This window comes from Larkinella sp. VNQ87 (assembly GCF_049445795.1).
Taxonomy (GTDB): Bacteria; Bacteroidota; Bacteroidia; order Cytophagales; family Spirosomataceae; genus Larkinella.
Genome location: NZ_JBMSDT010000011.1, coordinates 230,483 through 278,343 on the forward strand (window position 1 = coordinate 230,483; position 47,861 = coordinate 278,343).

Sequence of the window (47,861 nt, forward strand, 5' to 3'; positions counted from 1 at the left end):
GCGCTGAAATCGCTCGGGGTACCTACGCAACTCATCGTTTATCCTAACCAATTTCACGGTTTGTCAGTCCCGAGCTATCAGACGGATCGTTTTGAACGGTATCTGAAGTGGTTTGATCAATACCTAAAAACCTCGGTGGCGGCTTTGAGCACCAGCGCCAAGTAGGCAGTTCCGTATACAACAGTATTCCGAAGCCCGCGGCCCAAACCGCGGGCTTTTATGCTATTATCATAATTTCCATGAAAAAGTAGATTTATCGAATGGGAAATTTACCCCTCTTTCGTCCCATTTGCTAAAATCTATATCATAATTCGATAAAATTCATGTTATTACATTGAATTGGTGATTAGCCAACTTATTCTCGCCTACCTGACTGAATGAAAAATAAACGCATTTTGGGCGTTTTTCTTCGCTGGCCGTCCCCCGCCGAATGGTTAATTTTCGGCATGAGTGTTGTGCTGCTTTTTTTTGCTGTCGTCCCCAGCTTGCCAGCCAAACTATACCAGATTTCGGGTGTCGGGTTTTGCCTGTCCTTTTTTGTTCTCTTTTTGCGGGAAGCGCAGAGTGAAATGCCTCGTTACTTTTATAAGTGGCTCTGGGCTTTGTTTGGCATCGTCAAACTGAATTCAAAACTGGTCAGCGAGATCTTTGTCATACAGACCTGGCAACTGTTCGATGTGGTAGTTATTGTGGTTTTGCTTCGTTCTATTCATACCTATAACCTTGAAAACGAACGACAACCGCTTTTCTTCCGTCGGGTAGCCGGTCAGTAGCCGTACCAGTCGCCCCACCACCGTTGCAGTTGTTTCCGGATTTCGTTCTCGCGCGCGTTGTGGCCCGGTTCGTACAGTTTTGTCCCTTTTAAGTCTTCGGGCAAAAAGTCCTGCGGCACAAAATTACCTTCAAAATCGTGGGCATACTGGTAGTTCTGGCCGTATCCGATCTGCTTCATGAGCTTGGTCGGGGCATTCCGCAGATGCAGGGGCACGGGCTGGTCGGCGGTTTTTTCGGCCAGCGCCATCGCGTCGTTGATGGCTACGTAACTCGCGTTGCTTTTGGGCGAAGTAGCCAGATAAACCGCTACCTGCGATAGCACGATCCGGCATTCGGGGAAACCGATGGCCTTCACGGCCTGCATGGCGTTGGTTGCCATGATGATGGCTGTCGGATTGGCGTTCCCGATATCTTCCGACGCCAGAATCAGCATCCGGCGGGCAATAAAAACCGGATCTTCCCCGGCCACCAGCATGCGGGCCATCCAGTACAAAGCTGCGTTGGGGTCACTACCGCGCAGGGATTTGATGAAGGCCGAAATGATATCGTAATGCTGTTCGCCGGATTTGTCGTAGCGGGCAATCTGCTGCTGCGCCACACTCGTCACCAGCTCATCATCAATCACCATTTCCTGGTTGTCCGGCCTCGACATTACGACCAACTCCAACAAATTCAGTAGCTTACGCCCATCCCCTCCCGACAACCGCATCAGGGCGTCGTACGACTGAACGGTAATTTTTTTGTCTTTCAGATAACTGTCTTTCTGCAGGGCGTTATCAACCAGTTGCTTCAGCTCATCCACGCCCAGCGGTTCCAGGATATAGACCTGGCAGCGCGACAGTAGGGCTGAGTTCACCTCGAACGACGGGTTTTCGGTCGTCGCGCCAATCAGCGTAATCGACCCTTTTTCAACAGCGCCGAGCAGGGCATCCTGCTGGTTTTTGTTGAACCGGTGAATTTCGTCGATGAACACAATCGGCGGAAATAGCCCCGACGGGCGGCTGAGCACATCGCGGACTTCCTTCACCCCGGCACTGATGGCGCTGAGGCTGTAAAACGGACGTTTGGTCGATTCGGCCAGCAGTTGGGCTAGTGTCGTTTTCCCGACGCCCGGCGGTCCCCACAGGATCATCGACGGAACGCGATTCGCTTCGACAGCCCGGCGCAGCGGCCGACCAGGGCCGATTAATTTTTGCTGTCCAATAACCTCGTCGAGGATGCGCGGACGCATCCGTTCGGGGAGGGGCGTGGTGATGGGGTTCATGCAGAAATTACCGTTTGACGTTCTCCGGTTTCGGCTGCAAAAGTAGGCAACCTTAGGGGCTAAACGTCAAACAGCCGGCAATAGTTGGAACCCGGTTTTGGCTAGAGAACTACTTTTTCGGGCGAAATGTATTTTTTCAGGTTCGTTAACGCACCGAAAATGAGGTTGTAAACCGATTGAATGTTAATCTGCATCAGCGACGAAATTTCTTCGTTGCTCATATTCTGGTAATACCGCAGGTAAACGGCTTCGCGTTGACGGCGCGGGAGTTTTTCGATGGCTTTGGCAACGCAGGAATTCACGTGATCGTCTTCTTCGAACGAAATCAGCGTTGATTCGTAGGAGGGAGCACAGCCCGGCAACCATTCGCGGTCGTTTTCGACATCATCCTGGCTGCTGAATTTCATCTCGGCGTTCAGATGACGAACCAGTTTGCGCTTGATCGAAGCCATCAGATAAAACCGGACCGAGGTAGTCTGACCGATGGTTTGCCGGTGTTTCCACAGTTCGACAAACAGGTCGTGGATGCAATCCTTAATCAATGCCCGGTCGGCGGTGAAATGTGCGCAATAGTGGTAAAGTACCTGCACATATTCTTTGTAAAGCCGGGCGAAAGCTACTTCGTCGCCACTCCGGAACTGATCCCAGAGTTGCTCTTCGTCTATACCGGACGGGGTGCGGTAGCGAGGCATAATGATGGTTTAGGATGGGGTCTATACAACTATTACATGTACGGAATGTAAACTTATTAACAAAACTTGGTAATAAAAACAGTTTGAGGGATTTTTTACAAAAACTTGTAATAATAGGATTATTTTTATTTTAGTATGCGTGCATACAGACCCGGTTTTCAGGCCGTGAAGACGGAAGTAAATTGAAAGCTTTGTCCATCGAAAAGCCCTTTGTCGCTGAGTTTCAGGTGGGGAATTACGAGGAGAGCCATGAAGGAAAGCGTCATAAACGGCGATGCCAGCGTACTGCCCAGCGTGTCTTTTGCAAACCGGTCGAGGTCGGTATACTGTTTAGCAACGGTGTACCCATCCACATCGGTCATGAGCCCGGCAATCGGCAGCGGCAGGAGGTGAGCCTGCGAATCGGCGACGGCACTCAAACCGCCCCGGGCTTCAATCACCAGATTGACGGCCCGGCTGATGCTTTCATCGTCGCAGCCAACGGCAATGATATTATGGGAGTCGTGACCGACCGACGAAGCCAGCGCCCCTTTTTTTAACCCAAAGTTTTTAATAAAAGCCACCGCCGGAGCCGCATCCTGATACCGGTTGACAACGGTAATCTTTAAAAGATCCCGCGAGGCATCGGCCACGACCCGGTTTTCAACCAGGCTGGGCGCGAAGGATAGACTATTGGTAATTAGTTGGCCATCGAGGGCTTCGATGACGCGAATGGCTGGTTCGTTTTGGGCCGGATCCATCATCACCGCAAAGTCATCCGGTTTTTTCGGCTGGCAATCGAAGCGATTCACCTGTTCGCTTCGTAAATCCGGTACCTTTGAAAGCCCATTTTCGGCCACCAACGTCCCATTAATATACGTTTGCTGAACTGCGAAGTTTTGTAAGTCCTGTACCTGAATAAAATCCGCCGGGTCACCTTCGCGCAGCAGCCCCACTGGCAGCCGGTAATGCAAAACCGGGTTCAAACAGGCGGCTCGCAACACTTTGAACAGATCATGCCCCTTCGCCAGCGCCCGCCGAACCAGTTGGTTGATATGCCCTTCGATCAGGCTGTCGGGGTGTTTATCGTCCGAGCAGAACATGATTTTATCGGGGAATTCGGTGAGCAACGGAATCAGGGCTTCAAAATTCTTGGCCGCGCTGCCTTCCCGGATCAGAATGTTCATGCCCCGCTGCACTTTGTCCAGCCCTTCCTCGTACGTAAAACACTCGTGGTCGGTGGTCATTCCGGCGTCGATATACCGTTGGGCGTCGTCGCCCCGCAAACCGGGCGCGTGGCCGTCGATGGGTTTGTTGAATGCCTTCGCCAGCGTGATTTTGGCCATCACGTCCGGGTCCTGGTGCAGAACACCCGGAAAATTCATCATCTCGGCCAGGTAACCGATTTCTTTCAGGCCCAGCAGCCGCCGGACATCCCGGACGCCGATCGTAGCTCCGGCGGTTTCGAAGGTCGTGGCCGGAACGCAGGACGGCGCGCCGAAGCAGAACTTGAACGGCGTCCGTTGCCCGTCGGCGATCATGTATTCGACGCCCGCAACGCCCAATACGTTCCCGATCTCGTGCGGGTCCGACACCGTTGCCACCGTGCCATGCACCACCGCCAGCCGGGCAAACTGCGCGGGGGTCAGCAGCGAGCTTTCGATGTGAACGTGGGCGTCGACAAAACCGGGGAGCAAATACGGTTCGCCCGGGCGTTCGGTGCCGAGTTCGTCGATCTGGTAAATCCGACCTTGTTCTATGGTCAACTGGCTGAAGCGGATGGTGCGGTCGAAAAGGTTGAGGAGGTTGCCGGAAACTTGCATGAACGGGTAAAGAATCTTGCTATTTTTCTTTCAATATTAGTGATAATTCCCTGACTTTTGTCTCTTAAAATTAACCGGCCTACTAACCGACCGTTATCTAGTTTATCTACCTTATGCAGCATAAAGTTTTGAAAGTACACCCCGCCGACAATGTGATTGTTGCCCTGCAAAACTTTCAACCGGGTGAATCAATCGAGTTTGAAGGGCAAACCTACACGCTGCCGATCGGCGTGGGAATAAAACATAAATTCGTTACCGAAGACCTGCAAACCGGCGATTCCGTCATCATGTATGGTGTGTTAGTGGGGAAAGCGACACAACCCATCAAACGTGGAGAACCCATCACGACGTTTAACCTCAAACACGACGCGGACCAGTACGGCATCGAAAAGAAAAAACCGTATCACTGGCAACCGCCTGATGTCTTGCGCTGGCACAATCGCACCTTCATGGGCTATCACCGGGCCGACGGCCAGGTCGGGACGGCCAACTATTGGCTGGTGGTCCCGCTGGTGTTCTGCGAAAACCGCAACATCCTGATTCTGAAAGACGCCTTTGAGCGTGAATTGGGCTACGCGCAATCGGAAATCTACCGCGAACAGGTTCACGAATTGCTGCAACTGTACAAAGCGGGCGAGGTCAACACGATTCATAAAATGGAACCGTTCGTCGATCCGTCGATCATGCGTACACTCGACGAACCCAAGGCCAAACGACCGTTTAAAAACATCGACGGCATCAAATTTCTAACCCACGAAATGGGCTGCGGAGGCACCCGGCAGGATTCGGAAGCACTCTGCGGTCTGTTTGCCGGTTTTATCAACAATCCCAACGTGGCCGGGGTGACGGTTTTGAGCCTGGGCTGCCAGCACACGCAAACGTCGATGCTGGTCGATGAGGTGAAAAAGCGCAACCCAAAATTCAACAAACCGCTCCTGATTTTTGAACAGCAGGAAGGTACTGAGTTTGCGATGCTGAGCAATGCCATCCGGGAAACCTTCCTGGGATTGATCGAGGTCAACAAGGTTGAACGACAACCCGCTCCCCTGAGCAAACTGACCGTTGGCCTGAAATGTGGTGGTTCCGACGGTTTTTCGGGGCTTTCGGCCAATCCCGCCATCGGGCATTTGTCGGATATTCTGGTCACGCTCGGCGCGAAAACCGTCTTGGCGGAGTTTCCGGAACTGAACGGCGTCGAGCAGGAACTGATCAACCGCGCGCTATCCGACGACAAAGCGCTGAAATTCATTCACCTCATGCGGGATTATTCGGCCAAAGCCGAAGCCGTGGGGTCCGGTTTTGACATGAACCCCTCGCCGGGCAACATCCGCGACGGCCTGATTACCGACGCCATTAAGTCGGCCGGGGCCGCCAAGAAAGGCGGAACTGCGCCGGTGGCCGACGTGTTGAATTACACCGAACCGGCTACCGTACCCGGTTTGAATTTGCTCTGTACGCCCGGCAACGACGTGGAAGCGACCACGGGCATGGCCGGTTCCGGCACGAACATTATTCTGTTTACCACCGGCTTAGGTACCCCGACCGGCAACCCGATTTGCCCCGTTGCCAAAATTTCGACCAACACTGCCCTGGCCAACCGGATGCCCGACGTGATCGATTTCGATTGCGGCCCGATCATCGAGGGTGCCGAAACCATCGAGCACAATGCCGAACGGCTGCTCGACTACGTCATTCAACTCGCCAGCGGTGAAGTCCGGACCAAAGCCCAGCAACTCGGCCAGGACGATTTCATCCCCTGGAAGCGGGGCGTTTCACTTTAATTTTGAATGAGCGAATGAAGGAATGAGTGAATAGCTTCGCAGGAAGCCACTAATTAGCGAAGCTATTCACTCATTCCTTCATTCGCTCATTCACTCATTGAAAATAACCATGTTTAGCTTACACGATAAAGTTGCCATCATTACGGGTGGGGCCAGCGGGATTGGGCTGGCGATGTCGCAGACGTTTGCCCAGGCCGGTGCCATTGTTCATATTCTGGAACTGAATGCCGATCTGGCCCGGCGGGTGGCCGAAGAGATTAATGCCAACGGGGGCCGGGCACACGCCCATGCGATCGATGTCTCGAACCAGGCGCAGGTGGTGGAAGTCATCGGAACGATTGCTGCGGGCGGGGCCATCCACATTCTGGTCAACAACGCCGGAATTTCGCACATTGGGACGGTGGAAACCACCACCGAAGCCGACTTCGACCGGGTGTTTACGGTCAACGTCAAAGGCGCGTACAACTGCCTGTTTGCTACCATTCCGCACCTGAAAGCCAACGGCGGGGGCGTGGTGTTGAATATGGCGTCGATCGCAGCGACCATCGGGATTCCGGACCGGTTTGCCTATTCGATGACCAAAGGCGCGGTGGTGTCGATGACGTTGTCGGTGGCGAAGGATTACCTCAAGCACAACATTCGCTGCAATTGCATCTCGCCCGCCCGGGTCCATACGCCGTTTGTCGACGGTTTTCTGGCGAAGAATTACCCTGGCCAGGAAGCCGAGATGTTTGCCAAACTGGCCGCTACCCAGCCCATCGGCCGGATGGCCAAACCGGCGGAGGTCGCGGCCCTGGCGCTGTACCTCTGTTCCGATGAAGCCGGTTTTATCACGGGTTGTGATTACCCGATCGACGGCGGTTTTGTGCGATTGAATAACTAAAACCGGCCTAGAATTTTCCGGTAAGCCGGTGGCAACGGCGAAAAAAGGATTGTTAAACTTAAGCGGGAGTTTCGGAAGCCTACGGGCTGTTCCGGGACTCCCGTTGTCGTTTCTACGCACAAGGAAGGTTCTGAGTAATGTGACCAGCCAGCCAAAACGATGTCATATTGTTTCAAAGTGGCCTGAATGCGTAAACTTAAAATTTCTGAAATCGGAGACCTATAAATAATGTTAATAATTTTTTCATATAGCTCGTTATATTTTAAAATAATTTATTAATGTTGTAATAAATTACTTGTACTTCAATCTCACTTACTGTTTCTATGGCAAAAAATTTACTCAGGCTTATTATCATCTTCCTGGTAATAAGTACCTCCGCAATCGCGCAGACGATTACGGGAAGGGTTACGGGCGGGAACGACGGGCAACCCTTGCCGGGCGTTTCCATTGTGGTGAAAGGGACTACAGCCGGTTCGACGACCGATTCCGATGGAAAGTTTAGCGTAGCGGCCAGCAAAAATGGTACGCTGGTATTCTCGTTCATCGGTTACAAAACGCAGGAAGTTGCCATTGCCAACCGCTCGGTTGTCGACGTGGTCATGGCCGAAGACGAGAATATGCTCGGCGAAGTCGTGGTAACGGCTTTCGGGATTGCCAAAGAGCAACGGTCACTGGGTTATGCGACGGCGACCGTGAAAAACGAGGATCTGGTTAAAACCGCAACGCCCAACTTTGCCACGGCGCTGTACGGAAAAGCTCCGGGTGTTAGCATTAATGCCACGCCGGGTGGGGCTACCAGTGGGGTTAGCATCAATATTCGGGGTTTTAGCTCCATTACCGGAAACACCCAGCCGCTGATTGTGATGGATGGAATTCCGATCCGGAACGGAGAAGCCCGGAATACGGATTACTGGGGGGATCAACGCATTCGCGGGAACGGCATTCTGGATCTGAACCCGGCCGATATCGAAAATATATCTATTCTGAAAGGGGCTTCGGCGGCTGCGCTCTACGGTTCGGAAGCCGTCAACGGGGTTTTGCTGGTAACCACCAAATCCGGAAAAGGCCGCAAAGGCGTTAGCGTCGATTTCAATGCCAGCTATAGCGTGGATAAAATTGCCTACCTGCCTCGCTATCAAAATGTTCGTGGGCCGGGCTATATGCTGAACTACGCCAACGGCGGGCAGGATGCCAACGGCTTTATCTATTACGATACCGACGGCGATGGCCGAGGGGATACGCGCGGGCTGCTGAATGCCAGTGTTAACTTTGGACCGAAGTTCGACGGGCAACCAGTGATGTCTTTTGATGGTAAAATTCGTCCGTATTCACCGTCCGGCAACAGCTACGCCGATCTGTTCGAGAACGCCAACAGTTCCAACATCAACCTGTCGGTTTCCAAAGCGATGGACAATGGCAGCCTGCGGTTTTCGTATACCCGCCAGGATAATGGGATGATCAGCTATAATTCAAAAAATAGCAAGAACATCATGAACCTGAGTACCAGCTTCAACGTCAATAAGAAGCTACAAACTGATCTGACGATCAGTTACATCAATCAGTACACGCACAACCGTCCCTTTAAGGTCGATCGCATGATCAACAACTTCACGGGGATGATGAACCGGTTTGAAGCCGCCGACTGGTATTTCAACACGTACCAGACTAGTCTCGGTTATAAATTTGTGACGGGAACCAATCCGAGCCTGACACCCAACGAGAACATTATCCGAAATGGTTTCAAGTCGGATATTGCCGATTATGTCTGGAGTACGCGGAAGAACACCTACGACGAGTACAGTAACCGGATTATTGCCAGTGCAACGCAAACGTGGGACATCATTGACGGGCTGAAACTGCGCGGTCGGATTGGAACCGACTTTACCTCGGAACGCATTGAAGATAAACAGAGGAGTTCAATCCCTCTGGCGTTTGGCTACTCCGGGTACTTTTCGATGAACAACAACCTGTACAGCAACGTCTACGGCGAAGCGATTCTGACCTATACCAAAAAGCTGAATGACGATCTGGCGGTTACAGCGACAGGCGGGTACAATGCGAACAAGATGCTCAATACCTTCGTAAGCCGTTCAACCAACGGGGGGCTGAGCACCGAAAACTTCTTCGATATTTCGGCCTCGGTTAACACCGCCGGTGGAAGCAACTCCCGCGAACGGTGGATTCGGGATGCCTTCTTTGGAACATTGAATTTCGATTATAAAAACTTCCTGTTCGTCGAAGGAACGATCCGTCGGGACCGCACTTCGACGCTGGTGACGGGTAACAATGCTTTTGTGTATCCCTCCGTCAACTCGGGTTTTGTCTTTTCGGATCTGTTCCGACTGCCTACGTTCATCAGCTACGGAAAGCTGCGGGCCTCCTGGGGGATTGTGGGAAATTATCCGCCCATCTACAGCGCCAACAATGCCTACAATCAGGGTAACCTGAGCATCCAGCAAACCGGTGGTAGCTCGGTCCTGTACACCAACATCAGCAGCAGTTACGGCAACGACAAAATCCGTCCGGAACAGAAACGCGAATTTGAGTTCGGTCTGGAAGGCAAGTTTTTCGGCAATCGCTTAGGGTTCGATCTGTCGTATTACAACGCTCAGATCGTCGACCAGATTTTGCCGCTGACGATTGCCGCCAGTTCGGGAGCCCGGTCGGTGTTAGCCAACATCGGTACGCTGCGCAACCAGGGGGTTGAACTAGCCCTGAATGCCACGCCGATTGCCAGCAAAAACGCTGATGACCTGAACTGGAACATGACGCTGAACCTGGCCAAAAACAGCAACAAAGTAGAAAAGCTGGCCAACAACTCGACCGAACTGCTCCATGCTGATTATGACGGAAATGCGGCTCAACTGCGCTCGGTAATCGGACGGCCGATGGGGGATATCTACGTCCACGGTATTCTGACCAACGCGCAGGGCCAGAAGATTGTCGGTCCGAATGGGATTTATCAACTGGATGGAGCCAACTGGATTCGGGCTGGCAACGCAATGCCGAAATTAATCGGTGGGTTCATCAACAGCCTAAGTTACAAAGGCTTTATGCTGGACTTGGTGGCTGATTTCCGGATTGGTGGTCACATCATGCCGACGGGGATCAACTGGATGACCTCACGGGGTCTGACCGAGGAAAGCCTGACTGCGATGGACAAAGAGCACGGTGGTCTGAGCTACTACGTGGATGCCAATGGCAAAGGGGGCCAGACGACGGCGGCTGCCGGTCCCAATGGGGAGGTAGTTTACAACGACGGGATGCTGATGGAAGGGGTACTGGCGAATGGCGAACCGAACACGAACGTTATCCCGCAGGCGCGGTATTACAACCAAACCTACAACTGGGGTGGTCCGCAATATAGTAATTCCCGGTATGAGCTGTATGTAAAAGAAAACACCTACATCAAAATGCGGGAAATCTCCCTGGGGTACCGCATTCCGGCCAGTATTACCCGCCGGATTGGTACGCAGAACCTGACGGTGTCGGTGTTTGGCCGGAACCTGTTCTTCTTCTACCGGACCATTAAAGATCTGGACGCCGAACAGACCAACTCGAGTACACGCTGGTACGAAAACGTCAACAATGCCGGAAACAACCCTTCTTTCCGGACAATGGGGGTTATGCTGCGTGCCGGTTTCTAATTTTAAGCTGATTCGAAAAATGAAAAAAATATCAACTTTAGTGTTAGCGGGTCTGTTGCTGGCCACGGTTTCCTGTAAAGAATCCGAGTTTGCCGAATCGTACCCCAATCCCTCAAAAATTGCCGAAAGCACGGTTGAGAAGCAGTTTACGGGTGTTTTGTATTCCAACCGGGAGTATGTTCTGCCGGGCTATCGCCACTACTTTGTGACGTTGCGTACATCGCTCAACCCGTATACGCAGGCGATTGGTGTGCTCAGTGCAGCGGGCCGGTATGTACCCGGTTCATCAGGGGTGGAAGATGTCTGGTACAGCTATTATGACATGCTGGCGCAGTACCGGGAGTTGCAGAAGGTATATGCATCCAAACCGGCGGAACAGCAGGCTGCTCTGAAAGTGTTCATGCTGGCGGCTGCGGTCTATGTCTACGACCATACGCAGCGGCTGGTGGATGTACACGGGGCTATTCCGTTTACGGAAGCCGGGATGCTGAGTTCCAACGGGGGCGATTATGCGGCCTCAACGGCGAAGTTCGATACGCCGGAGTCGCTGTACACCTTTATGCTAGACGATCTGAAGAAGATTGCCACCGAACTAAACGGCATTACGCTGAACGCCGGGTATCAGAAGTCGTTCCAGACGCAAGACTTCCTGAACAAAGGCGATCTGACGGCCTGGAAACGGTATGCCAACTCGCTGCGGCTCCGGATGCTGAACCGCCTTTCGGACGTAGAAAGCTTCAAATCGCGGGTGAACACCGAAATGGCCGAGATTCTGGGCAACGCGGCTACCTATCCGATTGTGGAAACCAACGCTCAAAACATCCAGGTCAATGTATTTGACATCAATACCGACATCAACTCAAAAGGATTCCGCGACGGGTTGGCGTCGGATGGCTGGTATGGCAACACGGCCGGAAAAGCGATGATCGACCACATGAACGCCAATAAAGACCCGCGTCTGCCGATTCTGTTTGAGCCGGGCGCCAATGCCGCCGGGAAGTTCATCGGCATCGATCCGATGGCAACGGAAGCGGTCCAAACAGCCCAGTATAACGGTGGCCAGGTGGCTATTTACAATCGGTATACGCTGAGTCATAACCAGTTTTTCCCGGGTGTCGTGATCAATGCTCCGCAGATGAACCTGATCAAAGCGGAATATTACCTGCGGACAGGCAACGATGCGCTGGCAAAAACCGCCTACGAAACCGCCATCACGCAGTCGGTGGATTTTTACAACAAGATTCTGTCGATCACCAACGCAACGGGAATCACGACCTCAACGCTCCCGGCGCAGGCGACTCCGGCTGCCGTGGCCGCCTACATCGCGGGCGATGGAGTAAACTGGAGCAAGGCAACCACCAATGCCCAGAAGCTGAGCCTGATTGCTACCCAGAAATGGCTGCACTACAACGTGGTTCAGCCGTACGAAAACTGGGCCGACCTGCGTCGACTGGACATGCCGGTGCTGAGCTTCCAGGCCGACAACGCCAACGCGCAGACGCTGCCGCCGACCCGTTGGACCATTCCGGGTAATGAAATTACCTACAACGCAGCCAATTACGCGGCTGTCAAAGCCAACGACAACCTGAAAACCAAAATTTTCTGGGATGTGAAGTAAATGCTGAGAATCAGTTAGTTCATAAATTTGGATAGAATCAAAAAGAGGCAAACCGGTTGGTCTGCCTCTTTTTTGATTGTTGGATCATTCTATTTCTTTTTGTTTTCCAGCATGAGCAATTGCGGGAACGACGTAACGCCTTTGAAAAGTAACTGGGTCATTTCGCCGAAGGTGTGAAAATAGGAGCCCAGCACAATATCCACGTCGCCGTCGTGGTCGAAGTCGGCGGCTTCCAGCGTGAGCCATTTGCCGTGCGCGCCCTCGGGTGTGGAATGCGGTTTAAACGTCAGTCGCCCTTCGTTGGTCAGGTAGACAAAACTTTGCTCAGGCTGGGGCAATTCGGTATAGAAAGCCGTAGCGGCAATGTCCAGATCGCCGTCCTGATCGAAATCGCGCGCGATGGCTTTGCTGGCCCCGTATAACGGATAAAACCAGGCTTCCCGGAAATTATCCTTCCCGTCGTTCAAGTAAATCCGAACGCCGTGGTAGTTCTTCCGAATGGCCGAATAATCCCAGTTGTCGCCATTCGTCAGCAAAATATCCCGAAAACCGTCTTTATTGAAATCTGCCAGTTCGAAATAACTGGACCCAAAAACCGGCGAAAACTGCAACACGGTTTTTTCCCGGAACCGCCCGTTGCCCTGGTTGTAATAAATGCTAACTTCTTCCCGCGCCTGGGCCATCAGGACCATGATGTCCGGTTTTTTGTCGCGGTTAAAATCCGCAATTTCTACCCGTCGGGCACCGGGTACGGCTTTTAAAATTTGCTCTTTGGTAGGTTGAAAACCGTCGTACCAGATCAGCTTGCCCGCGTTGTTGCCAAAACCGCAGACGACCACATCGTCCCGCCCATCGGCATTCAGGTCGCCCGTAGCAAACTGTACCGGTCGCGGAAGCTCGCGGATGTTAACGGGAACAGAACCGGGTTTGGCCGATTTTTCCAATGTCATGAGTCGGCCCAACTTCTGGTCGGAAGGGCTGAAAATACCGATGGTTAGCAACCGGGGGGCGGCATTTTTCGGGAAGTCAATGTCCGTCGCCGGGGTGTCGATCCACCAGGTATTCGTCAGGTGAAACCGGGCGTCGAGCACGTACAGGGCATGCTGGGCATCGCCGACGTAAAGCTGATTGGTGTTGGGGTCAAACTTGAGCAGCGTCGTTTGCGGCACCTGCTTATCGCCGACCGACAATTCACGAACGGCAAACAACGGGAGCTGATTCGTAACGGGCGGAACCGGTTTTTGCGGCAGCGGTTCAACCGGAGCGTTCGCTTCATAATACCGCACAATCCGGTTCCAGTCGGCGCGGGAAAGCTGGGGTGTTTCGGGATAGACGTTCAGGGCGCTGATGGCCCGGGCTTCGTCGGCCGGCAGCGGTGGCAGGGTGTCGTGTTCGGGGAGCCTGATGCCCATGCGCCGGGCCATCACCGGCAGCACGCCCGTCACCCAGGTCTTTTTATCGAGGAGCGCCGGTTCCGGAAAGCGGTGGCAACTGCTGCAATGCTGCCGGGCGAGTTGCTGGTCAATTACTGCCGAATCGGATGCAGAGAACGGTTCGTCCTTCTGTCTGAATAAACTGGGAGTAGCATCCCACAACGAAAGTATTCCAACTGAAAGAAAAATACTCAGTGCAAGCTTGACAAAAGGCATTCAGAAAGAAGACAGCGGTGAAACAAAAAGCAAAAAGATTGGGTTCGGCAAAGCGGTTTCCCAAAATAAGTAAAAGTGAATGGGTAATGAGCAGCTTTCTTGTTCGGGTAACTTCTTTTCAAGAGATAATTGATCTGTGCTCAAAATCCAAAATAAGCCTCGGTTGATTCTTAACGAATTAAATAGTCACAATACTATAGTGATTTTGTATAATTTAACCATAAATTTAAATAATCGTATCCTTATTGTTAAATTTTTTAAAAAAGGAATATATTTGTCCCTAAATCTAATTTAACGAAATATTCTTATTGTTTTCTGGGGAATTAAAGAACAATAATGGGCTTATTATAAAGAGTTGAAAGGGCCTTTTTGTGATTTTGAACGAAAGCAGTAAAAAACCGTAAAATTCATAACCAACCTAAAAATCCAATGAAAGAATGTAAAACGAGATTTACCCTCTTTTTTGCCTTACTACTGTTGTGTACCAGCGTAGTCTGGGCGCAACAAGTGAATGTACAGGGAAAAGTGACGGACGCAAACCAGGGCGCCATTCCGGGGGCCAACGTTCTGGTGAAAGGCACAAACCGGGGAACGATAACGGACTCGGAAGGGCGGTATTCGATCAGCGTCAGCAAAGGCAGTGTACTGGTAATCCAGTCGCTGGGGTTTGTGGCCCAGAATATTACCGTAGGCGATCAGACGACGATTGACGTCGCACTGGTCGAAGATGACAAAACGCTCGATGAGGTAGTTGTAACGGCCCTGGGAATTGCCAAGGACAAAAAGGCCCTGGGCTATGCCGTCACCGAAGTGAAAGGATCGGATTTCACCCAGGCCCGCGAAATCAACCTGGGGAATGCCCTCTCGGGGAAAGTTGCCGGGGTTAACGCAACGGCCACGGCCACCGGCCCGGGCGGTTCGAGCCGGGTCATTATCCGGGGAAATGGCTCGCTGAGTGGGAACAACCAGCCGCTGTACGTCGTCAACGGCGTACCCATCGACAACACCAACGTCAACTCGGCGGGGATGTGGGGTGGTACCGACAGCGGGGATGGCCTGAATAGTATCAACCCGGATGATATCGAAACCATTTCGGTTTTGAAAGGGGGAACGGCGGCTGCGCTCTACGGTTCGCGGGCCTCGAACGGGGTCATCCTCATTACGACAAAAACCGGGAAAGGCCAGAAAGGCATCGGCGTGGAATACAACGGAACCTACACGATGGACCGCCCACTCAACCTGACCGACTGGCAGTATGAGTACGGACAAGGCATTCGGCAGGCCAAACCGACCACCCAGCAGGAAGCCATCAACACGGGAGCCCAGTCGTGGGGTGCACGAATTGATGGAGCGCCTTACATTCAGTTTGATGGCGTGAGCCGGCCTTATTCAGCCCAGAAAGATAATATCAAGAATTTTTACAATGCCGGTAGCACCTTCACGAACACCGTTGCGGTGGCCGGAGGGAACGACGCAGCCAGCTTCCGCTTCTCGGCTTCGAACCTCGACTCCAAAAGCAGCGTTCCGAATTCGGGCTTTAACCGGAAATCGTTTAACCTGAGCGCCAACGCCAATCTATCGAAAAAAGTGGTTTTCGAAGGCGTCGCCCAGTACAACGTAGAAACCGGAACCAACCGGACGTTCCTGTCGGATACGCCGAAAAACCCGAACTTCGGGGTGCATATGATTGCCAATACGGTCGACATCCGGTCGCTCGATCCGGGTTACGACAGCCGGGGCTACGAAGCGCTCTGGAACAGCAACGTTTATGCGCAAAACCCGTACTTCGTCATCAATAAGGTGAAAAATGAAGACATCCGGAACCGTTTCCTGGGTTCGTTCAGCCTGCGGTACAACATCACTGACTTCCTCTATATCCGGGGCCGCGTTGGTACGGACAACAACATGATGAAGTACGTAGCCATCGAACCGACCGGTCTGGCCTATGCCACCCAGGGAGCCATGAACCGTCGGCAGGTCCAGATTCAGGAAACCAATGCGGAAGTCTTGGTGGGCTTCAATAAAGAGTATGGCGCTTTCTCGGTGAATGCCCTGGCGGGTGGAAACCGGATGCGTCGTTCAACGGAAGAAATGAGCTTCAACGGGAGCCAGTTCAACGTGCCGTTCAACTACTTCCTCGATAACACGATCAACAAAACACCGGGTTACGGGTACAGCGGTTTTGGCATCAACTCCTTGTTCGCATCGGCCGACCTGGGCTACCAGAATGTGCTGTTCCTGACGTTGACGGGTCGCCAGGACTGGTTCTCGACGCTGGCCAAAGAAAACAATAGCCTGTTCTATCCGTCGGCCGGGTTAAGCTTTGTCTTTTCGGACGTATTGCCGAACAAGGGCAACTGGCTGAATTACGGAAAAATCCGGGCCTCACTGGCGCAGGTGGGGGGTGGTTATCCCAACCCGTACGCCCTGAACCTGACGTACGCGCTGGAAGGCAATTCCTACATTGGTGGTGTTCCGTTGATGCGGATCAATGGCGGAACGATTCCGAATGCCCTGCTGCAACCGAACACGTCAACGACTACCGAGTTTGGGGTAGAAGCCAAACTGTTTAATAACAAACTGGGCGTCGACCTGACGTATTATAACCGGGTTACCAAAAACGACCCCGTAACGGCTTCAACGTCATCGGCTTCCGGCTATGGCAACGTCTTGCTGAACGTTGGGGAAGTCGTCAACAAAGGGGTGGAAGTGTTGCTGACGGGTACGCCGTTCAAAGCCGCCAGCGGTTTTACCTGGAACGTGGCTTACAACATGGCCTACAACGACAACAAAGTGGTGAAAATCGCCGACGGCCTGACCCGGCTCGAACTGGATCAGTCCCGGACGCAAAGTGCTTATGTCTATCACTTTGAAGGACAACCGTACGGGATGCTGGCGGGCTACAAAGCCATGACGGACGCCAACGGCAACATCGTTTACAACACGGCAACCGGTATTCCGATGCGCAGTGAGTTCATGGCGCTGGGCCGTGGGGTGCCACCCCTGACAATGGGGTTGACCAATACGTTCTCCTACCGGAATTTCTCGATGAGCTTCCTGGTGGATGCGAAATTCGGCGCCAAACTCTACAGCGCAACAAACTACTTTGCTTATTCCCGGGGTCTGCATCAGGAAACGCTGGTGGGCCGCGAAGGTGGTTTGACCGTGACGGGTGTTTCGCCGACGGGTGATGCCTTTACGCGGACGTTTGCCGGTCGGGATGTTCAGGATTACTACAGCGGTCTGACATCGATCACCGACCAGTTTATCTACAGTTCGGACTTCGCCAAACTTCGTCAGTTGACCTTTGGCTACACGTTGCCCAAGTCGTTCCTGGAAAAAACGCCGATTCAGTCGGTCAGCCTGTCGTTTGTGGCCCGGAACCTGTTGCTGCTCTACAGCAAAGTGCCGAACGTCGATCCGGAATCGACCTACAACAGCGGCAACGCCCAGGGTCTCGAAATGTTTGGAGTACCACCGGCCCGTAGCTATGGTCTGAACCTGATGGTCCGTTTCTAAGAACTCACTGAACTTAACATGACTAGAATAATGGTAAATACACTAAAAAGAAGACGACTCCCGATTCTGGCGGGTATTCTGAGCGCCAGTCTCGTGTTCTCCTCTTGTGACAACGGTTTTGAGGAGCTGAATACCAACCCCAATGCGCTGACAACCCCGGTTATTCCGAACCTGTTTTCGTACAGCGTGGTGAAAACCGCCGGAACCGGGTACGAAAACCACCGGGGTAACTTGATCTACGCCGGAGCAATCATCCAGCATTTTGCGGCTCTGAACACCTACTGGTCGGGGGATAAATACCTGTACAATGGTCCGTACTCGGATGCTTTTTTCGAAACCGCCTATGGCTCGCACGTCAAAGAACTGGAGCAGATCATCTCGCTGACGAAAGATGATCCGGCGCAATCGAACCTGTACAATGTGGCACGGATTTTCCGGGTATTTGCCTATCACCGGATTACCGACCTGTACGGCGATATCCCCTATTCGGAAGCAGCCAAAGGCTATCTGAACAATACGTTTTCGCCGAAATACGATCGCCAGTCCGACATTTATGCCGATATGCTGAACGAACTGGATCAGGCGGCTCCGGCGCTGGATGCCACGAAAACCGGCTACGGTACGGGCGATATCATCTACGGTGGAGACCTGACCAAGTGGAAAAAGTTTGCTTATTCGCTGATGCTGCGGCTCGGTATGCGCCTGACCAAAGTCGATCCGGCCAAAGCCGAACAATACGTAAAGAAGGCCATCGCCGGGGGTGTGATGCAGAGCAATGACGACATCGCCAAAGTGAACCACGCGGAAGGCGATGACAACAAACGGAACCTGGACAGCAACACGCTGAAAACGCAGGAATACGACGCGGCCAACCTGAAAGGAAACGCCAACAGCAAACTGAGCCAGACGTTTGTTAACTTCCTGAAAAACAACAACGACCCGCGTTTGCCGTTCATCGCCACGCTTTGGGAAGGTAACGCCGACCCCACGAAAGAGGCTTCGGCAACCGACCCGGCCAAGCAGAAAGGCTTGCCGAACGGTTACGACGTCACGACCATCCGGACACTGATCCCGACCTGGAACGACCAGTCGATGGCGACGTATTCGGAAGCCAACCTGAACAAAATCGCCAACAACGCGGCCCCAACGGTTTTCCAGAGCTATGCCGAAGTAGAATACCTGCTGGCCGAAGCGGCTCTGCGGGGCTGGGGTGATGGGCAGGCGGCTTCTCACTACAACAAAGGCGTGACGGCAGCGATGAAAATGATGTCGCTCTACGGCGGAACGATCTCGGATGCAGCCATCACGGCGTATCTGACGGCGAATCCCTACCGGGCAACTGGCACCACGGCACAGCAGATGGAGCAAATCGGAACGCAGTACTGGGCGGTGAACTTCCTGAATTCGTACGAAGCCTACGCCAACTGGCGCCGGACCGGCTACCCGGTTTTGACACCGACCAACTACCCCGGCAACGAAACCGGCGGAACGATTATGCGTCGGTTGCGGTATCCGTCGTCGGAGGCCAGCCGGAACGCGGCTCAGTACAATGCCGCCATTGCGGTTCAGGGCCCCGACCTGTTTACGACCCGCGTCTGGTGGGATAAACAATAAGCAACTTGTAGAATATTTGTAACTTACGGGTTAATGGGTCACGGCATCGAGGGCTTGTTAACCCGTAAGCTTTTTAGATGATCACTTTTATTCTTTCACTGCGATTCGGACGGTTTTTACGGCTACTGGGCTGGGCATTCGGTTGGATTGCCGGAACACAGGCGGTCGCACAATTTACCCTGCTTTCTCCCGAGCAAACCGGCGTTCGGTTTGTGAACAAACTGGTCGAAACCGAGCAGCATAACGTGCTGGCCTACGAATACTTTTACAACGGCGGGGGCGTGGCCGTGGGCGATCTGAACAACGATGGGTTGCCCGACCTCTACTTTACCGGGAATATGGTGGCCGACCGGCTGTATCTCAACCAGGGAAATCTGAAATTTAAAGATATTTCGTCTTCGGCGGGGATTGGCAAGGGACTCGGCTGGAAAACCGGGGTGACGCTCGTGGACATCAACCGCGACGGCTGGCTGGATATTTACGTTTGTTACTCGGGGAGTGGTCGCCCGGACCTGCGCCGAAACCGGCTGTACATCAACAACAAAAACCTGACTTTTTCGGAAAAAGCCGCTCAGTATGGGCTGGATTTGCCGACGCACAGCACCCAGGCGGCTTTCTTCGATTATGACAAAGACGGTGATCTGGACTGTTTCCTCCTGAACCACAACATCAAGGATTTCAAGCGGTTCGACGCGGCTGCGGTCAAGGCGATGCGCGACGAATTTGCGGGCGACCGGCTGCTCCGCAACGACAACGGCAAATTTGTGGATGTCAGCCAGGAAGCCGGAATCAAAGGCAATCCGATCGGGTTTGGCCTGGGTGTCGCCATTGCCGACATCAACCTCGACGGCTGGCCGGATATTTACGTCTCCAACGACTACATCGAACAGGATTACCTCTACCTCAACGATGGCAAGGGCCATTTCCACGATTCATTGGGCGAATCGGTGGGGCACCTGAGCTATTTTTCGATGGGCAACGAGGTGACGGACATCAACAACGACGGCTGGCCCGACATTTTCACGCTGGACATGCTGCCCGAAGACAACCGTCGGCAGAAACTGCTTTACGGCCCGGAGAATTACGAAACCTACCAGAACATGCTCCGCAACGGGTTCGACCACCAGTTGATGCGGAACATGCTGCAACTTGGTATGGGGCGGAGAGCATGGGGCAGAGGGCATAGGGCAGAGGGCATAGGGCAGGGGGACGTGCCGAGTGCTTCAAGTTCCACGACCAATCCGGCCATTCCTAACCCCTCTGCCCAAACCCCTCTGCCCTCTGCCTCAACCCCTCTGCCCATCTTCAGTGAAATCGGGCAGTTGGCAGGGATTTCAAATACCGACTGGAGCTGGTGCCCGTTGTTTGCCGATTTTGACAACGATGGTTTGAAAGACTTGTACGTGACGAACGGCTACCTGCGCGATTACACCAACATGGACTTTATGAAGTTTTACGCCGACCAGCAACTGAAAATTGCGCGCGGTGATTCAACGGCCATGATGGACATTCTGAAGCAGATGCCCTCTACCACCACACAGCATTACATTTTCCGGAATACGGGTCAGTTGACGTTCGAAAATAAGGTGAAAGCCTGGGGACTTGATCAGAAAGCGCTTTCGAACGGAGCGGTTTATGCCGATTTGGACAACGATGGCGATCTGGAAATCATCACGAACAACATTAACGTTCCGCCCTCGATTTACCGCAACGACAGCCGGGTTGCTGATCAGCATTATGTGCAAGTGCAAATCGGGAACAGTCCGGCGACACGCTCGGCTGGAGCGAAAGTCTGGATTTATCAGGCAGGAAAGATGCAGTATCAGGAGTTTAATCCGTCGCGCGGTTTTCAATCCTGCATGCATACCCCGCTACACTTCGGACTGGGTTCGGCGACGACTGTCGATAGCCTGCGGATCGTCTGGCCCGACGATCGGACACAGGTATTACGGCAGGTGAAGGCCAATCAGAAGCTGGTGTTGAAACCGGAAGATGCTGCCGGAACGTACAATTGGGCGACCCTGACGGAGGAAAAACCGCTTTTCGTGGAAGTTGCAAATGACACGTTGCCGTACCGCCACCAGGAAGATACGTACAACGATTTTAAGCGCCAGTTGTTGATTCCCAATATGTTGTCGTTTCAGGGGCCGCATCTGGCGAAAGCGGATGTCAATGGTGATGGGTTGATCGATCTGTATGCCGCCGGAGCCAAGGGACAAGCCGGTTCCCTGCTGTTGCAACAGAAAAACGGGAGTTGGCTGGTAAGTCCGCAACCGGCTTTTGACGCGGATAAGATGCACGAAGATACCGACGCCCTGTTCTTCGATGCCGACGGGGATGGCGACCCGGATTTGTACATGGCCAGTGGCGGTTTTGCTTATTTGTCGGACGATCTGTTGTTGCAGGACCGGCTGTATCTGAACGATGGCAAAGGCAATTTTACCCGCCAGCCCGACGCCCTGCCCGGCGAAACCTTCAGCGATGCCTGCGTGGTGGCGCTGGATCTGGATAAAGATGGCGATCTGGATTTGTTCGTGGGGGGGCGGGTAGTTCCCGGGCGCTATCCCGAACCAGCCAACAGCCGGATTCTGCTAAACAATGGCAAAGGCGGTTTTACCGACGAAACCGCCAAACTGGCCCCGTTCCTCACTAAATTCGGTCTGGTTACCGACGCTGTTGCACTGGATATCGACAAAGATGGCTGGCAGGATCTGGTGGTGGTCGGCGAATGGCTGCCTATCACTGTCTTGAAAAATGAATCGGGCAAATTCACTCATTCACTCATTCGCTCTTTCACTCATTCGGAAGGCTGGTGGAACCGCGTCGAAGCTGGTGATTTGGACAACGACGGCGACCTGGATCTGCTGGTGGGCAATTTCGGGAAGAACTGCCAGATGAAACCGACGGAGCAGGAACCGGTTACGGTGGTGTACGGCGATTTTGACCAGAACGAAGCCATCGACCCGTTTCTGTGCTACTACAACCAGGGCCGCTCGTATCCGCTGGTGAGCCGCGACGAAGCCCTGAACCAGTTGTTTCCGCTGCGCCGGAAATTCCCAACTTATCAATCGTACGCCGATGCAACGCTGAAGGAAATCCTGACGCCCGAGCAATTGAAGCTGGCTGACACGCTTCAGGCTACAGCATTCAGTTCCATTATTCTGGAAAACAAGGGCGATGGCACATTTACGAAACACGATTTGCCGGTCGAAGCGCAGTTTGCCCCCATTTATGCCATCGCTCTTGTTGATTACGATGGCGACGGTTTGAAGGATCTGCTCGTGGGCGGCAACCAGTCGTACACCCGCATCAAAATCGGGAAAATGGACGCCAATTATGGCTTTCTGTTCAAAAACGAAGGTAAGTTTCGCTTCTCGTACGTACCGCAGACTCAATCCGGTTTTTGGGTGGAGGGCGATGTGCGGGATATTGTCATTCTGGAGCAGAAGGACAGCCTGAACATTATGTTTGGCCGTAACAACGATACCCCCCGGGTTTATCGGAAAACCCGTTGATGATGAAAAAAACAGTCTTCTTTTTTGGGTTGGTTCTTATCGGTTTGACCGGATCGATGGCAGCGCCACCCGCCGAAACCGATGCGGCCGTTTATGCCCGGACGCTGAAAAAACTGACCGATGTGATGGTGAACGATGTGACCGGCCCGTGTGCATCGGCGCGGTATTATGCCTATGCCAATCTGGCGGCTTACGAGCTACTTTATCAGGAGCAACGCCCAGCCACTTATGTCGCTTTTGAAGGGCGCTTACGAAAGTACCCAACCTTTGCAAAACCACAACCCAATGCGGGGGTCGATGCCCGGTTTGGTAGTTTGTATGCACTCTTGCGGATGGGAGAGGAATTGCTTCCTTCGGGATACTTGCTTGAAAAAGAGCGTGATGCGTTGATAAAAGAGGCTAAAAGCCGGTACCAATTGTCCGACGAGCAACTACTGGCTACCCGGACGTATGCCGATACGCTGGTGAAAAAGCTGGTGAAGTACGCGGCCCAGGATGGGTACATCAAAACTAGTGGTTACATGCGTTTTACACCCTCGGAACAGCCTGGTTCGTGGCAACCGACCCCGCCTGCCTATTCAGAAGCCTACGAACCGTACTGGCCCACCCTGCGCCCGTTTCTGCTCGACAGCGCAGCCCAGTTTCGGCCCAAACCGATGGTGCCTTACAGCGAAGCCAAAGATTCTCCCTTTTTCCGGTTGGTGAAAGAAGTGTACGACACCACCCGTGCGCTGACCGACCAGCAACGGCATATCGCCAATTTCTGGGACTGCAACCCTTTTTTCCTGAATCAGAAAGGCCATGTGAGTTTCGGAACGAAAAAAATTACACCGGGCGGTCACTGGATGGGCATTACGAGCATCGTCTGTACGCAACGGAACCTGTCGCTGGCCGAAACCGTCCGCTGGCATACGCTGGTCGGGCTGACGATGGCCGATGCGTTCATTTCCTGTTGGGAGGAGAAGTACCACAGCAACCGCATTCGTCCGGAAACCGTGATCAATCAGCAGATCGACCGCGACTGGCGACCGATGTTGCAAACCCCCCCGTTTCCGGAATATACCAGTGGGCACAGCGTGATGTCGGCGGCCGTTTCGACGGTGCTGACCGCGCTGGCGGGCGAACCCATCGGGTACACAGACACCGTCGAGGTGGAATTCGGGATTCCGGCGCGGTCGTTCCGATCGTTCGAGCAGGCGGCCAATGAAGCAGCCATTTCCCGGCTGTACGGCGGGATTCACTTTCGCGATTCCATTGAAAATGGCGTCGCCCAAGGCCGACAGATTGGCCGGTTCGTGATTCGGCAACTCGGCTTACCCTAGCATCCAAGTTTCACTACCCAATACAACCCACTTACGGTTTTAAACCGGCTCTCGTATGAACCATAAATTCCTTGCGCTTTGTCTGGCAATCGGCGTCTCGCTTTCCGGTTTTGCCCAGCAACATTCCGAACAAAATCACTCCAAATACGTCTGGCCGACCGACAGCCTGGTCCGCAAAAAACTGGGGCAGTGGCAGGACGTTAAATTCGGACTGCTGATGCATTGGGGTACCTACAGCCAATGGGGCATTGTCGAATCCTGGTCGCTCTGCCCGGAAGATGAGGGCTGGTGCGAGCGCCGGGGGCCGTATGCCAGCAATTGGTACGAGTACAAAAAAGCCTACGAAAATCTGCAAACGACCTTCAACCCGACCCGGTTTAACCCCGAACGCTGGGCTGAGGCCGCTAAAACCGCCGGGATGAAGTACATGATCTTCACGACCAAGCACCACGACGGTTTTTGCATGTTTGATTCCAAACAAACGGAGTACAAAATCACCGGCACGAAATCGCCGTTTGCGGCCAATCCGCGCAGCAACGTCACGAAGGAAATTCTGGGGGCCTTTCGGAATCAGGGCTTTATGGTCGGGACCTATTTCTCGAAACCCGACTGGAACGTCGATTCGTACTGGTGGCCGTATTTTCCGCCGAAAGACCGCAACGTAAGCTACGATCCGAAGAAGTATCCCGAGCTGTGGAAAAAATACCAGGACTTCACCTTCAACCAGATTCAGGAATTGATGACCGATTACGGGAACGTCGATATTCTGTGGCTGGACGGCGGCTGGGTGCGTCCGGCCAGTACCATCGACTCGACGGTGAGCTGGCAGCGGACGATTCCCTACAGCCAGGACATTGACATGGCCCGGATTGCGGGCATGGGACGCCAGCGCCAACCCGGTTTGCTGGTCGTCGACCGGACGGTTTCGGGCGAGTTTGAAAATTACGTGACGCCCGAGCAGCAGATTCCGGACCATCACATGCCGATTCCGTGGGAAACTTGCCTGACCATGGGCGATAGCTGGTCGTACATTCCAAAAGAAAACTTCAAATCGGCCCGGAAACTGGTGCAACTGCTAGTGGATGTGGTCGCCAAAAACGGCAACCTGCTGCTGAACATCGCGCCCGGCCCCGACGGCGAATGGCACGAAGAAGCCTACGGTCGGCTGAAGGAAATCGGCGACTGGATGCAGGTCAACGGCGAGTCGGTGTACGGCACCAAACCGCTGGCTCCGTACCGCCAGAACCAGTGGGCTATCACGACCAACGGCAAGGCGTCCTACGCTTCGTACTTGCCCACGGAAACCGAAACCGCACTTCCCGCCAGCCTGACGCTGCCGATAACGCCCACCCAGGCCAAAGCGACCCTGACGATTTTGGGAACGAAGCAGGCGCTGAAATGGAAAAAAGCAGGTAATGGTATTGAGGTGAGTATTCCGGAAAAAGTCCGGCAGCAACTAGCCGGAAAACCGGTCTGGGTATTCAAACTAGTGTGATGTATAAACGACCCTATCCCATGAAAAACCGCATTCTCTTCTTACTGCTCTGTCTGACGACCGCGTGGTCGGTTCGGGCGCAGCGCGTTCATACCTTCAGCCAGGGGCTCGCCATCGGGCCGTGCCACCAGTACGGCCGCGAGGCTTTGTACACCGATCAACTGGCGTACCATCTGTACCGGGGTGATTTGAAAAAACCGGTCGCCGGGCAGGGCATAGCCGACAACAGCGCCGACACCCTGCGCTGGCAAACCGTCACGCCCGACAAGGAGGGCAAATTCCGGGGTCGCTCGTTCAACAACGGGTACTTGTACCTAATCTACCAGGCCGACCGGGATGAGGTCGCGGTGTTACACGCGACGGGCCATAACATGGTGTATGTCAACGGAGCGCCCCACGCCGGTGATCCGTACGCCCTGGGGTATATGCACGTGCCGGTTTCGCTGAAAAAAGGGCTGAATGAAATTTACGTCCGCACCTCGCCGTTTTCGCGGTTCCAGGGGGTAATGGCGAAGTTGCTTTTTCCGGAAAAGCCGGTGACCCTGAACACCGAAGACCCTACTCTGCCGAGCGTGGTATTGGGTAATCAGGCCGAACCGATCTGGGGCGCGGTGGTGCTGGTGAATGCCACGAATAAGGTGCTGACCGGATTAAAGCTGAAAAGCCAATTGGCCGGAAAAGAACTGCTGACGGATGTACCGGCGGTTCCGGCCCTGACGACGCGCAAGGTCGGTTTTCGGATGGATGCCTCGGGGGTTGCGAAAAAAGAGGACGGTAAGGTGTCGATTACCTTGCTGCAAGCCGGAAAACCGCTAGACGGTAAAGACCTGACGCTGTCGGTCGCCGGGCCAGGTGAGCATTACAGCCAGACGTTCGTGAGCGCCATCGACGGTAGTGTGCAGTATTTTGGCGTGGCTCCGCAAAGCAAACCGGATGGGCAGGCTCCCGCGTTGTTTTTGTCGGTTCACGGGGCTGGGGTTGAGGGAATCGGGCAGGCTCGGGCGTATCAGCCCAAGGACTGGGGCGTTCTGGTGGCTCCGACCAACCGCCGACCGCGCGGTTTTAACTGGGAAGACTGGGGCCGTCTGGATGCGCTGGAAGTGTTTAATCTGGCCAAAAAGCAGTTCAAGCCCGATCCGCAGCGGATTTACCTGACCGGCCACTCAATGGGCGGACACGGCACCTGGTATCTGGGCGCGACGTTCCCGGGCCATTGGGCCGCCATTGCGCCCTGCGCCGGGTATCCAACGCTGGCGGGCTACGGTTCACACGACGGCAAAATCCCGGAAGAAGGCGCGAATGCAATGGAGAAAATCCTGCTGCGTGCGAGCAATCCGAGCAACGTGATCGCCCTCGCATCGAACTACAAACCGCTGGGTGTGTACATCCTGCATGGCGACGCCGACCGGACGGTTTCGGTGGAATACGCCCGACAAATGCGCAAATTGCTCGGCACGTTTCACCCGGATTTTACGCACTACGAATACCCCGGCGGTTCGCATTGGTACGGCAACGAGAGCGTCGACTGGCAACCGCTTTTCGACTACTTCAAATGGCACCGCATCAAGGCCGACAGTGCCATGAATGCCCTTGATTTTACGACGGCCAACCCGGCAATTTCCTCCACGATGCGCTGGGCCACCATCGAGCAGCAGGAACATCCGTTGCAGTACAGCCGGGTGCAGGTAACGCGGGACAAAAAGGCAAAAACGATTACGGGAAAAACCGACAACATTCACCTGCTGTCGTTGAGTCTGGCAGATTTTGCGCCGGGCGAAACCGTCACGATTACGCTGGACAGCCTGAAAACCGTCAGCCACCGGGTTAGTCAGGCCGACGAGCGGCTGTATCTGGTCAAAAACGGTGACTGGGCCGTTGGGGCAAAACCGGCCGCGACGCAGAAAGGGGCGCACCGGAACGGGACCTTCAAGGAGCCGTTTAACCACCGGATGGTGTTTGTGTACGGAACGGCGGGCACGGCGGCTGAGAACGAGTGGGCCTACAACAAAGCCCGCTATGATGCCGAAACCTGGTACTACCGGGGCAACGGAGCGGTGGACATCATTCCGGACAAAGCCTTTACGCCCGCGCAGTACGCCGACCGGGGCGTGGTGATTTACGGCAATGCAACGACCAACCGGGCCTGGAACAGCCTGCTGGCAAATTGCCCGATTCAGGTCAGTCGGGGCCAGATGACGGTGGGAGCGGAACGGTTTTCGAGCGACGACCTGAGCGCTTACTTTGCCTGGTCGCGCACCGATAGCCCGGTGGCGTCAGTGGCCGTAGTGGCCGGAACCGGTTTGGTGGGGATGAAAGCCGCCGATGCCAACCAGTATTTTGCGGGCGGCAGCGGTTTTCCCGACTACATGATTTTCGGGCTGGACATGGTCAAAAACGGCATCAAGGGCGTTCGGAAAGCCGGTTTTTTCGACAACAACTGGCAACTGGAACCGCAGGAGTCGGTCGGGCGGTGAGTGGCAGGGTCAGGCGGGCGTAAAGATGTCCCGGATGCCCATCCGAAAACCGCTGATCACCTCGGATTCCAGTGTGCCGTCTTTGAGTTTCTGGGCCAGTTCGAACACGTTGCCGTTGAGCAAATACTGCTCGACGGTTTCGTGTTCGACATCCACGATCCAGTATTCCTGCACGCCGTGCAAGGCATAGTCAGTCATTTTAATCCCATAATCTCTGTCTCGTGTGCTGTCGGACAGGATTTCGACGACAAAATCCGGGGGCGGGAAGGCGGATTGTTTTTGTTCAAACTGGTCCGCTTTTTCTTTTTTCCAGAAACAGATGTCCGGCTCGTAATCGTTGCGGGTCATCCGAACCATGACTTTTTCGTAACCTACTCTTCCCAGGCGATTTTCATAAACGTACGGGAGTAACCAACGATTAATATTACTGGACGCCATCCAGTGACGTCCGTAAACCGGTGAATGATAGATGATTTCGCCCAGAATAAATTCTGCTTTCTTCCCTTCGTCTACATCGGCCCAAAACTGGTGACGACGGCGCTGCTCGGCCTGCCAGGTGTTTTCCAGTTCGTCCAGCAGTTCGCGCAGGTTCGGCGCTTTCAATAAGTCGTCGATGAGTTGCATAGCGGGTGTGATACGGTTTTTACAAATATACGAAGATTTACGGCTGGCTGTAACAATCCGGATTTGCCGGTTTATTTTTGCGCGAAAGGTTATATGCCGCTAACATTTCTCTTTACATACGAAAAGTAACCCCTCAATCATGAAACTATTTCGTTTTGGTGAGCCGGAAAACGAGCGCCCCGGTGTGATGCTGCCTTCGGGGGCCAGTCTGGATGTATCGGCTTTCGGCCAGGATTACGACGAGGCTTTTTTCACCAACAATGGCGTGGAAAAACTGGCCCAGTGGCTGGAAACTAACCAGGGTAGTTGCCCGAGTGTGCCTGGCAACGTCCGGCGGGCGTCGTGCATCAAGCGGCCGTCCAAAATCGTCTGCGTGGGCCTGAACTACGCCAAACACGCGGCCGAAACCAACGCGCCGGTGCCGGTCGAGCCGATCCTGTTTTTTAAATCGACCACGGCGCTGGTTGGTCCCGACGATAACGTGGTGATTCCGAAAAAATCCGAAAAAACCGACTGGGAAGTCGAGCTGGCGATCATCATCGGCAAAAAAGCAACCTACGTTTCGAAAGACGAAGCATTTGAGTACATCGCCGGGTACGCCGTGCACAACGACTACAGCGAGCGGGCGTTCCAACTCGAACGCGGTGGGCAGTGGGTAAAAGGCAAAAGCGCCGACACGTTTGCTCCGCTGGGGCCGTTTCTGGTCACGAAAGACGAGGTGCCAAACCCCAACAAACTGGGCCTGTGGCTGCGGCTGAACGGCGAGACGCTCCAGGATTCGAACACCGACGACATGATTTTCGACGTTCCGACGCTCGTGAGCTACATCAGCCAGTTCATGACCCTGCTGCCGGGCGACGTCATCTCGACCGGCACGCCCGCCGGGGTCGGCATGGGCCTCAAACCGCAACGCTTCCTCCAGCCCGGCGACGTGGTCGAACTCGGCATCGAAGGCCTGGGCACCCAGAAGCAAACGGCCGTTTCTTATAGTTAAAAATTAAAAGTTAAAAATTAAAAGTAATGCAGTTGATCGCATGACAGACTCAAAGGAGAGTATTGTCCAGACAAAAGCGTTTGCTTTTGCCGTTCGTATTGTCAATCTATACAAATGGTTAATTGAGAACAAAGTGCCTGTTAAGATTGCGGAGCAATTATTAAAAAGCGGAACGTCAATCGGCGCGAATCTGGAAGAAGCTACAGGCGGTTATTCACGCAAGGAATTTGCGGCTAAAGTAGGAATTTCCTACAAGGAAGCGCGGGAAACCCGGTATTGGCTTCGCTTATTACATGCCACAAACTACCTGACCGATCAAATGGCAACATCGATGCTGACTGATTGTGAAGAATTAATTCGCATTTTAGCCGCCATCCAGATCAGCTCCCAGAAGCCGACTGCGTAGCCTTACTTTTAATTTTTAACTTTTAATTTTTAACTCTTTATGACGATCGACGCGCATCAGCATTTCTGGTTTTATGATCCGGAGCGGGATACGTGGATTACGGACGAGATGCAGCGCATCCGGCGGGATTTTCTGCCTGCCGATCTGGAACCGGTGTTGAACGCAAATGGCATCGACGGCTGCGTGGCCGTGCAGGCCGACCAGTCGGAAGCCGAGACGGTTTTTCTGCTGCAACTGGCTGAAGCGTATGAGTTTATCAAAGGCGTGGTGGGCTGGGTCGATCTGCGGTCAGAGAAACTCTATGATCGGCTGGAATACTTCTCGCAGTACGAAGAACTGAAAGGCTTCCGGCACGTCGTGCAGGCCGAACCGGAGGACTTTATGATGCAACCGGAGTTCATTCGCGGGGTCCGGCAACTGGCGGCTTTTGATTTTACGTACGATCTTCTGATTTATCCGAATCAGCTCAAAGCCGCTCTGCACCTGGTCCGAACGGTGCCGGAGGTGTCGTTCATCATCGACCATATCGCCAAACCGTACATCAAAGACCAGAAAATTACGACCTGGTCGAATTACATGACCGAGATTGCCAAACAACCAAACGTATATTGCAAAGTGTCGGGCATGGTGACGGAGGCCGACTGGCAACGCTGGAAACCGGACGATTTCCGGCCGTACCTCGACGTGGTGTTCGAGCATTTCGGACCCGATCGGCTGGTGTTCGGCTCCGACTGGCCGGTGTGTCTGGTCGCTGCGGAGTATGAGGCCATGAAAAGCATTGTCGAAGAGTACGTCAAGCCCTGGGGCGATGCCGCCTGGGCCAAATTCTTCGGTGAAAATGCCGTCAGGTTTTATAATCTTTAGTACCCACGGACCGCCGGGCGGCCCCGTTTAGTCCGTGTTTTTTAGGACGCTGTTTGCAATTGGTTTACAATAAGGAGTGTGTAGTTTGTTAAGTTAGGGCGCTGATAAGTAAAGGCCTATTCTTAACAGTAAATAAATTAGCTACTTACATCATTTAGTATTGGAGAACACGGACTAAAGTCCGTGGGTACGGATATGAACCTTAATCTGAGAGAGAAAGTCGTTATTGTTACCGGTGGCGCCAAAGGGATTGGCGAAGGAATTTCAACCGTGCTGGCTGCCGAGGGTGCTATTCCGGTGATTGTGGGGCGCAACGAAGCCGACAACCAGCGGGCGGTGGAAGCCATCACGGCGGCCGGTGGGCTGGCCTTTTCGGTCGTTGCCGAGCTGACCAAACCGGAAGAATGTAAAAAAGCCGTCGACCAGACGCTGGAGCGGTTTGGCCGCATCGACGGGCTGGTCAACAACGCAGGAGTGAACGACGGCGTCGGGCTGGAAAAAGGTGACTATGAACGGTTTATGCAGTCGCTGCACAAAAACATGATTCATTATTACCTGCTGGCGCATTATGCCCTGCCCGCCCTGAAGGAGTCGAAAGGTGCGATTGTGAACATTACCTCCAAAACCGCCGAAACCGGTCAGGGCAACACCTCGGCCTACGCGGCTGCCAACGGCGGTCGGAACGCCCTGACGCGCGAATGGGCCGTCGAACTGCTGCCGTATCGTATCCGGGTCAATGCCGTGGTGGTGTCGGAATCCTGGACACCGTTGTACGAAAACTGGATCAAGACCTTCGACGATCCGCAGGCCAAGCTCGACAGCATAGTGTCGAAAATACCGCTCGAAAAACGCATGACCACCCCGGAGGAAATTGCCAACATGGTGGTGTTTCTACTCTCGGATAAATCAAGCCACACGACCGGGCAGTTGATCTACGTCGACGGCGGTTATGTGCACCTCGACCGGGCGCTGACCTGATTTACAACGGTTTACGGTTTATAGTATTCAGTAAACGGACTTTGACTGTAAACTATAAACCGTAAACTCTAAACTAGTTTGACAATCGAGTGATTTACTGAATCAATCCTTTTCATGGCATCCGTACCCTCTTCGACCACCACGACCCAGGCCACCGGCTCGGCGCGCAGCTACACGTTGGCGTTTGCCTTGGTGACGAGTTTGTTCTTTTTGTGGGCCTTCGTCCACAACCTGGAGCCGATTTTGATTCCCCACCTCAAAAAAGCCTGCCGGTTGACCGATTTGCAGTCGGCGCTGATCGACTCGGCGGTGTATCTGGGCTATTTCCTGATGGCGCTTCCGGCGGGGTACGTGATGAAAAAGTACGGCTACCAGCGGGGCATCATCGCGGGTCTGGTGATGTATGCAGCCGGAGCCTTTCTGTTCGTGCCAGCCGCCGACACCCGGCTGTACGGTTTTTTCCTGGGCGCGTTGTTCATCATCGCGTCGGGTTGTGCGTTTCTGGAAACGGCAGCCAACCCGTACGTAACCATTCTGGGCGCGCCCGAAACCGCCACCACACGTCTGAATTTCAGCCAGTCGTTCAACGGTCTGGGGGCTTTTTTGGCCCCGTTGGTGGGTGGGCGCGTCATTTTGAGCGGCATTGAACACTCGGATGCCGAACTGGCCGCCATGTCGCCCGAACAACTTAACAGCTATTTGCAATACGAAGCGGATCAGGTCAAACTGCCATACATCGTCATCGGGGTCGTGGTGGTGGCCGTGGCGGCTCTGTTCATGTTTACCAAATTGCCCGACATCAGCGACGGAGAGAAAAAAGCGCCTTCGACCCTGGCTTCCGTCTGGCGGCACCGGCATTTGCGCTGGGGCGTTATTGCGCAGTTTTTTTACGTGGGAGCGCAGGTGTGCGTCACGAGTTTCTTCATTCGGTTTGCCAAGTTTTCGAGCAATGTTCCCGAAAAAACCGCTGCCGAATGGCTGGGCTGGGCCATGCTGGGCTTCCTGATCGGCCGGTTTATCGGCACCTACCTTTCGCGCTTCGTAGCGGCCAACCGACTACTGACGATCTACTCGCTGATCAGCGCGGGCCTGCTGGCCGTTGCTATGACGATGCAATCGAGCATTGCGGTCTGGGCCATTTTTGCCGTACCGTTTTTTGAGTCGATCATGTTTGCCACCATTTTCTCATTGGGAATCAACCGGTTAGGAAACGATACCGAACTGGGCTCCTCACTGCTCGTGATGGCGATTGCCGGGGGCGCGTTATTCCCGGTTTTGATGGGCTACATTTCCGACCAGAGCAACATCAAACTCGCCTACATCGTCCCGCTGCTCTGCTTCCTCGTCGTCGCCTACTACGGCTGGCGGGCGTACAAACCGGAAACCAATGAGTGAATGAGTGATTGAGTGATTGAGTGAATAGCTTCGCCATTTTCTGCTTCCAGCGGAGCTATTCACTCAATCACTCATTCGCTCATTAAAAAATTAAACAATATGCGTTACTGTTTTGCCCTTGATTTGAAAGACGATCCGGCGCTGATTACTGAGTACGAACAATACCACGAGAAGATCTGGCCGGAGATTGAAGCGAGCATCCAGTCGGCGGGAATTACGGACATGGAAATTTACCGCATCGGAAACCGCCTGTTCATGATCATGGAGACCGATGCGTCGTTTTCGTTCGAGCGAAAAGCAGTAATGGATGCCGAAAACCCGACGGTACAGAAATGGGAAACCCTGATGTGGACCTACCAGCAGGCGCTGCCGATGGCAAAACCGGGTGAAAAGTGGTTGCCACTGAACCGAATTTTCAAGCTTTGACCGTTGCCAGAGATAGAAGCGGGCATTTGTGCGTACTTTTGACGAAACCAACCGTTCACCGTATGCGTACAATCGGTCTGTTTCTGGCTGTTTTTCTGAGTGGGTTTTTCCGGGAAACGACTGCCCAATCAACCCTCACGGTTTTAACCTATAACATCCACCACGGCACCAATGAAAAGGAGCATAATACCATCGTACAAATTGGTCGGCTGATTCGGGAATACAATCCGGATCTGATCGCCTTGCAGGAGGTTGACAGCGTCACGACCCGCAGCCGGAAGGCGGATCACCTGAGCCAACTGGCCCGGCTGACCTCCATGCACCCGCTTTTTGCCAAATCCATCGATTTTCAGGGCGGTAAGTACGGGATAGCGGTGCTCTCAAAATACCCTATCATTGCCAGTCAGCGCATGGAGTTGCCCAATCCGGACAAAACCGAACAGCGGGTTTTGCAGTGTGCCTACGTGGAATTACCGAATGAAAAAACGATCCGGTTTTGCAATTCGCACCTCGACCACCAGTCGCCCCTGAACCGGAGCCTGCAACTGGCGTTTATCAATACGGTGCTCGAAAACAGCATTCAGCCGGTAGTCTGGTGTGGTGATTTGAACACCGATCCGGATGATCCGGAGATTGAAAAGTTGATGGGCCGTTGGGTCGATGCCGGGAAAGATTCGCGGACACCGACACTGGTCGGTTCCGGGGCGCGGATCGATTACATCCTGACTCTGAAACAGAGCGAACTGCAACTGGTGCGGTACCGGGTGCTGAATGTACCAAAGTATTCCGATCATTTGCCGGTTTTGGCGACGTATCGGTTCCGAAAACCCAAAAAAACGGGGCGGTGATGGTTAGTTGTGAGCGGGTAAACTCCTCTTTTCACTAGGATCATCGACTGCCCGATGAAAACTGCTCACTAAAGAATGAAAGTTGCTTTATTTCTGCCGTGTTACGTCGACCAGTTTTACCCCAAAGTCGGAATTGCCACCCTGGAATTGCTCGAAAAACTGGGCTGCACCGTGACGTATCCGCTCAACCAGACCTGTTGCGGCCAACCCATGGCCAACTCCGGTTTTGAGCACCTGGCGCACGATTGTAACGAGCTGTTTGTGAATAACTTTGGCGATCAGTACGACGCCATTGTCTGCCCGTCCGGGAGCTGTGCGCTGCACATCAAGCTGCACCTGCATTCGGACAAGCGCGAAGCCGACGCGACCTACATCCGCGACCACGTTTACGAACTGACTGAATTCCTGACCGATGTGCTGAAGGTGGAGGACTTACCAGCCCGGTTTCCGCACAAGGTCGGATTGCACCAGAGTTGCCACGGGCAGCGCGGGTTGCACTTGTCGCAGATGTCGGAACTGGTGGCGGCTCCGTTTTCAAAACCGGAAAAGCTCCTGAACATGGTCGATGAACTGGAACTGATCACGCTCGACCGGAAGGATGAGTGCTGCGGGTTTGGCGGTACGTTCTGCGTGTTTGAAGAAGCGGTTTCGGCCCGGATGGGCGTTGACCGCGTCGAGGATCACGTCCGGAACGGGGCCGAGGTGCTGACGGGGGGCGATATGTCATGTCTGATGCACCTGGAGGGCATTGTCCGGCGGCAAAAACTGCCCGTGAAGGTGATGCACATTGCGGAAATCCTGAATCAGGTCTAACCGCCTAAAAAATAGTTGTACGGTTTTCTTGACTATATGTAAAGCTAGTTTTACATTTGGACAACTAAACTTTATACGACTATGAAAACACATTGGTTATTTCCGCATCATTACCGGCTAATCGGCTGGCTGTTGTTTATTCCGTCGGCGGTTTTGGGCCTGGCGACGATGTATGGCGAGTTCATTTTTGAATTTCTCACCTTTAATTTCAAGGTTCCGAAGGCGGATGCGGGGTTTATGAGTAAATTCTTTTGGTGGTTGACGGGTGGAGGTGATTTTTTAACCAATTCCCAGAATTCAATCAATTTAACGGACGAAATAGCCGCGATTGGGGTCATCATTGGGCTGTTGTTGGTAGCGTTTTCAAAAGAGAAAGTAGAAGATGAAATGATCAGCCGATTACGGCTGGAAGCTTTGCAGTGGGCGGTTTACATCAATTACATCGTGCTGGGAGCGTTAATCCTGTTGGTTCACGGTGGCCTTTTCTGGAATGTAATGATTTACAATATGTTCACGGTTTTGCTCGTATTCATCATCCGGTTTCGGCTGGCCATTCGGCGGAATGAACGTACGGTGATGATGGCGTTATGAAAAACCGGATCAAAGTGGCCCGGGCAGAGCAGAATCTGTCCCAGGCGGATCTGGCGGAACGAATTGGGGTTAGTCGGCAGACGATCAATTCGATTGAAACCGGGCGTTATGTGCCGTCCACGGTTTTGGCCCTGAAAATGGCGCAGGTGTTTGAGAAAACCGTGGAGGAGATTTTTCAACTGGAAGAAACGGATTGAGTGGCCATGCCAAAGCTGTTTATCCTGGCCGGGTGCAATGGAGCCGGAAAGACCACGGCGGCTTATACGATCCTGCCGGACGTGCTGAACATCCGGCAGTTTGTCAACGCGGACGAAATTGCGCGGGGTCTCTCGCCGTTTGAACCGGAGTCGGTGGCCTTGGAAGCTGGTCGGATGATGCTGAATCGGATGAACCAATTGCTTGAACAGCAAGTTGATTTCGCGTTTGAGACGACGCTTTCGACGCGGTCATACGTCCAAACCATCAAACGGGCTCAACAGGCGGGCTATTCGGTGACGTTGTTTTACGTTTGGCTGGAATCGGTTGAATTGGCGAAGGAGCGGGTGGCCGCCAGAGTGGCACGCGGAGGGCACAGCATTCCGCCCGAGGTGATTGAAAGGCGATATAAGCGGAGTATTCAGAATTTGATGACTTTGTATTTACCCATTTGCAATCGAACCATCGTTGTAAACAATTCGACGACCGAACTTAGCCCGGTGGCCGAATGTTGGGATGGAGGAAGCAAGGAAATTCTGGACGAATCAGTTTGGTTTTTAATGAATCATCATGAATTCTAAGCAATTATCACCGGAAAGTCAGCGACTGGTTGACGGGATGCGCCGGGCGGTTCAGCGCGTGATTGAACAGGCCAAGCGAAATGATGAAGAACTAGTTGTTGCCCGGGACGGAAAACCCGTTCGAATAAAAGCTCGAGAGTTATGACCATGAACCATTCCCAGGCCGCCGAGGAGTTTACCCACGACGTTGAGCGGACCACCTGGCACGACAAAACCCTGTGGTTTGTGCGCGAAAAGCGCGACAAGGCGGTTTTTCAGATTCCCGAGTGGGAAGATTTGCGCGAAGCCGCGTCCCGCATTAAACACCATTCGCTCTCAAATCTGGACGAATATCTCCTGGAATTCGAGGAGAACGCCATCAAAAACGGGGTGAAAGTCCACTGGGCGGCCGATGCCCGGGAGCACAACCAGATCGTGCTGCAAATCCTGCGCGAGAACGGCGTCAGTCAGATGGTCAAAAGTAAGTCGATGCTGACAGAAGAGTGCCACCTGAACGATTTTTTGATCGAGCAGGGTGTGGATGTGGTCGATACGGATTTGGGCGAACGTGTGGTGCAACTCGCCAACGAACCACCCAGCCACATCGTGATGCCCTGTATTCACAAGAAAAAAGAAGAAATCGGGGAGCTGTTTCACGAACACCTGGGCACCGAAAAAGGCGCTTCCGACCCGAAATACCTGGCCGAAGCCGCCCGGCAACACCTTCGCGAAAAATTCCTGACGCGCCGGGCCGCGCTGACGGGCGTCAACTTCGCCGTGGCCGAAACAGGCGGTTTTGTGGTGTGCACCAACGAAGGCAATGCCGACATGGGCGCGCACCTGGCTGATGTGCACATTGCTAGCATGGGCATCGAGAAGATCATTCCGAAAGCCCGGCACCTCGGCGTTTTTCTGCGGCTGCTGGCCCGGAGCGCCACCGGCCAACCCATCACGACGTATTCGAGCCATTTCCACCGGCCACGACCCGGCCAGACGATGCACATTGTCATTGTCGATAATGGCCGTACCACCCAACTGGGCCGCCCGGATTTTCGGAATTCGTTGAAGTGTATTCGCTGCGGGGCCTGCATGAACACCTGTCCGGTCTATCGCCGGAGCGGGGGACACAGTTACCACAACGCCGTCGCCGGCCCAATTGGGTCGATTCTGGCCCCGAACCTCGACATGCGCAAAAACGCCGACCTGCCGTTTGCGTCGACGCTCTGCGGGTCGTGTTCCAACGTGTGCCCGGTCAAGATCGATATTCACGACCAGTTGTACAAATGGCGGCAGGTCCTGGCATCTGAGGGCTACGTCGATAGCGCCAAGAAACAGGGTATGAAATTGATGGCGAGCGTGTTTGCCAATCCGAAGCTGTTCCGGTTTTCGGGAAAAGCCGGGCGGACGATGATGCGTCTGGTTCCGTTTTCGGTCTCCAACCCGCTCAATCCCTGGTACAAGCAGCGCGAAATGCCCGAACCGCCGAAAGAAAGCTTCCGGGAATGGTATGTGAAAAAAAGGAATAGTTCATAATGAACAGCGTCCCTGTCATTATTCATTCTTCATTAATTATGAGCAGTCGCGAACGCATTCTGGCCGCTGTCCGGCAAAATAAACCGGATTTGCAGCCCTTACCGGAAAAGGCTACGTTTCAGGCGGATTATCCGGACCTGGTGGCCAAGTTTTCAGAAATTCTGCGGTTTATTGGCGGGACACCCGTTGTTATAGCCGGTTACACCGATGCCGAAGCGTACATTCGGCAAACTTACAGTGATCTGCCCAACGTGGTGAGCAAGGTTCCGGCGTTGGCGCATCTGGCGACGGTCGGGTCGGATGCCGACGATCCGCACCAGTTGGAAACCGTTGATCTGGCGATCATTCAGGGTGATTTTGGCGTGGCTGAAAACTCGGCGATCTGGGTGCCGGAGGAGCGCGGAGGGCACCGCGTGCTGCCGTTTATTTGCCAACACCTGGTTTTGATGGTCAATGCATCGGATCTGGTGCCGAACATGCACGATGCGTATGAACGCCTGAAAGTCGGTGAATCCGGCTTCGGCGTTTTTATTGCCGGACCGTCGAAAACGGCTGATATTGAGCAAGCACTGGTGATTGGCGCGCATGGAGCCCGGAGCCTTTCAGTGCTAATCCTGCAAAATTTCGTAACCGAATAATGAAAAGCCATGTTGTAAAAACCGTATATTGGGCCAAAACGCACAGCAACGTGGCAAGCATTTATCTCGATACCTGTACTTTACGGCCCTGGCGGGATGGCGACGAGTTTTCGTTGTCGGAGCACGCCAACAACCGAAAAATCTGGGACCGCGTTCGCGATTTTTTTCCGCATCCGTACACCGTCCGGGACGCCAGTTCCTGGATACGCATGAATCGCTCCTATCAGCAGCCGGTCAATTTGGCCATCGACATCGGAGGGCGGGCTGTCGGGAACATCGGCTTTACAATCAAGGAAGACATCTACCGGCATAACGCCGAGATTGGATACTGGCTGGGTGAGACTCACTGGGGTCGGGGTATTATGACCGAAGTACTGCCTGCCATGGTCGACTACATCTTCGCTAATTTTCAGGTCAATCGGCTGTTTGGTTGTGTTCTGGAGGGCAATCATGTGTCGATGCGGGTACTGCAACAAGCCGGTTTTCGGCCCGAAGCCGTGCTGAAAAAAGCCGCCTACAAGAACAGTCAGTACCTCGACGAACACATTTTTGCCATGTTACGGGAGGAGTTTGTCGCCCGAAAAGAACGTATTTCCCTCGCCCGCAGACAGTAGGGTTCCTCAGAAAGTTGTTTCTTTGCACCATGCCAAAAATTGTGATTGCCATCGATGGCTATTCCAGTTGTGGAAAAAGTACGACGGCCAAACAGGTTGCTGCCCGCTTGGGGTATGCCTACATTGATACCGGTGCGATGTATCGGTCGGTCAGTCTCTTTTTCAGTCAGCATCACGTCGCCCTGACCAATCCGAAAGCCATTCTGGATGCCCTGCAACAGATTCATATCACCTTCAACCACAATGCCCGCACTGGCCGGAACGAAACCTGCCTGAACGGCCTGAATGTCGAGGAAGAAATCCGGAAAATGTACATCTCGAACATTGTCAGCGAGGTGAGCGCGATTCCGGAAGTTCGGTATGCGATGGTGGCCCAACAGCAGAAAATGGGGCGAAAGCGGGGCGTTGTGATGGACGGGCGCGACATTGGAACGCAGGTATTTCCAGACGCCGAACTGAAAATATTTATGACCGCCGACCCGACGATCCGCGCGCAACGTCGCCAGATTGAGTTGCTGGAACGGGGCGAAATGCTGGGTCTGGATGCCATTCTGGAAAACCTGCTGAAACGCGATTACATTGACAGTAACCGCTCCGAAGGGCCGCTGCGCAAGGCTCATGACGCCATTGAACTCGACACATCGTTTATGACCCTCGATGAGCAGGTCGATTGGGTCATTCAACTGGCCGACGAAAAAATTGCCAGTCTCCACCGCAAAGGTCATTTCAACCCCCAGGACGCATGAAGGCTGATTACCTGATTGTCGGACAGGGTTTGGCCGGATCAGTCCTGGCCTGGACACTGGATCAGCGCGGGAAGCGGGTGGTACTGGTCGATGCTGCTGAACGCCCCTCGGCTTCGCTGGCGGCTGCCGGTATTTTCAATCCGTTGACCGGCAAAAAGCTCGTGCGGACCTGGAAAGCCGATGAATTGTTCCCGTTTTTGAAAACGTTTTACAGCCGGGTTGAGCAGGTGCTGCAAACCCGGTTTTTGCATTTCTCCACCATTTACCGGCCTTACCGCTCCATCGAGGAACAAAATACCTACCTGGCCCTGACCGCTGACGTGTCCATTGGGCAATACGTCAACGAATCGGTGGATGACGAACATTACCGGCCCTATATTCACAATCCGCATGGCGGTTTGGAAGTGACCGGGGCCGGTTGGGTCGAGGTGCCGGTTTTTCTGGATGCAATTCGACGCTATTTTCGGAAGAAAGGGCAATATGTCGAAGCCCACTTCGATGTCCGCGAGTTGGACATTCGTCCCGATTCGGTGGCCTGGCGGAGTCAGGTTTACGGTAAGCTCCTGTTTTGCGAAGGCCCGCACGCTCATCAAAATCCGCTTTTTGACTGGTTACCCTATAATCCGGTCAAGGGACAGACATTGGAGGTGGAAATAGACAATTATCCCATCCGGGAAATCGTTAATCAGGGGATCTTCCTACTCCCCGTTGAATCAAATCGTTACCGGGTTGGTGCCACCTACACCTGGCATGACCTGGATTGGCAAACAACCGAGGATGGAAAAGCGTTTTTAGAGCAGAAGCTCAGAATGTTACTGAAGGTACCCTATTGTGTGGTGGGGCAGCGGGTCGGCATCCGCCCGGCAACGAAAGACCGGCGGCCGTTGATCGGATTACATCCGGCGTATCCGGCCGTTGGCATTTTCAACGGATTGGGTACCAAGGGGGTATCACTGGCACCCTTTTTTGCCAGCCAGTTGGCCGACTTTCTGGAAGGCCGGAAAGAATTAGACCCGGAGGTGAATATTGAGCGGACCTTTTCGTTATATTACAGTGGAAAAAAGCCCGCGTGAAGTCTGGCGGTTTTTGGTTGCTGTTTTGGTGAGCAACCGACTACTTTCCGGCCCGCGACGATGCCTAAAAGTACGTGATTATGAGTAAGCAATGTATACTGTTTACGGCCGGATTGATGCTAATACTGCAGGGAGCGATGGCGCAGAACTATCCTTCGCAGGAGCAGTTCGGCCGAAACCGCATCCAATACCGGAAGTTTGACTGGAAGGTCATTAAAACCTCCAATTTCGAAATTTATTTTTATCAGGAAGGTAACCAGATTGCCAACCTGACTGCTCAATACGCCGAAACCGATTTCGACCGGATTACGGAGATCTTGGGTTATACCCCGTATAACCGTATCAAGGTATTCATCTACAACTCACCCCAGGAACTGGCTCAGAGTAACATCGGGCTGAGTGCGCCCAGCGGAACCAACTACAAGGAACTGAGCCTGTCGAAATCCCGGCTGGAGCTGGCTTTTACGGGCGATCAGATTAGTTTCCGCAAGCAACTGATTCGGGAGGTTTCGTTACTGTTCGTCTACGACATGCTCTACGGTGGTAGTTTGAAAGACGCACTCCAGAGCTCGCTGCTCCTTTCACTTCCGGAATGGTATATGCCCGGAATTGCCTCCTATATTGCCGAAGGCTGGAGCGTTGAATTGGATGACTATATGCGCGACGTAGCCCTGACCCGGCCGGTGCGTAAACCGTCGGTGCTGGTGGGGGAAGAGGCCCGGTACGTTGGGCACTCCATCTGGAATTACATTGCCGAACGGTACGGGAAAGACAATATTTCCAATATTTTGAACCTGACCCGGATCATCCGGAACGAGCAAAACAGCATTGCCAGCACGCTGGGTGTACCCTATTCCCGGTTTTTGCGAGAATGGCGGGACTACTACGCATCGATGGCGAAACCGGTTTCGGAAGCCTACAAGTCCGGCGAGGATGATTTTCAGGTGAGGGTTTCGAATGGGAAAGAACCGGCTCAATTGACGAGCCTGAAACTCAGTCCGGACCAGAGCCACTACGCTTATGCAACGGCCTGGCGGGGGAAGTTCGAGGTGACGGTAGTCAATACGCAGACTCAAAAAAGACAACTTATCCGCAAAGGCGGTTACAAACAGGACGAGTCGCCTGTGAAGCTGACCACTCCGCTGGTGACCTGGCAACGCGACAATTTGTTGGTGCTGACCGAAGAACGCGGGCAGATGTACCTATATATATATAGCAACGTCGGGCAGAAACCGAAGCTGAAACAACGGATGACGGTTCGGGGAGTGAGCCAGGTGATCGACATGGATGCGTCGGACGATGGGGCCAGTGTGGTCTTTAGCGCCGACCGCCGGGGGCAGAGTGACCTGTACCTGTTCAGCATCGGGCGCGGAACCGTGCAGCAGTTAACCAACGATTTGTACGACGACCTGTATCCGCAATTCGTGGGCCGAACGCGGCAGATCGTCTTTTCGTCCAATCGGCACGCCGACTCGCTGGGTACCGACAAGGGGACCTATAAAACCATCCGCAATCAGCTTAGCCTATTTTTACACGACGGAACACCCCGGACCGAAGCGGTTACCCGTCTGACCGATTCACTGAGTACGGCGATACGTCCGGTGGCCGGAACGGAAACCACGATTTATTTTCTGGACGATGCTACTGGCGTCCGGAATCTGGCCCGGCTGGATGTGGAAAACAAAACCAAAGAGCTTGTTACGGGTTTTAGCCAGAATATCCGGCGCTATGATCTGAATCCGACATCAGGCGCTATGGTGTACAGCTACTTGAAAAACGGGGATGAGATCATTGGGTTCCGGCCCCGCGTGAATCTGAGTCAGGCCTTGCAGTTGCCGTTGACTCGCCGGGCAACGGTTCTTGACGTTCCAAAAGCCGAAGCGGTCGGGAAGCAAACGACACCGGCTACCAGTTCAACCGCCACTGTGAACCCCAAAACCGCCGATTCGACCGTGGCGGCATCGGCTCTGAAATTAGAACCCGGCGAAGTCGATACGGATAATTACCAATTCGACAGCGACGTAGCAAAGTCGATTGAATACCGGCAACGGCGGAGTACGACCTCGGCGTCTGTAACGATTCCGAGGACTCGTCGGCGGGAAAACGTCACCATTCGTGGCCCTTACAAATACCAGGGCTTGTTTGTCGCCAGTGATGCCAGTTCCGACTGGCGGATCGACCCGATCCGGGGTTTTGGCTACTTCCAGTCGCTGACCATGAACGACCTGCTGGAAAACCACATTATTCGGGCCGGGTTGTTCATCACGACCAACCTGCGCAACAGTGATCTGTTTGCCGAATACCACAAATTGGTAAATCGCATCGATTACAGTGCCCGGTTCGACCGGAAAACGATCTTTTCCGATGCGGGCACATATCAGAAATACCGGTTTAACAAAGTAACTGTTTCGGCTTCGTATCCCATCTCGGTCAATAGCCGGTTTACGGTGGCTCCGTTCTACGCGGTAACACGCTATCTGGATTTGCTGCAACCGGGTGGAAGTTCATCCGATTATACCGGCGCGCGGGCGGAGTATGTGTTTGATAATACGACACTCAACGGGATGAATATGATCGAGGGAACACGTTTCAAACTCCGCTATGAAAACTACGTGGGTCTGACTGAACGTGTGGAGGGAGGAGTCCGGCGCGGGGCGGGAAGCTTCGACCGGATTACCGTCGATTTGCGGCATTACCAGAAAATTCACCGTGACATTATTCTGGCTGTTCGACTGTCGGGAAGCCACTCGGCGGGCCGGGCTCCCAAGAAAAGTACACTCGGTGGGATGGAGAACTGGATTGGGATCTCAGAAGGCGTCAAGGAAGACCGGGCTAACAATCCGCTGCTGATGCCGGCTAACCGGGACAATCGGGATGTTTTTTTCCTGGATCTGGCTGCCCCGTTGCGGGGCTTCAAACTGGGCAAGCTTACCGGAACGAGCCACATGCTGGGCAACGCCGAATTTAGATTGCCGATCATCCGGTATTTATCCCGGGGACCGGTTACCTCCAACTTTCTGCGGAATTTCCAACTCGTAGGGTTTAGTGATATCGGCACAGCCTGGGCGGGTAAAGGGCCTTTTAGTCGGCAGAATAGCCTGAATACCGAAGTCGTTGGTGGCAATGGCGATCCCTTCCAGGCAACGGTTACGAATTTTAAAAACCCGTTCCTGATTGGCTACGGAGCCGGAGCCCGGACGATGTTGTTTGGTTACTACGTCAAATTTGATTATGCCTGGGGGCTTGAAAACAATGTTGTCGGTAAGCCTGTTGCTTACCTGACGCTTGGTTATGATTTTTAATCAATATTATTATTCGAACGCCAAAAACCGCATCAAGCGGTTTTTGGCGTTTAACACCCTGCCCGTTCCTAAAACAATGGCATAATTTTGGCTATGTTTTTGTGTGTACAAATTAATATGTAGCTCAACAAGATCTCATTGGTTAATTATAATGAGGGCGTCCTGTGTTCGAAAGTAAGTCTGTCCTCACAAAACCGGAGAACTGGTATATGAGAAAAGCTCAATTTTTTGTTGCAAATCCCTACGGACTAGCGTGACTTTTGACTAAAAGCGAAGTCTGAAATAAGGGTACATGCTGTTTATGAGCGAATGCTTCCAAAACAGATTTAAATAGCCATCAGATGAAAAGAACATCTACTTTGGATCCACACTGCGTTCAACAGACAACATCTTCTGGGACCCCGATCTATAATTGGGAGGAACGTTGGAAATCCCAGTCGACTCATCTGACGAGGTATAGAGTACCCAAGGACGTTAACAATTTTCCCTTGCATTCAACCGCTGGTATGTGCCAGCAGAAGAGCGAGGGAAAGGCAGACTGGGTCATATATCCCGATTTACCGCTGATTATTCAAAATATTTATATTAAAAATTGCTTGGTAAAGCAATTAAAGCGGGTTTCTTGTTTGCCTTCAGGCATCTCAAATTGGGGGCTCGTGCAACTTCTGTTTTGGGTGTTATTTCAAGTCGGTTTTGTTGCGGCCCAGAGTCCCAATCTTTACGTCCACAAAAAAATCAACAATAGCCATCCAATACTGAATGAGGTCGTTGCCTATACCGTGGTCGTGGGGAACGACGGGGATGCCGCAGCAACCGGCGTTGTTGTGCGGGACAACCTACCCGCCGGTGCTCAGTATACGGATCATACCGTCTTTCGAGGGGCAAACGCCTACTCGTCCGTTACCGGAAACTGGAACATTGGCTCTCTTACCGCCGGTGACTCAGTCGTGATGGAACTTAAAGCCCGGGTTGTGGCAAGGGGTGTCTGGTTTAATACCGCCGAGGTCATTCAAAGCCAGGGGGGCGATCCCAATTCCTCACCCAATAACCAGGATCTTTCGGAGGATGACATGGCTTTGGTGTGTTTTTCGGTTCCTATTGAATGGTATGAAGGGGATGAATTTACTGTAAGCATACCCATTGCGCTGACGAATGTTCAATGGACCCGGAATGGACAAAGTCAATTTCCGGCGAGCCAGGCTGTGGCAACAGGGAGTACATTAGTCATTAAATCGCCGGGAAACTATTCATTTACGGGTATGTTTGGCAATTGTCCGGTAAACGGCTGCTGTGCAATTGAAGTAGTTCCGGGACCGGTTTGTCAGCTTGTACCTACCGCACAGGCCACGCCGACCTGTGAAGCCAGTCCGCTGGTGCTAACGGCGTCAGGACAAGGCGGAAGCCAACCCTATCAATATCGATGGTCGGGGCCGAATGGCTTTACGAGCACCAGCCAGAACCCGACAATTCCAGTCGCAACAACCGCGAATGCGGGTGTCTATACCGTCTATATTACAGATGCGGTAGGGTGTACTGCGACGGCCAGCACAACGGCCTTGGTTGGGTCCTTGCCTACAGCGGTTTGTAATTCTCCGGTTTGCGAAGGTGCGACCATTTATTTGTCCGCTACAGGCGGGGGAACGGGTTATTTATGGTTAGGTCCCAACGGGTTTACCAGCACATTGCAGAGTCCGACGATTCCCAATGCCACTACTGCCAATAGCGGTAGTTATACCGTGGTGATCACGGGAACAAGTATCTGCTCCGGAACGGCGATAACAAGCCTGAAAGTACTTCCCAAACCTACTATTGATGCGATGATCAGCAGTAGTGCCTGCGTGGGTGGGAGCTTTACACTTTCGGCCACGGCAAGCGGGGGAGTTGAGCCATACAGTTACATTTGGACGGGCCCCAACGGTTTTTATGAAACCGGCCAAACAGTCGTCGTAAATAACGCCCAGTTGACTCACGCGGGGAGTTATACCCTTACCGTATTTAGTCAGAATGGTTGTGGAGATAAGGATGTTACAGCGCCAATACTTATAAAAGCGTGTGTTTGTAATCCGGTAGCCGGAGCACTGTCGGCCTCGGTCTGTGTTGGCCAAACCGTAAGTCTGACCGCCACAAATGGATTCAACTCCTACAATTGGAAAGGGCCAAGCGGTTTTACAAGCAATCAGCAAAATCCAGTCATCCCGAATGCACAACTTACCCAGAACGGCAATTACACATTGACCGTAACAGGTACTCAATGTACGGGAACGGCTATCGTTCCCATAGCGATTATAGGATTACCGGTAGCTGATGCGACTTCGAGCACGGTGTGCGTGGATGGGGTGGCTTCGATCAGCCTGAGTGTTTCGGGTGGCAGCAGCTACCAGTGGAGCGGTCCGAACGGCTTTGTGAGCAGTGAGCAGAGTCCAATCATCAGCAATGCGACATCATCGCAGAGTGGGGTGTACAGTGTGACGGTGATCAACGGCAGTGGGTGTAGTGTCACCCGCACGACGAGTGTGAGTGTGGGCCGTTGTGGCCCGCCGGTTAGCTGTAGTCTGACGGGCAGCTTGACGGCTTCGAGCACAGTGGTGTGCGCGGGGGGCAGTGTGGTGCTGACGGCCAGTGGGAGTGGCAACCAGGGGGTGTTGAGCTATCAGTGGCTGGGGGCAGGGGTGAGTGGTCAGAGTGGCAGCAGTGTGACGGTTTCGAACCTGACGAGCACGAGCACCTTTACGGTGGTCATCAGTGATGGGGGGGTGAGTGGCTGTAGCCTCACCCGGCAGATCACGGTGGGGGTGAATCCGTTGCCGGTCGAAGCGGAGGCTTCTTCGTCAACGGCTTGTGTGGGCAACAGTGTCAGCATTCAACTCAGTGCCAGCAGTGGCAGTGGGTACAGTTATAAGTGGAGCGGTCCGAACGGCTTTGTGAGCAGTGAACAGAGTCCAATCATCAGCAATGCGACGTCATCGCAGAGTGGGGTGTACAGTGTGACGGTGATCAGTGGCAGCGGGTGCAGTGTGGTACGCACGACGAGTGTGAGTGTGGGCCTTTGTGTGCCGCCGGTTAGCTGTAGTCTGACGGGCAGCTTGACAGCTTCGAGCACAGTGGTGTGCGCGGGGGGCAGTGTGGTGCTGACGGCCAGTGGGAGTGGCAACCAGGGGGTGTTGAGCTATCAGTGGCTGGGGGCAGGGGTGAGTGGTCAGAGTGGCAGCAGT

Annotated in this window: 34 protein-coding genes and 1 pseudogene (1 of these 35 cut by a window edge); 30 read left to right on the forward strand and 5 right to left on the reverse strand. The window is 53.5% G+C overall.

What is annotated here, in order from left to right; all coding sequences use genetic code 11:
- Together ACO2Q8_RS20245 and ACO2Q8_RS20250 are read left to right on the forward strand one after the other, a co-directional pair.
- Positions 1-165: the end of a S9 family peptidase gene (locus ACO2Q8_RS20245; protein ID WP_423346665.1), read on the forward strand. Its footprint begins 1,842 nt before the window's first position; the window shows 165 of its 2,007 coding nt (coding positions 1,843-2,007); its start codon lies beyond the left edge, outside the window; it ends in the stop codon at positions 163-165.
- Positions 166-377: 212 nt separating this feature from the next.
- Entirely contained in the window at positions 378-773 is a 396-nt protein-coding gene (locus ACO2Q8_RS20250; protein ID WP_423346666.1) for a hypothetical protein, read from the forward strand.
- On the opposite strand, the gene ACO2Q8_RS20255 is transcribed toward ACO2Q8_RS20250, so the two are convergent.
- The 3 genes from ACO2Q8_RS20255 to ade form a co-directional block, all read right to left on the reverse strand.
- A complete protein-coding gene (locus tag ACO2Q8_RS20255; RefSeq protein WP_423346667.1) occupies positions 767-2,038 on the reverse strand; it encodes a replication-associated recombination protein A in 1,272 nt (423 codons plus the stop codon). The two genes, ACO2Q8_RS20250 and ACO2Q8_RS20255, sit on opposite strands and share 7 nt — an antisense overlap.
- A 101-nt stretch (positions 2,039-2,139) precedes the next feature.
- Positions 2,140-2,730, reverse strand: a complete 591-nt coding sequence (locus ACO2Q8_RS20260) for an RNA polymerase sigma factor (protein ID WP_423346668.1) — start codon at positions 2,728-2,730, stop codon at positions 2,140-2,142.
- A gap of 158 nt (positions 2,731-2,888) precedes the next feature.
- Positions 2,889-4,532: an adenine deaminase gene (gene ade / locus ACO2Q8_RS20265; protein ID WP_423346669.1), complete on the reverse strand. Its 1,644-nt coding sequence runs from the start codon at positions 4,530-4,532 to the stop codon at positions 2,889-2,891.
- 113 nt (positions 4,533-4,645) lie between these two features.
- On the opposite strand from ade, the gene ACO2Q8_RS20270 reads away from it, so the two are divergent.
- From ACO2Q8_RS20270 to ACO2Q8_RS20285, 4 genes are all read left to right on the forward strand, one after another.
- On the forward strand, positions 4,646-6,313 hold the full coding sequence (locus ACO2Q8_RS20270) for a UxaA family hydrolase (protein ID WP_423346670.1): 1,668 nt from the start codon (positions 4,646-4,648) through the stop codon (positions 6,311-6,313).
- Between the two features lie 109 nt (positions 6,314-6,422).
- Complete coding sequence (locus ACO2Q8_RS20275; RefSeq protein WP_423346671.1) at positions 6,423-7,196, forward strand: SDR family NAD(P)-dependent oxidoreductase; 774 nt, start codon at positions 6,423-6,425, stop codon at positions 7,194-7,196.
- Between the two features lie 323 nt (positions 7,197-7,519).
- Positions 7,520-10,843, forward strand: coding sequence for a SusC/RagA family TonB-linked outer membrane protein (locus tag ACO2Q8_RS20280; RefSeq protein WP_423346672.1), 3,324 nt, complete (start codon positions 7,520-7,522; stop codon positions 10,841-10,843).
- A 19-nt stretch (positions 10,844-10,862) separates the two neighbouring features.
- Positions 10,863-12,461, forward strand: coding sequence for a SusD/RagB family nutrient-binding outer membrane lipoprotein (locus ACO2Q8_RS20285; RefSeq protein ID WP_423346673.1), 1,599 nt, complete (start codon positions 10,863-10,865; stop codon positions 12,459-12,461).
- An 89-nt stretch (positions 12,462-12,550) separates the two neighbouring features.
- Here the strand turns inward: ACO2Q8_RS20285 and ACO2Q8_RS20290 are convergent, their stop codons facing one another.
- The gene (locus ACO2Q8_RS20290; protein ID WP_423346674.1) at positions 12,551-14,110 is read right to left on the reverse strand and encodes an FG-GAP repeat domain-containing protein; all 1,560 of its coding nucleotides are present in this window, start codon (positions 14,108-14,110) and stop codon (positions 12,551-12,553) included.
- A gap of 477 nt (positions 14,111-14,587) precedes the next feature.
- On the opposite strand from ACO2Q8_RS20290, the gene ACO2Q8_RS20295 reads away from it, so the two are divergent.
- The 6 genes from ACO2Q8_RS20295 (at position 14,588) to ACO2Q8_RS20320 (ending at position 28,049) form a co-directional block, all read left to right on the forward strand.
- Complete coding sequence (locus tag ACO2Q8_RS20295) at positions 14,588-17,629, forward strand: SusC/RagA family TonB-linked outer membrane protein (RefSeq protein WP_423346675.1); 3,042 nt, start codon at positions 14,588-14,590, stop codon at positions 17,627-17,629.
- A gap of 30 nt (positions 17,630-17,659) precedes the next feature.
- Positions 17,660-19,243, forward strand: a complete 1,584-nt coding sequence (locus ACO2Q8_RS20300; protein ID WP_423346676.1) for a SusD/RagB family nutrient-binding outer membrane lipoprotein — start codon at positions 17,660-17,662, stop codon at positions 19,241-19,243.
- 77 nt (positions 19,244-19,320) lie between these two features.
- Positions 19,321-22,758 (forward strand): VCBS repeat-containing protein, encoded by a 3,438-nt coding sequence (locus ACO2Q8_RS20305; RefSeq protein ID WP_423346677.1) that lies wholly within the window; start codon positions 19,321-19,323, stop codon positions 22,756-22,758.
- Positions 22,759-22,760: 2 nt separating this feature from the next.
- Positions 22,761-24,080: a vanadium-dependent haloperoxidase gene (locus ACO2Q8_RS20310; protein ID WP_423346678.1), complete on the forward strand. Its 1,320-nt coding sequence runs from the start codon at positions 22,761-22,763 to the stop codon at positions 24,078-24,080.
- A 55-nt stretch (positions 24,081-24,135) separates the two neighbouring features.
- The gene (locus tag ACO2Q8_RS20315) at positions 24,136-25,575 is read left to right on the forward strand and encodes an alpha-L-fucosidase (protein ID WP_423346679.1); all 1,440 of its coding nucleotides are present in this window, start codon (positions 24,136-24,138) and stop codon (positions 25,573-25,575) included.
- A gap of 20 nt (positions 25,576-25,595) precedes the next feature.
- Positions 25,596-28,049: a prolyl oligopeptidase family serine peptidase gene (locus tag ACO2Q8_RS20320; RefSeq protein ID WP_423346680.1), complete on the forward strand. Its 2,454-nt coding sequence runs from the start codon at positions 25,596-25,598 to the stop codon at positions 28,047-28,049.
- 9 nt (positions 28,050-28,058) lie between these two features.
- On the opposite strand, the gene ACO2Q8_RS20325 is transcribed toward ACO2Q8_RS20320, so the two are convergent.
- Positions 28,059-28,673, reverse strand: a complete 615-nt coding sequence (locus ACO2Q8_RS20325) for a Uma2 family endonuclease (RefSeq protein ID WP_423346681.1) — start codon at positions 28,671-28,673, stop codon at positions 28,059-28,061.
- A gap of 139 nt (positions 28,674-28,812) precedes the next feature.
- Here ACO2Q8_RS20325 and ACO2Q8_RS20330 point away from each other — a divergent pair, with 139 nt between their 5' ends.
- The 18 genes and pseudogenes from ACO2Q8_RS20330 to ACO2Q8_RS20415 all read left to right on the forward strand — a co-directional run.
- Entirely contained in the window at positions 28,813-29,667 is an 855-nt protein-coding gene (locus tag ACO2Q8_RS20330) for a fumarylacetoacetate hydrolase family protein (protein ID WP_423346682.1), read from the forward strand.
- 40 nt (positions 29,668-29,707) lie between these two features.
- Positions 29,708-30,073, forward strand: coding sequence for a four helix bundle protein (locus ACO2Q8_RS20335; protein ID WP_423346683.1), 366 nt, complete (start codon positions 29,708-29,710; stop codon positions 30,071-30,073).
- 39 nt (positions 30,074-30,112) lie between these two features.
- Complete coding sequence (locus tag ACO2Q8_RS20340; protein ID WP_423346684.1) at positions 30,113-30,937, forward strand: amidohydrolase family protein; 825 nt, start codon at positions 30,113-30,115, stop codon at positions 30,935-30,937.
- A gap of 195 nt (positions 30,938-31,132) precedes the next feature.
- The gene (locus ACO2Q8_RS20345) at positions 31,133-31,915 is read left to right on the forward strand and encodes an SDR family oxidoreductase (RefSeq protein ID WP_423346685.1); all 783 of its coding nucleotides are present in this window, start codon (positions 31,133-31,135) and stop codon (positions 31,913-31,915) included.
- 114 nt (positions 31,916-32,029) lie between these two features.
- Positions 32,030-33,310, forward strand: coding sequence for an L-fucose:H+ symporter permease (gene fucP, locus ACO2Q8_RS20350; RefSeq protein WP_423346686.1), 1,281 nt, complete (start codon positions 32,030-32,032; stop codon positions 33,308-33,310).
- Positions 33,311-33,409: 99 nt separating this feature from the next.
- Positions 33,410-33,736 carry an L-rhamnose mutarotase gene (locus tag ACO2Q8_RS20355; protein ID WP_423346687.1) on the forward strand — a complete coding sequence of 109 codons (327 nt, stop codon included), beginning with the start codon at positions 33,410-33,412 and terminating at the stop codon, positions 33,734-33,736.
- 62 nt (positions 33,737-33,798) lie between these two features.
- Positions 33,799-34,584, forward strand: a complete 786-nt coding sequence (locus ACO2Q8_RS20360) for an endonuclease/exonuclease/phosphatase family protein (protein WP_423346688.1) — start codon at positions 33,799-33,801, stop codon at positions 34,582-34,584.
- A gap of 75 nt (positions 34,585-34,659) precedes the next feature.
- Positions 34,660-35,397 (forward strand): (Fe-S)-binding protein, encoded by a 738-nt coding sequence (locus ACO2Q8_RS20365; protein ID WP_423346689.1) that lies wholly within the window; start codon positions 34,660-34,662, stop codon positions 35,395-35,397.
- Positions 35,398-35,478: 81 nt separating this feature from the next.
- Entirely contained in the window at positions 35,479-35,988 is a 510-nt protein-coding gene (locus ACO2Q8_RS20370; RefSeq protein ID WP_423346690.1) for a hypothetical protein, read from the forward strand.
- Positions 35,985-36,185: a helix-turn-helix transcriptional regulator gene (locus tag ACO2Q8_RS20375; protein WP_423346691.1), complete on the forward strand. Its 201-nt coding sequence runs from the start codon at positions 35,985-35,987 to the stop codon at positions 36,183-36,185. Before ACO2Q8_RS20370 ends, ACO2Q8_RS20375 begins: the two co-directional genes overlap by 4 nt.
- Positions 36,186-36,191: 6 nt before the next feature.
- On the forward strand, positions 36,192-36,764 hold the full coding sequence (locus ACO2Q8_RS20380; protein ID WP_423346692.1) for a zeta toxin family protein: 573 nt from the start codon (positions 36,192-36,194) through the stop codon (positions 36,762-36,764).
- Between the two features lie 147 nt (positions 36,765-36,911).
- The gene (locus ACO2Q8_RS20385; protein WP_423346693.1) at positions 36,912-38,276 is read left to right on the forward strand and encodes a lactate utilization protein B; all 1,365 of its coding nucleotides are present in this window, start codon (positions 36,912-36,914) and stop codon (positions 38,274-38,276) included.
- A gap of 38 nt (positions 38,277-38,314) precedes the next feature.
- Positions 38,315-38,914, forward strand: a complete 600-nt coding sequence (locus tag ACO2Q8_RS20390) for a LutC/YkgG family protein (protein ID WP_423346694.1) — start codon at positions 38,315-38,317, stop codon at positions 38,912-38,914.
- A gap of 50 nt (positions 38,915-38,964) precedes the next feature.
- The gene (locus ACO2Q8_RS20395; protein ID WP_423346695.1) at positions 38,965-39,528 is read left to right on the forward strand and encodes a GNAT family N-acetyltransferase; all 564 of its coding nucleotides are present in this window, start codon (positions 38,965-38,967) and stop codon (positions 39,526-39,528) included.
- Between the two features lie 29 nt (positions 39,529-39,557).
- Entirely contained in the window at positions 39,558-40,274 is a 717-nt protein-coding gene (cmk, locus tag ACO2Q8_RS20400) for a (d)CMP kinase (RefSeq protein WP_423346696.1), read from the forward strand.
- Positions 40,271-41,347, forward strand: coding sequence for an NAD(P)/FAD-dependent oxidoreductase (locus ACO2Q8_RS20405; RefSeq protein ID WP_423346697.1), 1,077 nt, complete (start codon positions 40,271-40,273; stop codon positions 41,345-41,347). The genes cmk and ACO2Q8_RS20405 overlap by 4 nt, the downstream gene beginning before the upstream one ends.
- Before the next feature lie 116 nt (positions 41,348-41,463).
- Positions 41,464-44,649, forward strand: coding sequence for a hypothetical protein (locus ACO2Q8_RS20410; protein ID WP_423346698.1), 3,186 nt, complete (start codon positions 41,464-41,466; stop codon positions 44,647-44,649).
- A gap of 656 nt (positions 44,650-45,305) precedes the next feature.
- Positions 45,306-47,861, forward strand: a pseudogene (locus tag ACO2Q8_RS20415) (hypothetical protein); the annotation flags it as partial.

Excerpts from the sequence above, each read along its gene's own strand:
- ACO2Q8_RS20250 (WP_423346666.1), top strand. The coding sequence starts at position 378 with ATGAAAAATAAACGCATTTTGGGCGTTTTTCTTCGCTGGCCGTCCCCC.
- ACO2Q8_RS20255 (WP_423346667.1), bottom strand. The coding sequence starts at position 2,038 with ATGAACCCCATCACCACGCCCCTCCCCGAACGGATGCGTCCGCGCATC.
- ACO2Q8_RS20260 (WP_423346668.1), bottom strand. The coding sequence starts at position 2,730 with ATGCCTCGCTACCGCACCCCGTCCGGTATAGACGAAGAGCAACTCTGG.
- ade (WP_423346669.1), bottom strand. The coding sequence starts at position 4,532 with ATGCAAGTTTCCGGCAACCTCCTCAACCTTTTCGACCGCACCATCCGC.
- ACO2Q8_RS20270 (WP_423346670.1), top strand. The coding sequence starts at position 4,646 with ATGCAGCATAAAGTTTTGAAAGTACACCCCGCCGACAATGTGATTGTT.
- ACO2Q8_RS20275 (WP_423346671.1), top strand. The coding sequence starts at position 6,423 with ATGTTTAGCTTACACGATAAAGTTGCCATCATTACGGGTGGGGCCAGC.
- ACO2Q8_RS20280 (WP_423346672.1), top strand. The coding sequence starts at position 7,520 with ATGGCAAAAAATTTACTCAGGCTTATTATCATCTTCCTGGTAATAAGT.
- ACO2Q8_RS20285 (WP_423346673.1), top strand. The coding sequence starts at position 10,863 with ATGAAAAAAATATCAACTTTAGTGTTAGCGGGTCTGTTGCTGGCCACG.
- ACO2Q8_RS20290 (WP_423346674.1), bottom strand. The coding sequence starts at position 14,110 with ATGCCTTTTGTCAAGCTTGCACTGAGTATTTTTCTTTCAGTTGGAATA.
- ACO2Q8_RS20300 (WP_423346676.1), top strand. The coding sequence starts at position 17,660 with ATGGTAAATACACTAAAAAGAAGACGACTCCCGATTCTGGCGGGTATT.
- ACO2Q8_RS20305 (WP_423346677.1), top strand. The coding sequence starts at position 19,321 with ATGATCACTTTTATTCTTTCACTGCGATTCGGACGGTTTTTACGGCTA.
- ACO2Q8_RS20310 (WP_423346678.1), top strand. The coding sequence starts at position 22,761 with ATGAAAAAAACAGTCTTCTTTTTTGGGTTGGTTCTTATCGGTTTGACC.
- ACO2Q8_RS20315 (WP_423346679.1), top strand. The coding sequence starts at position 24,136 with ATGAACCATAAATTCCTTGCGCTTTGTCTGGCAATCGGCGTCTCGCTT.
- ACO2Q8_RS20320 (WP_423346680.1), top strand. The coding sequence starts at position 25,596 with ATGAAAAACCGCATTCTCTTCTTACTGCTCTGTCTGACGACCGCGTGG.
- ACO2Q8_RS20325 (WP_423346681.1), bottom strand. The coding sequence starts at position 28,673 with ATGCAACTCATCGACGACTTATTGAAAGCGCCGAACCTGCGCGAACTG.
- ACO2Q8_RS20330 (WP_423346682.1), top strand. The coding sequence starts at position 28,813 with ATGAAACTATTTCGTTTTGGTGAGCCGGAAAACGAGCGCCCCGGTGTG.
- ACO2Q8_RS20335 (WP_423346683.1), top strand. The coding sequence starts at position 29,708 with ATGACAGACTCAAAGGAGAGTATTGTCCAGACAAAAGCGTTTGCTTTT.
- ACO2Q8_RS20340 (WP_423346684.1), top strand. The coding sequence starts at position 30,113 with ATGACGATCGACGCGCATCAGCATTTCTGGTTTTATGATCCGGAGCGG.
- ACO2Q8_RS20345 (WP_423346685.1), top strand. The coding sequence starts at position 31,133 with ATGAACCTTAATCTGAGAGAGAAAGTCGTTATTGTTACCGGTGGCGCC.
- fucP (WP_423346686.1), top strand. The coding sequence starts at position 32,030 with ATGGCATCCGTACCCTCTTCGACCACCACGACCCAGGCCACCGGCTCG.
- ACO2Q8_RS20355 (WP_423346687.1), top strand. The coding sequence starts at position 33,410 with ATGCGTTACTGTTTTGCCCTTGATTTGAAAGACGATCCGGCGCTGATT.
- ACO2Q8_RS20360 (WP_423346688.1), top strand. The coding sequence starts at position 33,799 with ATGCGTACAATCGGTCTGTTTCTGGCTGTTTTTCTGAGTGGGTTTTTC.
- ACO2Q8_RS20365 (WP_423346689.1), top strand. The coding sequence starts at position 34,660 with ATGAAAGTTGCTTTATTTCTGCCGTGTTACGTCGACCAGTTTTACCCC.
- ACO2Q8_RS20370 (WP_423346690.1), top strand. The coding sequence starts at position 35,479 with ATGAAAACACATTGGTTATTTCCGCATCATTACCGGCTAATCGGCTGG.
- ACO2Q8_RS20375 (WP_423346691.1), top strand. The coding sequence starts at position 35,985 with ATGAAAAACCGGATCAAAGTGGCCCGGGCAGAGCAGAATCTGTCCCAG.
- ACO2Q8_RS20380 (WP_423346692.1), top strand. The coding sequence starts at position 36,192 with ATGCCAAAGCTGTTTATCCTGGCCGGGTGCAATGGAGCCGGAAAGACC.
- ACO2Q8_RS20385 (WP_423346693.1), top strand. The coding sequence starts at position 36,912 with ATGAACCATTCCCAGGCCGCCGAGGAGTTTACCCACGACGTTGAGCGG.
- ACO2Q8_RS20390 (WP_423346694.1), top strand. The coding sequence starts at position 38,315 with ATGAGCAGTCGCGAACGCATTCTGGCCGCTGTCCGGCAAAATAAACCG.
- cmk (WP_423346696.1), top strand. The coding sequence starts at position 39,558 with ATGCCAAAAATTGTGATTGCCATCGATGGCTATTCCAGTTGTGGAAAA.
- ACO2Q8_RS20405 (WP_423346697.1), top strand. The coding sequence starts at position 40,271 with ATGAAGGCTGATTACCTGATTGTCGGACAGGGTTTGGCCGGATCAGTC.
- ACO2Q8_RS20410 (WP_423346698.1), top strand. The coding sequence starts at position 41,464 with ATGCTAATACTGCAGGGAGCGATGGCGCAGAACTATCCTTCGCAGGAG.